This is a genomic window from Streptococcus sp. CL5.50 (assembly GCF_049738015.1).
Classification (GTDB): domain Bacteria; phylum Bacillota; class Bacilli; order Lactobacillales; family Streptococcaceae; genus Streptococcus; species Streptococcus mitis_CA.
The window spans coordinates 1-57,671 of record NZ_JBKOTR010000010.1 but is presented as its reverse complement, the minus strand read 5'-3'; the positions used below and the strand labels follow the sequence as shown (position 1 = coordinate 57,671).

The window sequence follows — 57,671 nt, the reverse complement described above, 5'->3', positions numbered from 1 at the left end:
TTCTAGATCTTGTGGATGGGCACCCAATTCTTGCTCAATTTCAAAGATATGCAAGAGTTTATCGAGATAAAAAATATCGATTTTTGTAAGCTCAGCAATTTCTTCTGGTGTGTAACCACGACGAATTGCTTCTGATACGTAGAAGAGACGGTCATCCTGGGCTTTGACTACTTTTTCAATCAAGGAATCATCAGAAACCTCTGCAAGTTCAGGCATTTCATTGTGGTGCACCCCAATTTCAAGGGAGCGACAAGCTTTAAGGAGAGATTCCTCGATGTTACGACCAATCGCCATGACTTCCCCAGTCGCCTTCATCTGAGTACCAAGACGACGCTCACCCTTTTCAAACTTGTCAAATGGGAAACGTGGAATCTTGGCAACAACGTAGTCAAGGGCTGGCTCAAACATGGCATAGGTTGAACCTGTGACTGGGTTGATCACCTCATCTAAGGTCAAACCTACTGCAATCTTAGCAGCCAATTTGGCAATTGGATAACCTGTCGCTTTAGAGGCAAGGGCTGAAGAACGTGATACACGGGGGTTTACTTCGATGACATAGTATTTGAAGCTATGCGGATCAAGGGCTAGCTGAACGTTACATCCCCCTTCAATCTTAAGGGCACGAATGATGCTCAAGCTTGCGTCACGAAGCATTTGATTTTCATAGTCTGACATGGTTTGCGCAGGAGCAAATACAATGGAATCCCCTGTGTGAATCCCAACTGGGTCAAAGTTTTCCATGTTACAAACAACCAAAGCATTATCAGCTGAGTCACGCATCACTTCGTATTCGATTTCCTTGAAACCTGCGATTGAACGCTCAATCAAACATTGGGTCACAGGTGATAATTTCAATCCATTTTCAGCGATTTCACGCAATTCTTCCTCATTAGCACACATACCACCACCAGTACCACCAAGTGTAAAGGCTGGGCGAACGATGACTGGGTAGCCAATTGTTGCTGCAAAGGCAACTGCTTCTTCGACTGTGTTGACAATTTCAGATTCTGGAATGGGTTGGTTGAGCTCTTCCATCAATTGTTTAAAGAGGTCACGGTCCTCCGCTTGGTCGATGGCAGATAGTTTAGTACCCAAAAGCTCAACACCAAGCTCATCAAGGATACCATTTTTCGATAATTCCATAGCCATGTTGAGACCTGTCTGACCACCGAGTGTTGGTAGCAAGGCGTCGGGACGCTCCTTACGAAGAATACGTGTCACAAACTCAAGTGTAATTGGTTCAATATAAACCTTATCAGCAATTTCCTTGTCCGTCATGATAGTTGCAGGATTTGAGTTAACCAAGACAACCTCATAACCTTCCTCTTTCAACGACAAGCAAGCCTGGGTCCCAGCGTAGTCAAACTCAGCAGCCTGACCAATAATAATCGGACCAGAACCAATCACCATAATTTTTTGAATATCAGTACGTTTAGGCATTTATAAGATATTAAGGGCGTCAAGCGGACAAAGCTAAAATAGGAGTTATGACGAAGAACTATCAGTTCTAGGAATAACTATCTTTTTAGCACCGTCCGTAGCCCGTATTCAGTTCAGCAAATACGGACCACCCTTCTCCTTTCTATTCGTCGCCTCACAGAGCGACATTAAATAAATTCTCCGACGATTTTCTAGAGAAACGATATTTTTCGATAAAAAATCTAGTGCAGGGAGTTTTTAGTTCGCCTGATAGCGACTAAAAGAAACGACCTGTCTTTCTATTCGGCAACTCTCAGGTTGCCATTAAATAAATTCTCCGACGAGCTTTTACTCGTTCTTAGTTTGATTGTTTAAAAGCTTCCATCATCTCGATAAACTCGTCAAATAGGTAGCTTGCATCATGAGGACCAGGAGCTGCATCTGGATGGTATTGGACAGAGAAAGCAGGTTGGTATCTGTGACGCACACCTTCAACTGACTTGTCATTGATTTCTTCGTGGGTGATAATCAAGTGTTCTGGCAAATCCTCACGGCTAACTGCATAACCATGGTTTTGACTTGTAAAATCCACACGTCCTGTAGCAATTTCACGTACCGCATGGTTGAATCCACGGTGACCAAACTTCATCTTGTAAGTCTTAGCCCCGTTTGCCATAGCAAAGAGTTGATGCCCCATACAAATACCAAAGATTGGAATTTTTCCTTGCACACCACGAATCATATCTAGTGCCTGTGGAACATCTTCTGGGTTACCTGGACCATTTGACAACATAACTCCGTCAGGATTGAGATGGAGAATTTCTTCCGCAGTTGTTGAATACGGAACAACCGTCACGTTACAGTTACGCTTAGAAAGTTCACGTAGGATTGAGTGCTTAAGACCAAAGTCCACTAGCACCACACTCAAACCAACTCCTGGAGCTGGATAGGAAGTTTTAGTGGAAACCTGTTTGATATTGTCTGTCGGCAAGACTGTTGCTTGCAGCTGGTCCGTCACATGGTCCATGCTGTCCCCAACATGGGTCAAGGTTGCTCGCATGGTACCATGCTTACGGATAATCTTGGTAAGGGCACGCGTATCAATCCCTGAAATACCAGGAATTTTCTTTGCTTTCAAAAATTCATCCAAGGTCATTTGGTTGCGCCAGTTGCTTGCTCTACGCGCTTCTTCAAAAACAACGACTCCTTTACAAGTTGGAATAATGGATTCGTAATCATCACGGTTAATTCCATAATTTCCCACCAAAGGATAGGTAAAGGTCAAGATTTGTCCATTATAAGACTGGTCTGTAATGGATTCTTGGTAGCCGGTCATCCCTGTATTAAAGACGATTTCGCCTGTAACATCAATATCTGCTCCGAAGGCTTTGCCTTCAAAAACTGTGCCATCTTCTAATACTAGAAGTCTTTTTGTCATATTTTCACCTCTCGTGGACGCTCACTGGCGTCTTTTAACGTCTTGTGTTTTAGTTGGCGTTTCTACTCGCCAGTACGGATTCTAAGATTGCCATTCGAACAAAAACACCATTGGTCATTTGTTGGACAATCCGTGATTTTGGTGCTTCAACCAAGTGGTCTGCGATTTCTACATCACGATTGACTGGAGCTGGGTGCATAAGGATTGCTGTTTCTTTCAAACGATCGTAACGTTCTTGAGTCAAGCCATGTTGGGCATGGTAGTCTTCTTTTGAAAAGACAGCTCCACTATCATGACGTTCATGTTGCACACGGAGAAACATCATGACATCCACCTGATCAATAATTTCATCAATAGTTACAAACTGTCCATAGTCTGCAAACTCTTGACTTCTCCATTCCTCAGGTCCAGCAAAGTAAAGTTCAGCTCCCAAGCGTTTCAAAATCTGCATATTAGATTTGGCAACGCGTGAGTGGTCCAAGTCACCTGCAATCGCAACCTTGAGACCCTCAAAGTGACCAAATTCCTCATAAATAGTCATCAAATCAAGCAAGCTCTGGCTAGGATGTTGTCCCGAACCATCTCCACCATTGATAATGGAAGTCGTAATCGTTGGACTTGCAATTAACTCTCTGTAGTAGTCAACCTCAGGGTGGCGAATCACACAGACATCCACTCCTAAAGCAGACAGAGTAAGGATGGTATCATAAAGTGTCTCACCCTTATTAACCGAACTAGTTTTCACATCAAAGTCAAGTCGTTCCAATCCCAGTTTAATCTCTGCCACTTCAAAGGACTTATGCGTCCGTGTAGAATCCTCAAAGAAAAGATTGGAAACAATCGGATGGTCCTCGTAGGGAAGCTGAGCTCCGTTTTTAAACTCAATTCCTCGCTTGATCAATTTCATGACTTGATCGACAGTGAGGTCTTCCATGGACACTACATGGTTCAATGCTTGTTGATTTTCTGACATGGCTACTCCTTCAGCTTTCTAAGCTTCTTCAGTAATCAGAACTCTGTCTTGGCCATCAAGTTCTGCCATCTCTACGATGATTTCTTCAGAACGACTAGTTGGGATATTTTTTCCAACGTAATCTGGACGGATTGGCAATTCTCTATGTCCACGATCGACTAGAACTGCTAAACTCACGCGCGCAGGACGACCATGACCGACAATATTATCAATAGCAGCACGGATGGTACGACCTGTATAGAGCACATCATCCACCAAGATAACTTCACGGTCTGTCACATCGACAGAAACCAAAGAAGTATCTTCTCCACTTTTAACATCATCACGGAAAGGTTTCGTATCCAATTCCACAACAGGAACTGAAAGATTTTCTAGCTGTTCCAAACGTTCTTGGATTCGGTGGGCGATAAAGACACCGCGAGTTTTAATACCAGCCAAGACGATTTTATTCAAATCTTTGTTGCGTTCGATAATCTCATAAGTAATACGCGTAATCGCTCGTTTGACGGTCAATTCGTCTACAACTTCTTTTGTCTTCATGACAAACCTCCAAAAAGAAAAGTCTCCTTAAACAAGGAGACTTGAAATGTATAGCTAAGTAAGCCCTACTGCAAACAGTATAGACTTCACCCTTCTACTTTATCACGCTCCTTGCCTGCCTCACGGGACAGGTTTAAAGGAATATTTAGTTATCAATTACTATAGCACAAAGCATGCTTAAAATCAAGCAAAAACTTTTGATGAGCCATCTTATAAATTGCTAAAATCATATAACTGTGGGTACTGGTCACACTCTGGATTTTTAGGATGGCAAATGGCTCTTCCAAAATAAATCATGGCCTGATGGGCAGCTAACCACTGCTCCGGTGGCAAGATATCCATAACCCGTTTTTCCACCTCAAGCGGTGTCGCTGATTTTTTGACGATATCATGGTGTTTGCAAATACGCTCCACATGAGTGTCTACTGCAAAGGCTGGAATTCCAAAGCCCACACTCATGACAACATTGGCTGTTTTGCGACCAACACCTGCTAAACTCTCTAATTCCTCACGTGTTTGAGGAACTTGACCATCAAAATCGTCTAGTAACTGTTGGGCACATTTTTTAAGGAATTTAGCCTTATTCCGATACAGTCCCAGGCGAGAAATGTGTGAAGCAATCTCACTCTCTGTCGCTACAGACATTGCTTGTGGCGTTGGAAAGGCAGCAAAGAGACCTGGTGTGGCCTTATTTACCGCTGCATCCGTTGTCTGAGCTGACAACATGACCGCAACCAAGAGTTCAAAATGATTGGTGAAATCAAGACTAGGCTTGGCATCTGGAAAAAGAGCAATGATTTCTTCTAGCACCTTTCGTGCGCGTTTTTTTGACAAGACCATTATTCGTCTCCGTCAAATAGTCCTTGTAAGCCAGCAAAAGGACTGTTTTCTTCTTTCTTAACTGCTTGTTGAGCTTGGTATTCTTCCTCTGTCATGATTTGCCAGTCATTTCCTGAAACAAATCCTTGACCAGCCTCTTCTTCAGCCGTCAAAACCTTGATAGGAATGTTTAGTAGGATATTGTCTGATACGCTCTCAGCAAGGTCAAGTTCTCCATTTTCGATAGGCAAGACCAAATCATCGTCTAAAACTTCCTGATCTAGTTGGTTAGTTGCACCTTCCATGAAAACTTCCGTTACTGGATAAGATTCAACTAACTCAACTGGTTCCATACTGCGACTTGAAGCAAGAACAATGGTATAAGATAGTTGATAATCTAAGAAATACATACGGTCTTCGTACTGTACTTTCCCAACTGCAAGGATATCTTTTACATCTAAAATTTCTTGATTGCGTGCACGCAGGTCTGCAGCTAGGTCTAACGTTTGTTCAAAATGCAAGCCTTCAGACTGCTTACGAATTTCTTGAATATTTAATTTCATACTTCCTCCATAAAGATTTACTCTCTTGATTATACCATGAAAAGCCTACAAATCAGCCCACCAAACTTTTTAATTAACATTCGATTTTTTAACATGTTTACTATGACATTTTTTAGTGCCATACTATAGGCAATAATACATCAGAGCAAGGAGGATGCTCACATGAAAGACAAAGAACTCATTACTAATGCAACCCAACTCCTATCCGAGTTAAATAAAAGTTTCCAAAGCTGCAAACAGGGTAGGGCAGATGATATTCGACTGCAAGAGCTGCTAAACACTACTCTGCAAGAGCTCAAAAAAGCGGAAAAGTTGGACAACAGTATTTTAATCGACCTTGAGAAATTTTACCAACGTACCAGTCTTCTGATTGGTCTTGGTAGCCTAAAACTGAATGATCAAGCACGCACTGCTTGGCGAAACTATGATAAATTCCATTACGAGCATATCAAACACGTACTGACTCTCTATGGACCTGTTTTCGGATTTTAGAGATTAGAATTGTCAGTTTTCTGTTGACAAAATTTCCTTAAAGGTATAGGATAAAGATACTAATACTCGGAGGTAAGGGAGACATGAACAACTAAGTCTATCAAATAAAGAAACTTTATTTAGTAGATCTTGTTTTTGTCTCTTTTTGTGTGCTCTTTTCATACTAGATTTTCTAGTATCTTATCCTCATTGAAAATCAAAAAACTAGAAGGCTAACCATCTGCTCCTCTTGAGTTGGATTAGGCAATCCTAAGCTAGTTTGACGAGCTTTTCAACGAGGATAATAGAGTTTTGACAGTGACTTTGGGCTCTACTAGATAAAGTAGAGCTTTTTGTTATGCACTATCGACATTCTAGAAAGGGCAATCATATGATAAAAATCAATCACCTGACCATCACACAAAACAAAGATTTACGAGACCTTGTCTCAGACTTAAACATGACCATCCAAGACGGGGAAAAGATAGCTATTATTGGAGAGGAAGGAAATGGCAAATCAACCTTGATTAAAACTTTAATGGGAGAAACTTTACCTGATTTCACTATCAGGGGAGACATTCAATCTGATTATCAATCAATAGCCTACATTCCTCAAAAACTCCCCGAAGAGCTGAAAAAGAAAAGTCTACACGACTACTTCTTTTTGGATTTTGCTGATTTAGACTACAGTATCCTCTATCGTTTGGCTGAGGAGTTACACTTTGATAGCAACCGTTTCGCTAGCGTTCAAGAGATTGGAAGCCTTTCGGGGGGCGAAGCTTTGAAAATTCAGCTCATCCATGAGTTAGCCAAACCCTTTGAGATTCTATTTTTAGATGAACCTTCAAATGACCTAGACCTTGAGACGGTTGATTGGCTAAAAAGTCAGATTCGAAAGATTCGGCAAACCGTTATTTTCATTTCCCATGATGAAGACTTTCTTTCTGAAACGGCTGATACTATTGTCCACTTGCGACTGGTCAAGCACCGTAAAGAAGCGGAAACGCTAGTAGAGCATTTAGACTATGATAGCTATAGCGACCAGAGAAAGGCTAATTTTATAAAACAAAGCCAACAAGCTGCTAACGACCAACGAGCCTACGATAAAACCATGGAAAAACATCGGCGAGTCAAGCAAAATGTAGAAACTGCGCTTCGAGCTACCAAAGACAGTACTGCTGGGCGCCTATTAGCTAAAAAGATGAAAAATGTTCTCTCTCAAGAAAAACGCATTGAAAAGACAGCTAAGTCCATGACCCAAAAACCACTTGAAGAAGAACACATTCAACTTTTCTTCTCAGATATACAGCCATTACCTGCTTCTAAAGTCTTAATCCAGCTGGAAAAAGAAAATTTATCCATTGACGACCGAGTTTTGGCTCGAGAACTACAACTAACTGTCCGTGGCCAAGAAAAAATCGGTATCATCGGCCAAAATGGTGTTGGTAAATCAACTCTGTTAGCCAAGTTACAGCAACTTCTTAATGATAAAAGAGAAATTTCGCTTGGTTATATGCCACAAGATTACCATAAGAAACTGCAATTAGATTTATCTCCAGTAGCCTATCTCAGCAAAGCTGGGGAAAAAGAGGAACTACAGAAAATCCAATCTCATCTAGCTAGTCTCAATTTCAGTTATCCAGAAATGCAGCATCAAATTCGCTCCTTATCTGGCGGGCAACAGGGTAAACTCCTGCTTTTGGATTTAGTCTTGCGCAAACCAAACTTTCTCCTTCTGGATGAACCCACACGAAACTTTTCACCCACTTCTCAACCCCAAATCAGAAAACTCTTTGCCACCTATCCAGGCGGTCTCATCACTGTTTCGCATGACCGTCGTTTCTTAAAAGAAGTTTGCTCGATCATCTATCGCTTAACAGAACACGGTTTGGATGTAGTTAATTTAGACAATTTATAAATTTGCAACATAGCAGATAGGTGGGGCAAAAACACAATTTTAGGAGAAAAGGAAGTAAATCTTCCCATAATAAAACGCATAATATCAAGTTTTTTGCACACCTGATATTATGCGTTTTTCAGATTTTAAAGACTTTTTCCAGCATTCATTTTACATATGTTTTAAACGTTCAATCCGTTCTGAGATAGGTGGGTGGGTATAAAAGAGTTTTTGGAACCCTCCCCCTTTCTTGGGATCATTGATATAAAGTGCACTGCTGGCATCATCGACAGGACGACTCATCGGTTTACTATTATCCAACTTACCTAGAGCATTAATCATCCCTTGAGGATTGCGGGTCAACTCGACACTGGAAGCATCAGCTAAAAATTCCCTCTGACGAGAAATAGCTAGTTGCACCAAGGTTGCAGCGAGAGGTGCCAGCACAATAGCTAGTAGGGAAACCACTAGCATAATGATTTCTAAGCCATTTCCTTCTCGGTCATCGTCACTTCGTCTGCGACCTGCGCCACCCCACCACATCATACGACCTGCCATACTAGAAAGCATGGTGATAGCACTAGCAAGGGCGACAGCAATAGTCGAAATACGAATATCGTAGTTACGGATATGACTGACTTCATGTCCCATAACAGCTTCTAGTTCTTCACGATTCATGATAGCTAGGAGACCTGAAGTCGCAGCAACAGCAGCATTTTGAGGATTAGAACCTGTCGCAAAGGCATTTAAGGCTGGATCATCAATGATGAAAACACGGGGCATAGGAATCTGAGCGACCATAGCCATATCTTCTACTACATGGTAGAGGTCTGGTGCCGTTTGTTCATCCACCTCACGCGCTCCATTCATGGACATGACAATCTCTGTCGATTGAAAAATCATGGACAAGGCATAGATAAAGCCGATAATCAGTGCGATAACCAAACCACCAATCCCAGACCGCATAAAGAGGTAACCAACCGCATAGCCAACAAGAGCTAAGAGTAGGAAAAATACCAGCAACAAGATCCAGGTTTTTCGTTTATTGCTTGCAATTTGATCAAACAACATCTTAGTCACCTAAACCGCTAAAATCAACCTTAGGAACTGCCTTTTCCTCTTCTGGTGTTTGAAGGAAATCTGCTGCTTTAAATCCAAACATTCCAGCGATAATATTGCTTGGGAAAGTTTCTAATTTTACATTGTAGTTGCTGACAACACTGTTGTAGAGTTGACGAGAGTAAGAAATTTTATTTTCTGTGTTTGTCAACTCCTCTTGCAATTTAACAAAGTTGGCACTAGCTTTCAAATCTGGATAGCTTTCTGCAACTGCGAAGATACCTGAAACCTGACGAGTGAGTGCATCACTGGCTTTCATAGCTTCTGCTGGTGAAGTCGCTGCTGCCACTTGGTTACGCAGTTCTGCCACCTTTTCAAGGGTAGAACCTTCATATTTGGCATAACCTTTTACAGTCTCAATCAAGTTTGGCAAGAGGTCGTTTCGACGTTTCAACTGAACATCAATCTGGCTCCAAGCCTCCTTGGTTTGCATACGATTTTTAACCAAACCGTTATAGCTAACAATCACAAAAATAACAACAAGAGCCAAAACTCCAAGAATAATCCAAGTCATGATATAAGTCCTTTCTACTTTTAGATTAGTACCAGTATATCAAATTTTTAATGATTGTGGTAAAATAAGATGATACTAAAGAAGGAAATAACTATGAAACCAGAAACATTTTACAACTTGCTTGCCGAGCAGAATCTTCCACTTTCGGACCAGCAAAAAAAACAATTTGAACGTTATTTTGAGCTCTTAGTCGAGTGGAATGAAAAGATTAATTTAACAGCCATTACGGACAAGGATGAAGTTTATCTCAAACATTTTTACGATTCGATTGCACCTATTCTGCAAGGCTTGATTCCCAATGAAACTATCAAATTGCTTGATATTGGAGCTGGGGCGGGATTTCCTAGTCTACCAATGAAAATCCTCTATCCTCAGTTAGATGTAACTATCATTGATTCACTTAACAAGCGCATCAACTTTCTCCAACTGTTGGCTCAAGAACTGGATTTGGACGGTGTGCATTTCTACCATGGACGTGCCGAAGATTTTGCACAAGACAAGAACTTCCGTGCTCAATATGATTTTGTAACAGCTCGTGCGGTTGCCCGTATGCAGATTTTATCTGAATTGACTATTCCCTACCTTAAAGTTGGCGGAAAACTATTGGCACTCAAGGCTAGCAATGCGCCTGAGGAATTATTAGAAGCTAAGAATGCCCTCAACCTCCTTTTTAGTAAAGTAGAAGACAATCTCAGATACGCCCTACCGAATGGAGATCCGCGCTACATCACAGTGGTAGAAAAGAAAAAAGAAACACCAAATAAGTATCCACGTAAAGCTGGCATGCCCAACAAACGCCCGCTTTAAATTTTTTAGTAAAAAAATATTTACAAAGTTCGTAATTTCTGCTATACTATCACAAGCAAAGGTTTTTAATGTCATCCCGTGAGGTGACGAAGACGCAGAAATATTTAAAACTCTTTAAAGTTTAGATTTTAGAGAAGTCTTACTCTGAGGGCCTATTGCTGTAAAATAATGGGCTCTTTTTTGATGCCCAAAAGTGAGGTTTATATGAAACAAGAATCAACTGTTGATTTGTTACTAGACGTTGACCAACGTCCTTCAGCTGGAAAAGGAATTCTCCTTAGTTTCCAACACGTTTTCGCCATGTTCGGTGCGACCATCTTGGTACCCTTGATTTTGGGAATGCCTGTATCTGTTGCCCTTTTTGCTTCAGGTGTTGGAACACTCATCTACATGATTTCAACTGGTTTTAAAGTTCCAGTTTATCTAGGTTCTTCATTTGCCTTTATCACAGCAATGTCACTGGCTATGAAAGAAATGGGTGGTGATGTGTCTGCTGCTCAAACAGGGGTTATCTTGACTGGTTTGGTCTATGTCCTTGTGGCTGCTGGTGTTCGTTTTGCAGGTACAAAATGGATTGATAAACTCTTGCCACCAATCATCATCGGACCTATGATCATCGTTATCGGTCTTGGACTTGCAGGTTCAGCTGTTACTAACGCTGGCCTTGTAGCGGATGGAAATTGGAAAAATGCTCTTGTAGCGGTTGTTACTTTCCTAATTGCTGCCTTTATCAATACAAAGGGAAAAGGCTTCCTACGAATCATTCCATTCCTATTTGCAATTATCGGTGGTTACCTCTTCGCACTAACTCTTGGTTTGGTTGACTTTACACCAGTTCTAAAAGCTAACTGGTTTGAAATTCCTGGTTTCTACTTGCCATTTAGCACAGGTGGTGCCTTTAAAGAATACAATCTTTACTTTGGGCCAGAAACCATCGCCATCTTGCCAATCGCTATCGTAACAATTTCTGAACATATTGGAGACCATACTGTTTTGGGTCAAATCTGTGGCCGTCAATTCTTGAAAGAACCAGGTCTTCACCGTACTCTTCTTGGTGACGGTATCGCAACTTCTGTTTCTGCCTTCCTTGGTGGACCAGCCAATACAACTTATGGAGAAAATACAGGGGTTATCGGTATGACTCGTATCGCTTCTGTCTCAGTTATCCGTAACGCTGCCTTTATCGCGATTGCCCTTAGCTTCCTTGGTAAATTCACTGCCTTGATTTCAACCATTCCAAATGCTGTACTTGGTGGTATGTCAATCCTTCTCTATGGAGTTATCGCCAGCAACGGTTTGAAAGTCTTGATCAAAGAACGTGTGGATTTCAGTCAAATGCGTAACCTAATCATCGCAAGTGCTATGTTGGTACTTGGACTTGGAGGAGCTATCCTTAAACTCGGTCCAGTTACCCTTTCAGGAACTGCCCTATCAGCCATGACAGGAATCATCTTGAACTTAATCTTGCCATACGAAAATAAAGACTAAGAGTCTAAACACATCAAAAAACGAGCATTTCCAATTACGGAAGTGCTCGTTTTTTGATATTTAGAAGTGAGTGTATGATCTCTACAGCATTTTAATACAGCTCACCCACACTCATAAGCTCCCATTCAGAAAAATCAACCTGAAAAACTTCTGGGGCTTTTGTAGTACCATTGTACACTACTATAAAATAGCCTTTTTCATTGTAAAACTTACCCAAAATCTCAGAGTCTTTCATTTCTGCTTTCAATCCACTATCTTCTATCTTTTTATTTATATGTTGCTCTGTTTCTACTTCATTATTTCCTTGAGTTCCTAAGATATAACCACCAAAGCTTACCCAAAAGAAGATAAAAAGCATAAATACAATAGTTGCATATTTCAAAAAATTTAGTTCTTTCATTTCTTTATTATTCCTTTTTGTGTTAGTTGATACTATTTATATAGTTTTCTTAGTTCCTTAAATCCCAAGGGGTAAAAATACCCCCTTACACTCCCACCATTCCATCAAGCCATCTAGTGAAATTTTCTTCTTTTGTCTCGTCATCATACCAATCAAAATCTTCAATATAAGTTGAGTTTGTGACTAGCTTGATACGCTTGTTTTGGTATTGGAAATCTAAATAGAATTCGGGTTCCTCTTCACTATACAAGTTAGCGAGGAACCGAACTCTTTTGGTATATTCTAATCGTTTTATTGGACCACTTTTTGTGACAGTTCCAGTGTATATGTTTTATATAATTGATGGCAAGCTTGATTCTCTCCTGCATTAATCAAGGAAACACAAGGTAAGACAAGTTCTGACCAGATAGAATCTAGTATTTCCTCTCGATTTGGATGTTCTTCTAACTTGGCAACAATCTGAGGAGCCATCTTATAGTAGGATTCAATTTCCTCCTGACCACCATCTTGCAAAGCTAGATAAGAGTCCCTGAATTTTCGTAAAGTCATCAATTCATCACAATCATCTGCTAATCCTTTGTAAGTTACAGCTGCTTCTGTCAAATAACAACCTCTTTGTTCAATCTGATAATAAGCATCTGGTTCGCCAAAAAATCCAGTTTTAGAGCGCACATATCTCTCTGCATCACTCCTACGTTGAAAAACAGCTACTTCTCTTCCCTTACGATATACAACAAATTCCATTTCTTTTTCCTCTCTATCTTACAATATTTAATAATTCCTCATAGCTAGAAACCACATCATAGATGTGCTGATCATTAATCAATCCAGCTTGAGCTAAAGCTTTAAAGTGAGCACGCGCACATGCAATTTTTGCTTGCTCAGCTTGTTTTAATTGAAGACTAGACATAGAGCCTTTCGTTTCTGCAACAAAATAGATATGCTTGACACTTCCTTCACGGAAGGCGATTGCCCAGTCAGGATTATAGTTTCCAAGTGGAGTCGCAATACTGAACTTCCCTGGTAACTTCACATAAACACGAACATCCTCGTATTGTTCCAAAGCTTCTTTAAAGGTCTTCTCCGTATTTGAATCAACTTTTACAAAATTGTAAATCCCTTTTTTGGATTCAAGTAAGTGATCATCTGATCTGTTAGCAGTTTCAGGATTGTCATAAAACAAGTCCATATCATACTCTTCATTTAACACATTATACTGAATATGCTTGATAATTTGACTTGCTTTTTGTTCATTAATGAGCTTCGAAACCTTAAGAATAAACTCTTCTGGATTCTGTTTAAACTTGTCAAATTGGTAGACATAGATTTTACTTAATATTTCCGCAACCAACTTACGAGTTAAACCAGTCTGCTCAGCAATCTCCCCTAGTAAATCATATTTGGTCATAATCTGCGAACCATTTAGATACTCTTGCTGGCGATCATTTTCAGCAACTGTCAAATGGAGTCCTTCTTCCTTACTCATCTCAGTAGCGCTTGCCTGAGTTATATGAAAGCTTGGTTTGCTGACGACTAATTTCTCATTGATATAGTCAACCGAATGTTTTACCAATTCCGCATCATCAAACTCTACTTGGTAACTCGTCTTACGATTGATTTGCTTCCAGAGATTTAAAAATTCTTTTCGGGCAATATTTTCTTGATTCACCTCATTTGAGAACTGAATGACTGAATGATTGGCATTTTCAATTTCATATTGTCCAGCATGATAAACGCTCTCCAATATCTCTACCAGCTTATCCTCATAACCTGCTAGTGTTTCAGACAGTTGTAACTGATGATTTTCTTTTGCAGTAAAATATTCTGTAGTCAATTGTCCTTCACGATCTATATAGCCTTGTCGAATTAAATCAAAATGAATCGAATCTGCTTGTTCCTTGGTAATTCGTATTGTTTGTCCTTCTTGATTGGTTAGAACTTTATTCGCAAAAAGACTAACATCCACTTTTGCAGGACGATCTGCTAAGAGTTCTTTTATTTCTTCTTGTAGACTTCGAGCAAATTGATCATAACTTTCATTTGCAATTACTGTCAGTTTATTGATTTCATGTACATCATTTCCTAAGAGTTCAAAATCCTGACGAATTCCGTTTTGGTCAACTGCTAAACGCATACCACGACCAATTTCTTGACGTTTACGAGTCTCCGCTGAAGATTGCTTCAGCGTACAGATTTGAAAGACATTTGGGTTATCCCATCCCTCTTTTAGAGCTGAGTGAGAAAATAGGAAACGAACTGGCTCTTCAAAGCTCAATAAACGCTCCTTGTCCTTCATAATTAAGTCATAGGCATCAATGTCATTTGAAAGATTGTTCTTCTTTTCACTGGCAGATTTATAGTCCACAAAAATGGTCTTATCTGACTTCTTCACTTTATCTACCGAAAAGTAACCAGCATGAACTGAATTTCCTTCAAGATTAGCCTCCAAATACCTACGATAAGGGGTTGGTTCCTGTGTTTGGATAAACTGGTTTACTTGATTTCGGTATTCTTCTTCAAAAATCTGAGCGTATTCTCCATTATAGGCATCATTATGTTCATCATATTGCTTATACTTGGCCACTTCATCGATGAAAAATAAGGATAATACTTTAATTCTTCGATTGTACAGTTTACTTTCCTTTTCGATATGACTTTTTATGGTCTCTCGGATTTGAATTCTTCTGATGCTCGACTCATCCACTTGTCCAATCACTTCACCGACTTGAAGTTCTTGCGACACACCAACTTGAAGTTTGTTCTCTCTTGCATCAAAGTGACTAAGGGTCATTCCTTTATAAGCAGATAAATTCCCTGATTCAGCGTACAAATCAAAGGGTTCTTCCACCACCTTCAATTTCCTTTTGACACCTGACTGCGTTTTTACTTCAAATTCAATTTTTGATTTGGGTGCTCCTGTTTTTTGTGGAATGATTTCTTGTAGATATAGATATCCTTGTGTCCCGGTCGTCCCAGTTTGCTCAATAGCCTTAACTGCAATCTTCTTCACTAATTTTTGATTGTAAGCATCCATGGCATCCAATCTATAAACCATATCATGCTTTTCCTTGTGGGTAGCCGAATAACGTAGCGTAAACAATGGCTTGAAATCTTTTAGTCTTTCCTTTGTCTGTTTCCCTTCAACAGACTGAGGTTCATCAATAATCATAATCGGATTCATAGCTGCCAAGACGTCAATTGGACGACGCCAACGGAAACTTTCCTGTTCGGAATGAATCCGTCGCGCATCTTTGCCTTTTGCATTAAAGGCTTGAGAGTTGATGACCATGATTTGAAGGTCTGACGAATTGGCAAAACTATCCAAATCACCTAAACGTGAAGAATCGTAGACAAAATAGCGTGGTTGCTTGCCATACTCCATCTGAAAGTGACTTGACATGATCTGTAGAGACTTGAGAACTCCTTCACGAATAGCGACACTTGGAACGACAATAACAAACTTAAGCCAGCCATAACGTTTATTCAACTCCATAATTGTACGGATATACGTATAGGTCTTCCCTGTTCCCGTCTCCATCTCTATGGAAAAATTATAAGCTTCTCTCCCAGCAATCATATCAATCGATAGTTTATCAGAAGGACGCAAACCATAACGAGTTTGCATAGTATGAACATTTTCTCGTATACTTGTTTGACTCAATTGAATCGGTGCATTTCGATAAGCATCTAAAACCAAATCTACCTCATCTGACTTGAGACGACCTGGATCCGCCATATACTGAACTCCAGTATGTTTGGCTTGCCCTTGAAATAAATCTGCAATAGCACTAACCGCATCCAACTGAAATTGTTGTTTTTTAAATTGTAGTTTCATAATTCTATATTTTTCTTTATAATTTATTACTTTCAGGATAAAACCAAATACCAGATAAGAACTAGTGGAATCAATATATATTGAAACCAAATAATGATTTTATTCCAACTAAAATCATGTATCTTGATAAATTGCTCAATATAAAGAAAGGCATCTTTTAGGCAACACTTTTTCTTACCATCTTCAATTGTCTCTTCTGTTACTTTAGATTCCATGTCAGATTGCGAATTACCTTGACAATATTTTCTCTTCTGATACTTTTTAGCATACTTGTGATCAAAATCTGAATGATTTTCATTTCCTCGTAAACTAATTTGATACCTTGACATTATCTGTTGGTATTTATTAATTTTTTCATCATCACTAAGTGATTTTTGGAAAATAATTGATTTTAATTCAAGTAAAAAGTCTTCTAATTCTAACTGATGATAGTGTAATTTCAGAGCTCTCTCATTATAATTCAACTTAGCAACAAAATTCTGGACAAGCAAAGAATATATGGAAAACAAAGCCGACAAAGCTAATCTATCTTTATTTTCAGGGTTTATTAGCGAATACACTAATAAACCCGTTGACATTATACTCATTGCTAAAAAGATCAATTCCCATTTTTCAGCATACTCGTACAATCTTTTACTTGTATTAATTCTAGCTGCCCTTACAGTATCTATCGAATTGCATTTTAAATTAATCTCATAGTCTATATCTCTATCTTTAAAATCAAGAATTTCGTTCACATTACACCACCTTCACTTTTGTATGTGGTGACAATTCTTTGAAGATTTCACTTACGTTAATCTTATCTGCCGAATTGGCAAATGAGCTATCACGGAAGACGGCACGGAGTGGTTGCGCTTGAGCGATATGACGGATGACTTCTTCTGATATTTCATCTTCAAAACAAGCCATGAGCGAACCTTGATCTACGTCATAGATTTCTGATCCTGCTACTTTCTCCAAATCAATAGCTAGTGACAGTTCCATTCCCCATGTCAGCATAACTTGGAAAAGTAAGTCTAATCCACTACGTCCTTCCTTGATATTGGATACACTATCAAAAAGTTCTCCTTGGATAAATTGATCTGGCCGAGCTGAAACATCTTTAAAATTAGAAGAGTCTAGTTTGTAAGCTTTGAATCCAAAATCTTGCTTGCCAACCAACTCTGGATGCTCCTCCTGAATCTTTGCAGCAGCACGACGAATCCTCTCACGAGAAATCTGGTCAATAGTTTGAAAGTCGGTTGAATTCAATATTTGCTCGTCTAAAGTTGTTACAATAAACCTTCTATTTCCACTATCACTTGCATTTAGTCTCATCACAGAATCTGCAGTAGTACCTGATCCAGCAAAAAAATCTAAGACAAGTGAATCTCTATTAGTTGCATATGATAGAAGTTCATAAATTAACTCATACGGTTTTGAATAGTTAAAAATTGAATTGCCAAAAATTTGTTTTAAATATTTATTAGATTGTGTCGTAGAAAATTTTTCAATTACTGCTATAGGTTGAATTGTTCTAGGAGCTAAATTTCCATCCTTATCAACATTTAGATACTGTTTTGTATAGACATTTCCATTTTGAAAAACTACAAAATCATTTTCAATACCCCATTGAAGTTTTTCTTTAGACCAACGCCAACCCCAATCTTTTAATAATGCTCCTCCTGTTTGCCTAATCTCCCATTTCTCTTTACTACCTCCAGCATAATACATTTTTCCCTCAAATTCGATTGGATAATCTAAATTTTTGGACCATCCTAAACTTCCACTATCCAATTTTATTAATTGATATTTTCCACGAATCTCTTCATATTCATCACTCAACCTATAACGATCTATATCTTCAACCGGCTTTGGATTTATATTTGCTTCTAAAATCTGCTTGGTGTAAACTAAGAGGTACTCGTGTTTGTTTCTGAAAAACTTAGAATCAGACTTCCCCCCTCCTTCTTTATTCATCCATACTAGATTCGCTACAAAATTCTCCTCTCCAAATATCTCATCACAGATAGCTTTGAGGTTGGCTTGTTCATTATCATCGATAGAGATAAAGATAACACCTGAATCCTTGAGGAGATTACGCGCTAGGCGGAGGCGTGGATACATCATATTGAGCCAGTCTGAGTGATAACGGGCCGAAGTTTTTTCATTTTTTGTGAGCCCAATTACTTGGTGTCCTTCTTCATCCAAAAGTTCCATCTCTTCCTTCAACTCTTCGTCTGTTTTTTGGAACTTATCAGAGTATACAAAGTCTTTTCCTGTATTATAGGGTGGATCGATATAAATCATATCGATTTTTCCTAGATAGGATTCTTGTAAGATTTTTAAGACTTCTAAATTATCTCCAGTAATAAAGACATTTTCACTATTTTCAAAGTCAACACTTTCATCAAGATCTGGTCTTAGGGTTTTGGTAGTTGGTCGCCCAGCTTCTGCGATAGCTTCACGCTTTCCAACCCAAGTAAACTCATAGGATTCTCGACCATCCACAATTTCCTCTGATAAAAACTGTTTAAGTTTCTCAAAGTCAATCGCAGGACCTAATTTGCCGTATTCATCCCTCTTTTCCGTCAGAACTTCAGGAAAAAGTTGACCAATTTTTGAAATATTATCTGTAAAAACATCTTTTGAAGTGAGAGTTAATTTCTCAAGTCCAGAGTTTTCACCTGTTTGCTGTGCTGTGCTGTGCTGTGCTGTGCTGTGCTGTGCTGTGCTGTGCTGTGCTGTGCTGTGCTGTGCTGTGCTGTGCTGTGCTGTGCTGTGCTGTGCTGTGCTGTGCTCATGGTAGTATCCTTTCTTAGCTTTGTCAAGCTTTTGTAATTTTAATTTTATAAAAAATTAAGTTGGCTTATCCTATCTTTGTAATGCTTCATTTTTAATAAATTACAGCTTCATTCTATCAAAAATAGGGGTTGAAATCAAAAGAGTTCTCTAATCTCAATTTCTGATTTTCCTTTGTCAAAATTTACAATCAATTTTGCTTCTTTAAATCTTCTATTTCTTTCAATGTAGCCTGATAGTCTCTTTTTATTTCCATTTGTTTTCTCATTGATTTTTCAGAATACATCTTTTTCTTTAGCTGCTGTGCCTTCTTATCTAATTTATCTAATTGGTCACTGAGTTCAATAGAGTTTCTAAGATTACTTGCTTCTAAAACTTGTAGCTCTTTCTTACCAGTTTCTTTTACAAGACTCTCATAAACATCATCTAAATCATTTCCCTCAAAGCCAATGCTTACATCATCATTCGTCCGAAAGCGACGGACAATCTTAAAGTGCTTGCCATCCTTTTCTTGACCCAAAGGCTCTTTATAATGAATAAGAAGTTCATCTCTACCTTGTGGATATTTTAATACAAAAGCTGTGTAAATCCCTAATCTTATATCTAGCTGTTCTAATAAAGTTAAGGAAACATCCATTTGTTCGAATTCTATTTCTAAAACCATGATTTGCTTCACTTTTTTTCCAGCAGGAATATTAGTGGTACTTGTATCAATCTGATGAGTAATTTGAATTTCTCTAATCTGTTCTCTAAAATCTTTCTTGTCTTTTGCAGATACATTAAGGTTATCAAAAAAATCACTATTGCCCTTTTTATGAGGCCGATATAGAATGTGAGGTTTTGATAAGGCTGTATAGGACGGAAATCTAATCATCAGAATCCCCTTTCATCAATATGAAGAAACAAATTAGCTCAAAATCATCCATTCCCTCAATGCTAGTATTCATCAAATCAACAGATCCAAAGTTAAATAGGGCATCCATCGTTGAAATCTGATCATGTTCCATTAGTTGATCGATTGCCTCTTGAAGCAATTCCGAATAAACAACCATTTCTTTACCGTATTTTGTTTGGCGATTGAACTTGTCTACTACTTGACTTAATGGTTTACTTTGCCCTCGACAAATGCTACTGAGGTGCTCCAATATTTTCTTGCTTTCAGAAGGGGATAACAGCAGTTCTCCATTTCTATTGATGTAGAGGATATAATATGGATGAAGCTGATTTTGATGATTTTTTCCTTTTACCTGATCTTTATTTTTTAGGACAAAAATGACACCTTCTGATTCTTTATTAGAGGCAGGTAAAATAGCTTGCAAACCTCTAGGAACTTTTTCTAACTCAGGATGTTCTTCCAAATACTTAAGAAGGTCTATACGATAATCTTCTAATCCTAAATCCATAATGGAAATACCATCATTCATCTCCTCTAGATCGACTACTTCATCTCTAAGACGTTCTAATTGTTTTCTTCGGTAATTATTATCCTCTATTTCTTCACTAGATAAAACATTATCATCTACTGTCGAAGTCAAGACAGAAATTTTCATCCTCGATTCAACCCTAGACTTGAGATCGATATACTCATCTAACTCAAGATTTGGCCAAAAGTTAACTAATTGAATGTATTTATTTTGACTACCAATTCGATCCACACGACCAAATCGTTGAACAATACGGACAGGATTCCAGTGGATATCGTAATTGACCATCATATCTGCATCTTGTAAGTTTTGACCTTCGGAAATCACATCTGTTGCAATTAAAAGATCAATCTCACTCTCATCACCAGGAAACAGAACATCACGAGATTTTGATTTAGGAGAGAAATAAGTTAACAAAGAATTGAGGTCTTTATTTTTAGTTTCCAAAGTTGTTGCAAAACCTTTTGTACCTGAAATCTGAGCAGTGTAAAGACCATACTTATCCAAGACATACTGACTAATATGTTTATAAAGGTAGTTCGTTGTTGTCGCAAATGCGGAGAAAATAATCAACTTTTTATTACCAACATTGATTGGATTTGTTAGTTTCTCATCTATCAAGGTAAAAAGAGTCTGAAGTTTTTGGTCTTCTTGTGGCGTTATTTTACTGATTAGATCTTCTAGCTCTGTCAATATTGCAAAATCTTGTTCTAACTCGACCTTCCAACTACGATAATCCATATCTTGTAGAGCAATACGATTTTTCTTACCAATAGAGAACTCGAAATTACTATCTTCCAAATCAAAATCATCTTCATCAAGATGAGGATTAAGAGATAAATGGTCCAAGCCTGTCAATTCATATTCCTCGATAGCCTTTAAGGTCTTTTCTACATAATCTTTAACAACATCTATTAAAGTATATCGAAAAGCTGCAACAGAACTTTCTAAACGTTTGAGCAGGTTAATCATCATCAGTTTTTTGATACCAGACTCACGACCAAACTGAGTTAAATTCCCCATTATCCCTTCTTTACTTTTATCGTATTTAGCTCTCTTTGATGGGTAAATATGTATCGATGGTTGATAGATAGTCAACTGGAGTTTATCAAGTAAGTGATATAATTTTTTATAGGTAATTCCGAGATTTGAAACCGTTAAATCAGGTTCAAAATTAAGAGGTTTTAAGCGCTGTGGAAATTCTCCAATAGCTTCTCTATCATAAAATTCGCGAATATGTTTTCTACTTCTGGCTATTGTTACACTATCTAGTACTTTAAAGAAGTCAAAATCTAATGTAGATAGCAGTTTATCTGTTGTTCTCTCCTCTGCAGGTAGATCAGCCCACTTGTTATAAGCAGATTGAGCGTTTCTGAAAATATCGTTTATAGATGATTTTGTTTCTAATTTACTATCAATTTGATCCGTATCTCCTTCATAGGCTAAAGCAATTTGATTTTTCAAATCATTAAAGCGATTATTAACAGGTGTGGCTGATAGCATTAGTACCTTTGTAGGAACACCAGACTTTATGATTCGATTCATTAAACGGCTGTATCGATTTTCTTTTCCCTCAGATAAGTCATTTTCGCTAGAACCACCATTTCTAAAATTATGGGACTCATCAATGACGACCAAATCATAAGTATGCCAATTATTTAAGGACAAATCAATTCCATTAGAGTGTCCTTTATCTCTACTGAGATCTGTATGATAAAGCACGTCATAAAGCAAATGTCTATCATAAATTGGATTATTTACATAATCATGACGATACATATTCCAGTTATTTTCTAACTTTTTAGGACAAAGTACTAAAATACGTTTGCCTCGATAAGAATAATAAGTCATGACCGCTAAAGCTGTATAAGTCTTCCCAAGACCAACCGAATCCGCTAGAATACATCCATTAAATTTTTCTAATTTAGAAATAATTGATTTCACTGCATCCTTTTGGAAATCATATAACAGCCCCCAAATCTTACTTTCTTTATAACCAACCCCTTCATTTGGTAAAAAGTCTTCATTGATATCTTCTAAAAATTCATTGAATAAATTATATAGCATCACATAGTAAATGAACTCAGGAGAATGTTCTTTATGAGCCAGGTTTAAATTCTCCAAAAACTCTTCTGTAACATCACGAAAATAATCATCTTCTTCCCAGAGATTATCAAATTCATCTAAATAATTTAAACTCAGTGGTGCATGATAGAGGTTTCTACTCGTTTTAAATAGAGAAGCTTCATATCCTAATTCTTTGCGATCAAAGTTTTTCAAACGATCTACTGCCACTACATCATCCGAATTTTCAATTCGAATACCATTTGGTATTTCATCTGTTTCAATATTAATAGACTTAAATTTCGCTTTTCTTCGGATCCAATCAGCACATTCACGAGCAATCGCTTTTTGGGTCAACTCATTCATCAATTTCTGTTCATACTTTCCACCAAAAATCGATTGTTCTCGTTCTTTTTTGGGTATCGTATATTCACGGAAATCTGTTTTGGTTTCATCTGTTACAAAAGTCGGATTTGTGAAAATAAATTTTAACTCTTCAATATTCTCCAATTCCTCTTTCAACTGCTGATAAGCAAACATAGAAAAGGTTGCTGCTGCAATTTTGACTCGGCTCTCTGATTTCAATTCTTTCTTTAACTCATCTCCAAGACGAATTGATCGATTATCAATTTCCATAATCCCTCCCTATTAGACTATTTCTACTATTATATCATTCTTTGCAAATTCAAAATAGACCTTTATTCTTCTTTCTAAAAAAGGAAAGCTCTGCGGCCTTCCTTTGTCTTACTTACGTTTCTTCTTCGCTTTTTTCATTTTGTTAGCCATGCGTTTCATGGACTGTTTCATAGCAAATTCACCGATTTTACCTTTGAGTCCGCCACCAAACATCTGACTCATATCTGGCATTCCTGCTCCTCCGAGAGCTGACAAGTCAGGCATACCACCTTGTCCCATCATACCTTCAAGGGCAGACATATCCATTCCTCCCATATTTGGCATATTTTTAGGAAGGTTGTTTGGATTGATCCCCATTTGCTTCATCATTTTGTTCATATCCCCAGACATAACTCCTTGCATGAGTTGTTTAGCCTGGTTAAAGTCTTTGATGAATTTATTAACTTCGACAAATGTATTTCCAGAACCTGCAGCGATACGACGTCGACGGCTTGGGTTTAGCAAATCTGGGTTTTCACGTTCTTCAGGTGTCATGGAAGACACAATAGCACGTTTACGAGCAATCTGACGCTCATCTACCTTCATGTTTTGAAGGGCTGGATTGTTAGCCATACCTGGAATCATCTTGAGCAAGTCTTCCATTGGCCCCATGTTTTGCACCTGATCCAACTGATCAATGAAATCATTGAAATCAAAGGTGTTTTCACGCATCTTCTCAGCCATTTCAAGGGCTTTTTGCTCATCGTATTCTTGAGAAGCTTTCTCAATCAAAGTGAGCATATCCCCCATACCAAGGATACGGCTTGACATACGGTCTGGGTGGAAGGTTTCGATATCTGTAATCTTTTCACCTGTACCAGTGAACTTGATTGGTTTTCCAGTAATGTGACGAACAGATAGGGCCGCACCACCACGAGTATCCCCATCAATCTTGGTAAGGATAACCCCAGTTACTTCTAACTGAGCATTAAACTCACGCGCAACATTGGCCGCTTCTTGACCAATCATGGCATCAACCACGAGGAGAATTTCATTTGGTTGAGCTAGTGCTTTCACGTCACGAAGCTCATTCATCAGAAGCTCATCAATCTGCAAACGCCCTGCCGTATCAATCAAGACATAGTCATTATGATTAGCTTGGGCTTGTTCCAAACCTTGACGAACAATCTCAACAGCTGGAACCTCTGTTCCAAGAGCGAAAACCGGCACATCAATCTGTTGACCCAGAGTTTTCAACTGGTCAATAGCCGCTGGACGATAAATATCTGCCGCAATCATCAAAGGACGAGCATTTTCTTCTTTCTTGAGTTTGTTGGCCAATTTACCAGCAAAGGTTGTTTTACCAGCCCCCTGCAAACCGACCATCATGATGATTGTAGGAATCTTAGGTGACTTGATAATCTCTGCTGTATCAGAACCCAAAACAGCCGTCAATTCCTCATCAACGATTTTAATAATTTGTTGCGCAGGATTAAGGGTATCAATGACCTCATGCCCGACTGCACGCTCACGAACTTTCTTGATAAAGTCCTTTACAACAGGCAAGGCAACGTCGGCCTCAAGCAAGGCCAAGCGAATTTCTTTGGTTGCCTCTTGGACATCAGATTCAGAGATTTTTCCTTTTTTACGTAGGTTTTTAAAGACGTTCTGCAAACGTTCTGTTAAATTTTCAAATGCCATTATTTTCTCCTATTTTTTCAATTCAGTGGAAATCGTCCGAAATGTTGCAAACTCTCTAGTTCTTCGGTTGTGACTTCTTTCATGATTTCATTTGGATATCCCCAACAGCTAAATCCTTCTTTAAGGGCTTGAGGAATAGAATCAGGTGAGAGAATTTGTAGTCTTGTAGGAAATGGTTCCTCTGCAGCTAATAGTTTGCAAGGTATTCCTTTATAGACAACAAGATTTTCCATGATTACTCCCTATTATCAATACTGGTCAAAATCTCAATTTGCTCTTGCAGAAAAGCATCCTCTGGATAACGCTCCAAAATCTGATCAAAAATTTGACTGCGAACAATGTAGTCCGAGTACATGTGCAATTTCATCTCATAATCTTCCAGAATCTTTTCTGTCCGCTTGATATTATCATAGACAGCCTGACGACTGACACCAAACTCCTCGGCAATCTCAGCAAGGCTGTAATCATCAGCGTAGTATAGCTCGATATAATTCATTTGCTTATCTGTCAAAAGCGCCGCATAAAATTCAAAGAGCGCATTCATACGATTGGTTTTTTCGATTTCCATAACTTTTATTATACCAAAAAATAGCCTAATCTACCACACTAGGGAGCCAATCCAAGAAGATAGCTAGCTAAATTTGAAAAAACAAGAGACTAGCCCCAAGTAATTTCCAATTGATAGCCGGCAAAGGGATGTCCCTCTTGATTTTGTAGTTGATAATCTAGTTCAATCTTTTGCCCATCAACTTGATAATGGCTCGTTTGGATGATAAACTCCTGCATGCCCATAGGTGTAGGAATATAAGCTAAACTATCGCTATCCTTTAGAAAGCGCATAATAGTCTTGGGATTAGAAAATCGGCTCATCACCAGTTCTTGACCATGAAATTTAATAACCACTTTTTCCTTTTCCTCATTATAGAAAAGCAGGTAGCTATAATCTCCCTTTTCATGCACTTCAACATCATAAAGCTGATCAATCACTTCCAACTGCTCATCAAACTGAATCGTATTTCGCATCCGAATCTTCACATCAGGTCCTCTTTCTTGTCTCTTGTTCTACTATTTTACCAAAAAGAGCAGGATTTTGCTATAATGGTCATATGAACGAAAAAGTATTCCGTGACCCAGTTCACAACTACATCCATGTCAATAATCAAATCATCTATGACTTGATTAATACAAAAGAATTTCAGCGTTTGCGTCGTATCAAACAACTGGGAACCTCCAGTTATACCTTCCACGGTGGGGAGCACAGCCGCTTCTCTCACTGTCTAGGAGTCTATGAGATTGCTCGACGTATCACGGAGATTTTTGAAGAAAAATATACTGAAGAATGGGATCCTGCTGAGTCTCTCTTGACCATGACCGCTGCTCTCCTCCATGACCTTGGGCATGGTGCTTACTCCCATACTTTTGAACATCTCTTTGATACCGACCATGAAGCCATCACCCAGGAGATTATTCAAAGCCCTGAGACGGAAATTCACCAAATCCTGCTACAAGTAGCGCCAGATTTCCCAGAAAAAGTAGCCAGTGTCATCGACCATACCTATCCTAACAAGCAGGTCGTGCAACTCATTTCTAGTCAGATTGATGCAGACCGCATGGACTATCTCTTGCGCGATTCCTATTTTACAGGAGCATCTTATGGGGAATTTGACCTGACACGTATTCTCCGAGTCATTCGCCCTGTCGAAAATGGTATCGCCTTTCAGCGCAATGGCATGCACGCCATCGAAGACTACGTCCTCAGTCGCTACCAGATGTACATGCAGGTTTATTTTCATCCTGCAACACGCGCCATGGAAGTTCTCCTACAGAATCTTCTCAAACGTGCCAAGGAACTCTACCCTGAGGACAAGGATTTCTTTGCCCGAACTTCTCCACACCTCCTGCCTTTCTTTGAAAAAAATGTGACCTTATCTGACTATTTGGATCTGGATGATGGTGTGATGAATACCTACTTCCAGCTCTGGATGACCAGTCCTGACAAGATTCTTGCAGACCTGTCGCAACGCTTTGTCAACCGCAAGGTCTTTAAATCTATTACCTTTTCACAAGAAGACCAAGACCAACTAGCCAGCATGAGAAAATTGGTTGAGGACATCGGCTTTGATCCCGACTACTATACTGCCATTCATAAGAACTTTGACCTTCCTTATGATATCTATCGTCCCGAATCTGAAAACCCAAGGACACAGATTGAAATCTTACAAAAAAATGGTCAACTAGCAGAACTCTCTAGCCTGTCCCCTATCGTCCAATCCCTTGCTGGCAGTCGCCACGGAGATAATCGCTTTTATTTTCCAAAAGAAATGTTAGACCAAAACAGTATCTTCACAAGCATTACCCAGCAATTTTTACACTTGATTGAGAACGATCATTTTACCCCAAATAAAAAGTAGAAGAGGAAATTTATGAGTATTAAACTAATTGCCGTCGATATCGACGGAACCTTAGTCAACAGTCAAAAGGAGATCACTCCTGAAGTCTTTTCTGCCATCCAAGATGCCAAAGAAGCTGGTGTCAAAGTCGTCATTGCAACTGGCCGCCCTATCGCAGGTGTTGCCAAACTTCTGGACGACTTGCAGTTGAGAGACGAGGGTGACTATGTGGTGACCTTTAACGGTGCCCTTGTCCAAGAAACCGCTACAGGCCATGAGATTATCAGTGAATCCTTGACCTACGAGGATTATCTAGATATGGAATTTCTCAGTCGTAAGCTCGGTGTCCATATGCATGCTATTACCAAGGACGGCATCTACACTGCCAATCGCAATATCGGAAAATACACAGTGCACGAATCAACCCTCGTCAGCATGCCTATCTTCTACCGCACACCTGAAGAAATGGCTAACAAGGAAATCGTCAAATGTATGTTCATCGATGAGCCTGAGATTCTCGATGCTGCGATTGAAAAAATTCCAGCAGAATTTTACGAACGCTACTCCATCAACAAATCTGCTCCTTTCTACCTCGAACTCCTTAAGAAGAATGTGGACAAGGGTTCAGCTATTACTCACTTAGCTGAAAAACTCGGATTGACCAAAGATGAAACCATGGCTATCGGTGATGAAGAAAATGACCGTGCCATGCTGGAAGTCGTTGGCAACCCTGTTGTCATGGAAAATGGAAATCCAGAAATCAAAAAAATCGCCAAATACATCACTAAAACAAATGACGAATCTGGCGTAGCCCATGCCATCCGTACATGGGTACTGTAAAATAATTTGAATGTAGAAAAAGCACTCCAGAAGTTAGAGATAATGTACTGCCCCCAAAAGTTAGACAGAAAAATCTTACTTTTGGGGGCAGTTTAAGATTCAGTATTTTTGGTTTCTAGTTCTATCCCCTCAATAATTATTAAATCTGAATTAGGTAGTACATTATGTAAAACCTTTTTCAATTTTTTATTTTACTACGAATTAATATTATTTTTTCTAATGATAATTAACCCACTAATCTTCCTTTATAAATATTGCAGTTCTTTTCTTAGTTAGCTTTTTTTCATAACTCTTTATAAGAATAACCAATAAACTACTTAGTAATCCCAAAATAACTAGACTTAATCTAGGGTTTAAAAGCCAATTAAAATAAGCAGCCAGTATCCCTCCAAAAGGAGCAAAAATGGTAGCTATTACAAAAGAACTAGAAAGTATTTTACCAATATTATACTCAGTACTTTCTTGTTGCTGTATTGTTGTAATTGAGACAGAAGCTATTGTAATTAGTCCACTCAAAATTGAGTAACAAATTCCAAAAAAAATCCAATTTTCTACTATTCCGCTTGCCATAATGACAAGTGGGATGGTTGCCATTGATATATTCATCAATATAAAAGCATCCTTCTTATTCAAAAAAGTAGAAAGAAAGGTTACTGCTATCAAACTTCCAAATCCAGCAATTGAGTAAACAATACCAACAAGACTATTTGATAATTTTAATTGATCCTGTAAATAATAATAATCGTTGCATTGAAGCCTAGCATAGCGATATTCACAACAATAGTAAAGAGTAAAGAAATCCTCAATTTAATATTTGTAAAGTTCTCTTTAAAACCTACAAAAATTTCTTTTATATCATCATTACCATTCTTCTTGTGTTCTTGATCTGGAATATATGAAATTAGTATTGAAAGAAATAATAACAAGAAAGAACCACTATTAATAAAAAAAATACTATTAATATTAAACTTTAACATTAATACCCCTGCTAGAGCTGGAGAAATTAATTTTGAAATAGTTCGTACACCTTGAAATTGAGAATTATATTTTTGCAATTCTTCCTTCTCAAATAAGGCAGGAGTAATGACTGAGAATCCTGTTTGAAAAAGTGTCGAAAATAAAGGTATCAAAAATGCAATAACATAGTAAAAAAATATAGAAACTGAATATTTAGATAATATCGGTATTACACTACATAATAATGCAGGTATTAATGTAGACCATAATAGTATTTTTTTCTTATTGAAATTATCTAGTAAGTAACCCATAACGAATCCCAACAAGAATTGAGGTAACAATTCAATAATCACCATTCCTCCCATTGCAAAAGACGAATGAAATTCTTGGTAAATTAAGATTGGAAAAGCAATTTTCTGAAATCTATCTCCAACATTTGATATAAACTCACCAAAAGTAATTGTATAAAACGTTTTCTTGTTGATATTCACAGCGTTCTTTCCTTTTATTTTTTGCCTTTAGTTTAGCACTTCGATGTTATTATGTCAATTATTTTGATAATATTTTTTTATTTATTTTTTTAAAATACATATTTGTATCTATCTAAATTAAAAAAAACGATGCTTATGAACATCGTCTTTACTATTCTGTTAGATCTGCAATGTAATGCTCAATTTTTAGAGCCATTGACATATTGCCCTCAAGCTTATATAGGAAATAAGCCGTTTCAAAGTAATCTTTTACTGCAACTTTAGAAGAAAAATTCTTACTGACATTTCCCATCAATACATACAAATCAGCCAAAAGATATGTTGTTCTATACATCTTACATTGCTTTATCGTATCTGTGATTTTAGTAATAGCCTCTTCAGTATTATTCTGCAACCATAGATAGCGACAAACATTATAATTAAATTTAATAGAAAGGTTTAATTCTTCGATTGTGTTTAACTTGAGTTGATTTACTTGACACTCTAACTTTTCTCGAATTTTATTAAAACTCTCTAAAACTTCAATATCATAATAAAAATTAAATAGAGTATTTGCAACTTGAAGGTAGATCAGGTCAGTTACATTTAACTGAGACAGTACCTTCTCCAATCTTGCCACAGCCTCTTCTTTTTGCCCATAGAAATAAAAATCTATAAGAGATTTTATCCACTCCATATAAAACTTATCTACTAGAGACAAGCGATGTACCTTTACACTCTCTAGTTCATATATATATTTCAAAGACTCATAATTTCGATTTGTGATAAAAGTCTGGGCTAACTTCTTAAACTCTAGTAGCTCATCAATCTCCTCTCCAATCTGCTCATTATAAAAATAATCTATACTAACTTTTAACTTCTTAGACAGAGCATATAAAAAGTCGGCTCCTGGAGTAAATTCTCCATTCTCTAATCGACTAATCTGTCCCTGTTTACATATCCCCTCAGCCAATTCTCGCTGAGACATTTTTAATTCTTTTCGTCTATTTTTTAATCTTGTTGCTAATAATGTGCCCACGTTTGCATTTTCCTTTTCTATTCGATTTCAATTTCAATTGTAACATGATTAAATTTTAAATACAAATTAATAAACAAAAAGATACAAATTATATATAAACAATGACTAGATAGGTTATTTTTGAAAACCCATCTCTTCTTCTTTTGAAATTTTCTTACTCAATTGATTGATAAACTTATTCACTTTAAATGGATTAGATATTAGACTATCATGTTTAAATTTTGTTATTGATATATTTAACAGACCAGAAATAATCTTTTACAACATAGCAAATTCAGGGGAATAATAACGATTTTACCCATTTTTTCGGCTCTCTATTTCATAACAATCAATTCATTTTGTCACATACCTTAGCCCGAAAAATCCACACTAAATCTTTTTGAAAGCTGTTTAAAGCTTTGTACTTACTTTCTGAGTTCATAGATCTGAACCTTTACCTCATTTGTCCAATTCCATAATAAAAATAAGGACATTCTAACAAAGGAAGTCCTTATTTTTTAACTAATAGATGTCAAAGTTACTTTGCTGATCCACTTTATCTGTACTCATTGATCAAAATATAATTTTTTGTAAAATTTTGATTATGAATTAGTCAAAGAAAAAACACTAACCTATTTCAAAAAACTAAATTGTGATGATTGCCTATAAATAAACACTTTGAATATTCTTTATTTTTCTTAATTTACTAAAAATGCCCCCTGCAGGAATCGAACCTGCAACTACTCCTTAGGAGGGAGTTGTTATATCCATTGAACTAAGGGAGCTAGATAAAAACTCTGCTGAAAAAGCAGAGTTTTTTAGTCGAATTAACGACGGATTTCTTTGATACGAGCTGCCTTACCTTGAAGTGCACGCAAGTAGTACAATTTCGCACGACGTACTTTACCGTAACGAACAACTTCGATTTTTTCAACACGTGGAGTGTGGATTGGGAAGATACGCTCAACACCTACACCGTTAGAGATTTTACGAACTGTGTAGTTTTCTGAGATGCCAGCACCTTTACGTGCGATAACAACACCTTCAAAAATCTGGATACGTTCACGGTTACCTTCGACAACTTTCGCGTGTACACGAACAGTGTCACCAGGACGGAATGATGGGATATCTGTACGAAGTTGACCTTCAGTCAAGCTTTGGATTAATGGATTCATTTTATTCTCCTATCTTTGTCAATCTTGAGGAACCTTCCTCAGCGGATAAACTGTATTTTTGTGCGTCCATTACACACAAGATACAGTTTACCAAATTTCCATAAAAAAGTAAAGAAATTTATAGCAGAATTCCTAAAAAAATCGCAACCAAACCACCTAGATAGGTCAAAGCTAAATAAGAATAAAATACCTTCTTATCACTTAACAGTCTTTGGAGTTCGTCATTTAAGGTAGAAAAGGTTGTTAAACCTCCACAAAAACCCGTCGCTAAAATAGCATAGACTTCCTTAGATTCCACATGATTGTAGAATAATCCAATTAAAAAACAACCTAGAAGATTGGCTATGAGCGTTCCGAGTGGCAATTTAGATGCTTGATTATAGCGGGAAAAGAAATAACGTACTAGAGCTCCGAAGCCACAAGCAATTGCAAGATAGACCATTACCATTTCTTCCTCCCTAGAAAATAAGCCAAGAGTAGACCTCCACCAATACTCAAAAGCAAATACATAACTAAACTAAGATAACGCCCTGTATCCAGTAGTTTCACAGCATCAAGCATGAGACTAGAAAAGGTTGTCAAACCACCACAAAAACCTGTACCCAGTGCTAAAATAACGCCTTTACTGGTTCCCTTATAGACTAAATAGCCCTTAACAAGATACACCAAGCAGAAAATGCCTAAATAGTTAACAAGAAGGATGCCCCAAGGGAAATCTGGACTGGCTGGTAACCAAGTAGAAACCAGGTAGCGAACCAATCCACCCAACATAGCAGCTAGAAAAATTCCTAGCGGATAAAATTGCTCTTTTTTCATTTGATATTTTGATCCTGATAATCACGCGAACGTTTGAGTATGTCCGAAAAAGTCGAGACAATAGTCTCCTGATAGCGCTTGTCCTCTACACGACTTCTAACCTTTTCAAAGATAATTGCTTCTCTCTTGGTATCTAAAATCGGTTTACCCGAAGCTTTCTTATAAGCGACAACCCCTTCAACTAAGTGCATTCGTTCTTCTAGAAGTTTAACAATTTGATCGTCGATGTGATCAATTTCTTGGCGAATAATATCTAAATCCATACAGTCTCCTCCTTTATTTGAATTATTGTATCAAAAAGCCACCAAATAGGCTAGTAAAATCTCAACTCACGATAAAAAAATGCACTGATTGATTACATCAGCGCACTTTTATACTTATCCTACTTTAGCAGCCAATTCTTCTGCGAATTGTTCCAAGCGTTCAATGTCTTCTTCCTCAGCAGAAAGATCAACTTTAACACACTCTGAACCTTTTTCTGCTCCTGTTGACACAAAGACACGGTCAAAGTCATCAACAGCCTTACAGAATTCATCGTAGAAGGTATCTCCTGAGCCGACCACTCCGTAGATTTTGCCATTCAAGTTGAGGTCAGCTAGGTCTTCGTAGAAGTCCATCATCTCATCTGGCAATTCTCCATCACCATAAGTATAGGTCGCAACGATAGCGATGTCTGCTTCCAAGAAGTCTGAAGCGTCAACAGTTGTACATTCATCAACATCAACATCCAAGCCCAAGTCACGTAATTTGTCTGCTACAATATCTGCAATTTCTTCGGTATTACCGGTCATACTGGCAAATACAATTTTTGCTAATGCCATATCGTCCTCCTCAATTTATCTTTCTCCATTATATCACATCTTTTTCATTTTAAAAATAAAAATTCTTGTGCTACAATGAAATGAGAAAGAATTGAGGTTATTTATGGAAATTTGCCATCAAATTTTAGAAAAAATCAAAGAATACGACACGATTATCATTCATCGACATATGAAACCAGACCCTGATGCCTTGGGAAGTCAAGTGGGCTTGAAAGCTCTTCTCAAACATCATTTCCCTGAAAAAACCATCAAAGCCGTTGGTTTTGATGAACCAACTCTTACTTGGATGGCGGAAATGGATCTTGTTGAAGATAGTGTCTACCAAGGGGCACTTGTCATCGTCTGTGATACGGCTAATACTGCTCGTATCGATGATAAGCGCTATCGTCAAGGTGATTTTCTCATTAAGATTGACCACCATCCAAATGATGATGTATATGGTGACCTATCTTGGGTCGATACTAGTTCAAGTAGCGCTAGTGAGATGATTACCCTATTTGCCCAAACAACTCAACTGGCCTTATCAGATCGTGCTGCTGAGTTGCTCTTTGCAGGAATTATCGGTGATACAGGTCGCTTCCTCTATCCTTCTACCACTGCACGAACCCTCCGACTGGCGGCTTATTTGAGAGAACATAAGTTTGACTTTGCGGCTCTCACTCGCAAAATGGACACTATGAGTTACAAAATTGCTAAACTTCAAGGCTACATCTACGACCATCTTGAAGTGGATGAAAATGGCGCAGCTCGAGTGATTCTGAGTCAAGAAGTCTTGAAACAATTCAATGTTACCGATGCTGAAACTGCCGCTATTGTAGGAGCTCCTGGTCGGATTGACAGCGTCAGTCTCTGGGGAATTTTTGTGGAGCAGGCTGATGGCCACTACCGAGTTCGCTTACGCAGTAAAATCCATCCTATTAATGAAATTGCCAAGGAACATGATGGAGGAGGCCACCCTCTAGCAAGTGGTGCTAATTCCTATAGCTTAGAAGAAAACGAAATCATCTACCAAAAGTTAAAAAACTTGCTTAAAAACTGATAAAATACTTGCCAAACTTTTCAGAATCTGATAGACTAGTATGGTAACAATCTATGGCTCGCAAAGAGACCATGGCAGAAAGGAAATATTGCAAAATGAAAAAAGATATCCATCCAGAATATCGCCCAGTTGTCTTCATGGACACAACTACTGGTTACCAATTCCTTAGCGGTTCAACAAAACGCTCTAACGAAACAGTTGAGTTCGAAGGCGAAACTTACCCATTGATCCGTGTGGAAATTTCATCAGACTCACACCCATTCTACACTGGACGTCAAAAGTTCACTCAAGCAGATGGACGCGTGGATCGTTTCAACAAAAAATACGGTCTCAAATAATGATAAAAAAGAACAGTTTCAACTGTTCTTTTTTGTTTCTTGAAATCAACTGCTGTTTTCATGTTCCAGACTCATACTCTTCGAAAATCTCTTCGGTAATTTAATGTTAGGGGATTTATACTAACAATAGACTTTTAACCCTAAAATTGATAAAATAAAAAGGAAAATAAGATAAAAGGAAACTATAAATCACCATGATGAACATGCAAAAATTGAACATACTGTTTTTAATTTTTGTAAACATCAAAAAGGTTGGTTTAAAAGGATTTTTAAGTCCTTAAGATTTTTTATCCAACACTACTATTCACGCATCCAAGACAAAATCTTGGCAAAAAAATACAGTAGCAAAGAGTACACCAAACTACCACTCATTATGGGCGGTAGTTTTCTTTTCGTCTAAAATAGAGATAAAAAGATAGGTGGTAGCCTTATGCGTTACGGTTATGTTCGAGTATCTACAAAAGAACAAAATATTGATAGGCAATTTTCAGCCTTAGTAGAAAATAAATTATCAAAAGAAAATATTTTTATTGATTACGTTTCAGGAAAAGATTTTGACAGAATGGAATATCAAAAACTATTAGCTACCTTGAAAGAGAATGATGAATTGGTTATTAAATCAATTGATAGGTTGGGAAGAAACTATGATGAAATTTTAGAACAATGGCAATCAATTACTAAGAAAAAGAAAGTGAATATAACTGTTTTAGATTTCCCCTTATTAAACACAAAGAATAGCGATGACAATATCACAGGAAAACTAATATCCGATATCGTTTTGCAAGTTCTATCTTATGTGGCACAGTTTGAAAGAGAACAAATCAAACAAAGACAAATGGAAGGAATACGAGAAGCAAAGAAAAAAGGGAAAAAATTCGGTAGACCAAAATTGCTTGCCCCGGATAATCTCCCTGATGTAATAGCTCAATATACCAAAAAAGAAATAACCTTACGAGAAGGTGCAGACATCTTAGGAGTATCAAAAAGCACCTTTCATAATTGGATAAAAAATTCATAGTTCCTGTCAAAAAACCTAGGATTTTTTGGACAGGAAATACACTTTATTTTAGAACCATTTTCGTTAGAAAAAAGGTTCTAAAATCCAGCATTTTGACCGATTATTATTACACTACCATTCTATCAAGTTTGTCCAAAAAAGTCTAGATTTTAGGACAAACTGATTACTTTACAACAAATAAAAATAGGGGGTATTAAATGAATGCACAAACAAACTAAAAAATTTACACTTGCAACTATCTCAGCTCTATCACTTCTTGGCACTGGAGTCATCACAGCTAATCAAGTATCAGCTAGCGAGAATACGAGTACTGAAAAACAAATAGACGCAACAATTACAAAAGTTGAAATTGATTATTTTGGACTTAGCTTCGAAGGAAAACTTTCAGAGCCACTACAACACGGAGGTGATAACGCTGCTAAGGGAAATGTTACCTTGATTGATAAAGCGACCGGAAAAATTGTGTACCAAAGTCACGATGCTGTCATTTTTAGTGGCTTAACTAAAGATGTCAGTGATCAATTTTTACAACCTTTATTTTATAGCAATCAATTTAAAGGTGATATTTTTGTTTCAGAACAATTTCCAGATGGAACATATATTTTGGAGATGTCTGGAGAAGCTGGTTCGCCTTACGGTGACTTAACTGATACAAGAAAACGTGTCTTTAAAGTTAGAAAAGATGTGACTATCGGAAATCCTTCGACAAATTCAAATACTAACACAACAACTCAATCAGGTTCGAATTCTAATACCTCAGGTAATTGGGTACAATCTGGTTCTCGTTGGTGGTACAAACACGCCGACGGTTCCTATACAACTAATGGCTGGGGAAAAATCAATGGTGTTTGGTATCGTTTTGACAACTCTGGCTGGATGCAAACTGGCTGGGTAAAAGACGGTAGCTGGTACTATCTCGACGGCTCAGGTGCGATGAAGACAGGTTGGGTCAAAGATAACGGTAGCTGGTACTATCTTCAAGACTCAGGCGCTATGAAAACTGGCTGGATGAAGGTATCTGGAAAATGGTACTATGCTTATAACTCTGGTGCATTGGCAATCAATACGACAACCCCTGATGGCTACCGTGTTAATTACAACGGTGAGTGGGTTTAACATACAATAGAAATAGATTAAGGAGACAATTAAATGAACAAAGTGATAAAAATTGAAGATGAAACAGTTTATGTTGGAAAAGGTAATAATGGCCAATTTACTGCAATTTCAAGAAAAAGTTTTGGTTTTGAACCACAAGTAGGTGATTACGTAGAATTTTATCAAAACGGTGATGAGTATATTGTTTCAAAAATAGATAACACATCTCCAGCTACCTCTAGTCAACATTCAAATGGAGTGAGTGATAAATCTAAACTGGCCGCAGCCCTATTTGCCTTTTTTTTAGGAGCACTCGGTGGCTACGATTTTTACATCGGAAATTCTAAACAAGGATACAAGCGTATCGGAATAACTCTGCTAGCTATCATTCCTATTTTAATGCCATTTGTTTTACTAGCAGATGCTATTTGGAATATTATAATTACTATTCAAGTTTTAACTTCCAAAACTGGTAGCAAATGGCACCAAGATGCCCAAGGTTTAGAATTGCAAGATTAAATACATGAAAAAATTATTATTTCTATTCAGTGCCAGTATTTTAACTATCTCTCTTCTAACAGCTTGCCAACCTCAGAGTGAAAACACTCCCTCAGCAAGTTCTGAAGTAACTACTTCTAGTAGCAGTTCATCTACTTCCACATCGGAAGAGAAGAAAACTGACTACACCCTATACAATACTGTCCTTAAAGAATATGCCAAAGTACTAGATGGTTCACCAGCTTCACATACAGAGGTCAATTCAAAAGCAAACTTAAAAAATACTTATCCTAACGAATATTCTGGATTACAGTATAGCTTGTATGATTTAGACCAAGATGGTACGGACGAACTTTTGATTGCCCTAAAAATGGATTCTAACTATTACGATTTATTAGATATTCGAACTCTTAAAAATGACGAAGTTATTCGACTGACCAATGCAGAAAATAATCTGGACTTTATTGGAGAACGCGTTCATTTTAATCCTTTAGAAAACGGCTATTTCCAATTATCTACTCGAGTATCTGCTAATCAAATCCAAGTCAAACTATACAAGTTGAATCAGGATAGAACACGGTTAGAGTTAGTTAGAGAATCAGATACAGAAGAGGGACTGGGGACAAAACCACCTTACCTTGACATAAGGTCTTTCTCTTGGAAATCTGTCACAAGCCTCATAAATGGAGAAATAAGCCTTCCATCAGAAAGTAAAGGAATGGATATTTCTGCAATTCAAAATGGAGATTTTTCTAGTGTCGCAGGAACTTGGAGAAATGGTACAGGTATTGAATTCACCTTTGACAAAAATGGTTTAGTAAGTGATCAGTCCAAGATTTCAATTGAACATGCTAAAGAAATTGACAACTTTCTTAAGGCAAATATACTTCCTAAAGATGGAGGTGCTGGTGGCTCTGCCCTTGCCTTTTTACCAGCTGGAACACCTCTAACCATGTCTGTCACCTCTTCTCCAGATAATGGCTATACTGACCAATCTGATACAACACAAGATCGTTTATGGTCTGGACAACAACTTATCAATGGCCACACTGACGGATTTTTCTACAAAGTAGAATAGTGTTAGTAAACCCTTGAACGAGCTCATAAAATATCTAGCAACTTTTCATAAACACATATAGGATAAATATTCTTATGCTCTTAGAATATCTATCCTATATTTTTATTCCATCTACATCCCTATCGATACTTGATAAATTCACTCTAAAAAAGATTAGACTTTTGACATCAAAATTGATAAAATAAAAAGGAAAATAATTGTAAAAGGAAACTATAAATCACCATGATGAACATGCAAAACATGATGCGTCAAGCACAAAAACTTCAAAAACAAATGGAACAAAGCCAAGCTGAACTTGCTGCTATGCAATTTGTTGGCAAATCTGCTCAAGACCTTGTTCAAGCGACATTAACTGGAGATAAGAAAGTTGTCAGCATTGACTTCAATCCAGCTGTCGTTGACCCTGAAGACCTTGAAACTCTTTCAGATATGACTGTTCAAGCCATCAACTCTGCTCTTGAACAAATCGATGAAACTACCAAGAAAAAATTGGGGGCTTTCGCTGGAAAATTGCCATTCTAAGCATAAGAAAAACAAGCATTCAAGAGAATACTTGCCTATCATGGGAGGAACAACTGTTCCTCTTTTTGATTACTAAAAATTAAAGAATTCCATGGCCTGTTTGAAAAGCAATTCCGTATACTCTGGGTCTTCTTGGGCAATGGTAACCTGCTCTTGAATCATTTCCAAATCATCCGTTATCATGCCGTCTGCACCCAAATGAACAGATTTATCAAAGGACTCTGAACTATTAATTGTCCAAACATACAATTTCTGATCGGTATTCCAAAGCTTGTTGACAAAATTTTCATCTAAAGTTGAATACTCCATGGTATAACCTGTAGCCTTGGTTCTTGGAAAAATACTATTATAAGGTAGGATGAGAAAGACTGGAATTTGAGTATCATAGGCTAAAACCTGGTCAATCACATGGTAGTCCAAGGATTGCATTTGGTGACCATTCTGCTTAAGAACAGTTCCATATTTTTCCATAAAGCGTTTCATCATATCTGGACTATCTTTTCGACTAGTTTTAATTTCAATGAGGAGTTTTTGATGCAATTCATTGGCTTTATTGAGATAGTCATCAAAACTAGACACCTTGCTGTGATAGCCATTTTCTGAAATATTGAGTTTGGTTAATTCTTCCAAAGTGAGATCCTGAGGATTGGCATTAACTCCTGTCAGATTCTTGATATTGGCATCATGCATCATGACAAACTGACCATCTTTTGTTTCCTGAACATCTGTCTCAACGAAATCTGGACTTAGTTGGGCTGTCTTTTCTAAAGATTGGACTGTATTTTGCACACCATTCTTATTAGATACTCCCCTGTGAGAGATAATCAAAGGTTTATTGGCGACTGGAGCTTCTAAATAAACATATCCCTCAAGAGCGAAAAAGATAGCTGCACATCCCATCACTCCCCATCTCATCCAGTGGTCTTTCTTTCTCCTTGGTGTAATTTCTAATTCTTCTCCTGTTAAGAAGGAAACAAATTTAATGAGAAAGTAAGTCAAGGCCATATAGTGGAAATTCTTAATCAAGACAAAGTTGATAATTCCCAGTACAAGAGACTCCTTATGGGTCAAACCATCCATCAGCACCTGACTTGCCAAGATTGGAATCAATAAAAGAATGAAAAATAGATAGGTTTTGACGACAATCCAGAGCAAGTTCCAAATATAAAACCAGGAGTGCTTTCTTGTCTTTTCTAGACTATATCTGACCGCTTCTTTCACTGTTTTTTTCTCAAATAAAAGCTGAGGTAGGGCAAACATCAAACGTACTGAAATGTAAAATAGAAGTAAAGCCAGAATAGTAACCACTATACCTACTAGCCAGTACTTGTCTTCCACATAATCAACGATAAAGTCTGGAATGACAATTTTATTGAGGTAATAAATCTTTAAAATCTTTCGAATCAATGGAAAGAGCATCATGACATAAAAGAAGATAAAGGCTATCTTGGAAAGCGTCACTTGCCTCATAAACAAGATACTTTGGCGAAAGACCTTACGACTGTACTCCAGCAAGGTCCTTTTTTCATGGCATAATAAATGCCGGGCTCCGATAAAGAGAAGTCCTATCTGGTAATAGGCGATCAGTAAATTAACGATTACCAGAACAAATAAAGCAAGACTAACAAAAGGAGAACCCGTTATAATGGCAAAAATATTGTTGTAAGATAGAAAGAGATAACCTGTCTGACGGAGCAAAAGTCCAGCAATCCAAGAATTTGATGGTAACCAGACAAACTCAATCATCATGAAAGTCAAGAAAAAGAGAAAGAGTATTTTATCTAGATTAAAGTATATCTGCTTAAAACCTAGATTTTTAGGTTTTTCAGGTTTCATAGGCACTCCTAATCAAATAATTGAGACAAGTCCAAGCCTCCAAAAGGATTATTCGAGAGGCTACTTTCTGCCCCTAACAATTCTCTAGCTTGGTCTGACTCTAGAAAGGACTCGTAAACACGCGCTGTCATACGTGCATCCTCTAGACTATTATGAGACTGACCTTGAAATCCAAGAAATGAGGCAACAGTTTGCAATTTGAGATTGGCAATGCCATGTAAATCTGAACTACGACGTTCAAAGGCTTCATCATATAGATCCACCTTATACTGTTGGCTATAATCTAAACCATGCTCTGCTAGAATAGGCAAATCACTTTTAGCAGCATTGTATCCAACCATCGGCAAAGCACCCACAAACTCTTGGAATTCTTTTATGACTTCCTCCACTGGAGGAGCATCTTTTAAGGTCTCGGCTGTAATCCCAGTCAAACCATTGATAAAACTTTTTAGAGGCACACTGGTATGAACATAGGAATCATAGACATCGATTTCCTGACCATCTCTAAAACGCACTGCCGATACTTGAATCAAGTATGTTTGCCCTTCATGCTGATTAAATTCTAAATCGAAAGCAATGTAATCTTCTAATCGTTCCATTCTATACTTCTCCCATACGGTTATTTTACTTGAGCAACTATACTATTTAGAAATAAAAGAAGCCATCAGGTTAGCATTTAACCTAAACAGCTCCTTGATTATCCTCCAAATAAACGAGCAAAAAAGCCTTTCTTAGTTGATTGGACTTCTTCTTTTGCTTGGTCCAGCTCTAGCTTAAGATTTTCTTGATCCTTCATGGCTTGAAGGGTCAATTGTTGCTGCTGATCGAGTTGTTTGTCTTTCTCAGCAATCTGACGGTCCTTGATACGCATCTGCTCGTCTTTTTCTGACAACTGACGATCCTTGGCTTTTAATTGTTCATAAAGACGAAGAATTTCTGCATTCTTCTCATCAACCAGAATCTCCATCAGTTCACGTTGCTTGACATCTTCACTGACAGGCTCATCTTCAAAAATCGTTTTTTTATAGATTTCTTCTAGCTTAATCAAGCCACTTCTGGTAACGACTGTTACCCCTTTGTCATTTTTATCTGTGTCTTCTTCTGGTAATTCTTTGACACGGTTATTGATTGCTTGACGAGATAATCCTAAAACCTCTGCAATCTCACTGACGGTCATTTCAATACTCATAATATCCTCTGAAACGTTTTCTAGCTTTTCTTTATTTAAATCTTATCATAAGCTAGATAAACTGTCAAATTTCCGCTTAATCTAAAACCTTCAAAAAGGCTAACAAGACTTGGGCAGAGCGACGTCCAGCTTCAATAATAAACTCATCAAAAGAGATGTTTGCTTCATGGTTGGCATTGTCACTCATAGCTCGGATGACTAAGACTGGAAGATCAAGAGCATGCGCTGCCTGAGCAATAGCTGCCCCCTCCATCTCAACTGCTAAAACTTCTGGGAAATGGGACTTAATCGCTTCTATCTTGTCATTTCCTGCAACAAAACTATCTCCTGTAGCAATCAAACCAAGATGCCAGCTCTGGTCCAATTGAGATAGACTCTCTTGAATTTTAGCAACAAAGGTTTTATCTGATTCGAAATAAAGCGGTTGTTGCGCCATTTGTCCATAAGCATAGCCAAAAGCTGTAACATCCACGTCATGATAGGCTAATTTGTCAGCAATCACGACATCCCCAATAGCAATACCTTCTGATACTGCCCCAGCAGATCCCGTGTTAATCAAAGCATCCACTTGGAAATGATCAGCTAAAATCGCCACACTCATAGCAGACATGACCTTACCAATTCCACTTTCTACAAGAACGACTTCATGAGAAGCAATGGTTCCTGTGTGATAGGTATTGCCTAAAACAACTTGCTCCTGGGCATTGTCTAAATGCTGGACCAGATACGCCAGTTCTTCTGGCATAGCCGCAATAATTCCTATTTTCATTTCAATTCCTTTTCTATTACAAAAGTTTCATTGCTAAGACAAGCAAAATTAAGAGAAAGACGACTGCAAATAAGATTTTATTCAGTTTAGAATTGAAGACATTTCTCTTGGTATTTTCAATGCGACGGCTTTTATGAATAGACGGTTCGACCTGAATCTTCAAGGTTTCCTGGCTAAAACCATGTTCCTTAGGATTGGCATAACCAAAACGGGAAGAAGAGGTTGGTAAAATCTTGGTTTCCTCGTCATCAAGCAAAGGGGGACCCGAAATTTTTTCGCCTCTATTAGCTCTTTCAATCATTTCATCCGTTAATAAAGGTTTACCCATACTGACCTCCTCTATTTTTTGTGCAATTCCCAATATTGAACAGCCATAATTGTCTTGGCATCACAGATATGACCTGATTGGATTAATTCCTTAGCTTCTTCTAGGCTCACTTCAAGGACTTCCAAGGTCTCATCCTCGTCCTGCGGACGCGGATTTTCCACCTTTGTCAAATCGCTTGCTCGGTATAGTTTTAACTTTTCATTACAAAAGCCAATAGCTGAATAGAAGTCATACAAGAGCTCTAACTTCCCTGTATAGGCTGTTTCTTCCTCTAATTCACGCAGAGCTGCTGCCACAGGGTCTGTATTTTCTCCTACTTCCAGTTTTCCGGCTGGAATTTCGTAAGAGACAGCCTCGATGGCTTTGCGGTACTGCTTAACCAAGATGAGTTTTTGTTCATCCGTTACTGCTAAAACACAGACAGCTCCATTGTGGAAAATCAAATCCCGTTGGGCAGTTCCCTTGCCTTCTGGTAATTCAACCTGATCTTGAACCAGTTTAAAAATTGGTCCTTGATAGATTTCTTTTCGGCTAAGCGTTTTTTCTTCAAATTCCATGACAGACTCCTACTGATTCTTAGGATGATGAGGAAGGCGAGTTGCATATTCGTCTTTGTTAACCTGACGACCGCGTCCAATGGCAATCGCATCTGCTGGAACGTCTTTGGTAATCGTTGAGCCAGCACCAACGAGGGAATTGTCACCAAGTTCTACTGGCGCAATAATGGTTGAGTTTGAACCAACAAAGACATTGTTTCCAATGACTGTCTTGTATTTGTTTTTGCCGTCATAGTTGACTGTAATGGTTCCAGCACCAAAGTTAACATGGCTACCCACTTCACAGTTTCCGATATAAGTCAAATGACCAGCCTTAGTATTCTCGCCGATAGAAGAACCTTTCACCTCAACAAAGTTACCAATATGAACTTGGGCACCCAGACTTGAACCTGGACGAATGTGGGCGTAAGGACCGACTGTTACGCCGTCTGCAACACTGCTTTCCTCAATCATAGAATTGGTAATGACAGCTCCTGCTCCAATAGTGCTGTCCACTACATAAGTACCATTTGTCAAAACAGTCTCAGCACCAATTTTCGTTTGCCCTTTCAAGGTAACATTGGCTTCAATTTGAACTTCAGGAGCAATCTCAACATCAATATCGATATAAGTTGCTTCTGGGTTGACAAAGCTAACACCGTTGACCATGTGTTGGTGATTGATGCGGCGACGCATAACCGACTCAGCAGTCGCAAGAGCCACACGGTCATTTACCCCAAGACTTTCATCAAAATCTTTCAAAGTATAAGCGCCAACTTTTTCACCAGCTTCACGGAAAATGCCAATGACATCTGTAATATAGTATTCGCCTTGAGCGTTATTGGTATTGATATTTTTCAAAGCCTCAAACAAACGCTCGTTATCAAAGACGTAAGTTCCAGTGTTGATTTCCTTGATTTGTTTTTCAAAATCTGTAGCATCCTTCTGCTCAACAATGCGAAGAACTTCAGCATTATCATTACGAACAATTCGTCCATAGCCAAAAGGATTATCCGTTTCAGCAGTCAAGATAGTCGCCACATTTTTATGATTGATGTGGAAATCAATCAAGTTTTTCAAGCTTTCACCAGTGATTAAAGGAGTATCTCCTGCAATGACCAGGGTGTGACCTGACAAACCTTCTAAAATAGGCTCTGTCATCATAACCGCATGACCGGTACCCAACTGTTCAGATTGAGTCACAAATTCTGTCTGTCCAGCCAAGACCTGCTCAACCAATTCCGCCTTGTGTCCTACAACTGTTACTGTCTTTTCAGGCTGGATAGCTCCCACACTACGGAAAACATGTTCCAACATAGAAATACCCGCAACCTTGTGCAACACTTTTGGCAAATCAGATTTCATGCGAGTCCCTTTACCCGCTGCTAAAATAATGGCATAATTTGACATAATCTTCTCTTTTCTCTAGAAATTCCCTTTTATTATACCATATTTCAAATCATTCCGCGCTCTTGAATGAAAAAATGCTCTAAAGTCCTTTCTTAACCCATTTTTTGAGTATTTTTTTTGATTTTTTTTCATTTTTAAGGTAAAATTATGAGATATGAGAAAGAAAATAAATCCGCTTATTTTGTTTGGTTTTTTTGGGATTATGATTTTCATTTTAATCCTGAATCGCCCTCGTTTTGAGGACCATCCTGTAAAAACAAAGTCAAATATCGCGCAAGTAGAAACCCAAGCGCTACACAATATAGATAAACCGGTGATTGATGTTTCTGGTTGGCAACGTCCTGAGGAAATAAATTACGATACTCTGTCTCAAAACATTTCTGGAGCTATCGTTCGTGTACATAGTGGCGCTCAGTCTTTAAAAGAAAACGATGCTTCCTTTGTTAATGGCGTAGATAAGGCCTTTAAAACCCATATTACCGAGTTTCAAAAACGAAATGTCCCAGTTGGTGTCTATGCCTTTGTAGCTGGAAAAAGTGTCCAAGAAATGGAAAAGGCTGCTGAAGTTTTTTATAACGCTTCATCGCCATACAGCCCTAGTTACTATTGGCTAGATGTGGAAGACAAAACCATGTCCAATATGAACGAAGGTGTTGAAGCCTTTCGAGCAAAACTAGAATCACTTGGTGCTAAAAATATCGGCATCTACGTTGGGGTCTACTTCATGGAAGAACACAGTATTGATACAGACAAGTTTACGTCTGTTTGGATTCCTTCCTATGGTTCTGACTCAGGATTTTACGAAGCTACTCCTAAGACTGATTTAGATTACGACATTCACCAATACACATCTAAAGGAAAAATTGCTGGCTTTGACCACGATTTGGATATCAACGTCATTTCTTCCTTAAAAAACAAAGAAGAAACCTTTAGAAAAATCTTTTTAAAACCTTAAAAGCATTTGTTTATCATTTGCTTTTTCTTTTTGTGTTTGATTGTGATACAATATAGTAAGGATTTTTTGAAATAGAAATAGTTGGAGGAACAATATGCTCTCATGGTTAGCACGTGTTATTAAAGGGATTGTCATTGCTCTTGGATTTATCTTACCGGGAATTTCCGGAGGGGTTCTAGCAGCAATCTTAGGAATTTATGAACGAATGATTGCTTTTCTGGCCCATCCCTTTAAAGACTTTAAAGAAAATGTTTTGTACTTTATTCCAGTTGCCATCGGTATGCTTCTGGGAATCGGCTTATTTTCCTACCCGATTGAATACCTGCTTGAAAATTATCAGGTCTTTGTCTTATGGAGCTTTGCGGGCGCCATCATTGGTACAGTTCCTAGCCTCCTCAAGAAATCAACTCGAGAATCTGACCGAGACAAGATTGATTTAGCTTGGTTCTGGACAACCTTTATCATTTCTGGATTAGGACTCTATGCCTTAAATTTTGTTGTTGGAACCTTAAGTGCCAGCTTTCTTAATTTCGTCCTAGCTGGTGCACTGCTGGCTCTTGGCGTATTAGTTCCTGGCCTCAGTCCATCAAATCTACTTTTGATTTTGGGTCTCTATGCTCCTATGTTAACTGGTTTTAAAACCTTTGACCTCTTGGGAACCTTCTTCCCGATTGGAGTTGGGGCAGGTGCAACTCTCATCATTTTTTCAAAATTGATGGATTACGCCTTAAACAACTACCACTCACGCGTCTATCATTTCATCATCGGAATCGTCCTTTCTAGTACCCTTTTGATCTTGATTCCAAATGCAGGAAACGCTGAAAGTATCCAATACACAGGTCTTTCTCTTGTTGGGTATGTCATCATCGCCTTCTTCTTTGCACTTGGAATCTGGCTTGGTATTTGGATGAGCCAATTGGAGGATAAGTATAAATAATGGCAAAAAAAGTTAAAATCAAAAAAACATTGGTAGAACAAATTCTGTCTAAAGCAGGCATCCCACATCAGGGGATTCAAATCAATGCCCTAGAAGGAGAGCTTCCTCAAGATTATGAACGAGATCAGATTTTCAAAACCTTGGCTCTTTTGGGAGACAAGACAGGACCGATTATCGGAATTGTCCCTATCACCCAACACTTGTCTGAAAAGAAACTAGCCAAAATTTCTGGCAATAAAAAAGTAAGCATGATTCCACAAAAGGACTTGGAAAAAACAACAGGTTATATTCATGGAGCCAATAATCCTGTTGGTATTCGTCAAAAACATAATTACCCCATTTTTATCGATAGAATTGCTCTAGACTTGGATCAAATGATTGTCTCTGCTGGGGAAGTTGGTCACAGCATTATCGTCGCGCCACAAGACTTGGCTAGCTTTGTAAAAGCTGACTTTGCAGATATCTTGGAGGGCAGCCAAGAATGAAGCTCTACTTTGTCCGCCACGGTCGTACCCTCTGGAACCAAGAAGGTCGTTTTCAAGGTGCTAGTGGAGATTCTCCCCTTCTTCCTGAATCCATTGACACCCTAAAACGACTTGGCCAGTATCTCAAGGATGTTCCTTTCGATCAGATTTATTCAAGTGATTTACCTCGAGCGGTCAGATCTGCTGAAATTATCCAAAGTCAACTCCAGATCCCCTGTCCTTTAGAAAGTGTTCCTAATCTCCGTGAATGGCAGCTGGGAAAGTTGGAAGGTTTGAAAATTGCAACCTTGGAATCTATTTACCCGCAACAAATCAAAGCTTTCCGATCTAACCTTGCTCAATTTGACACTCAAATGTTTGGAGCAGAGTCCCTCTATAGCACCACGCAACGGACCATCCAATTTATCAAATCATTAAAAGATAGTCCAGCTGAGCGTATTCTAATTGTCGGACACGGCGCCAATCTTACTGCCAGTCTTCGTACTCTTCTAGGTTATAAAGAACCACTTCTTCGTAAAGATGGAGGTCTAGCAAATGCCAGCCTGACCATTCTAGAAACCCATGATTTTGAAACATTTACTCTCAATACTTGGAATGATACTTCCTATCAATAACAGAACTTGATTGTAGCGTCAAGTTCTTTTTAGTTTTGAAAGATTATTCGTGAATTTCTTGGTTATTTATGATAAAATGGGAGTATCGCAAAAAATGACTCATCGTATTCAATTTTGAGTAAAACTAGGAGGATCCCATGTCAACAGAACATATGGAAGAACTAAATGACCAGCAGATCGTTCGCCGTGAAAAAATGGCTGCGCTCCGTGAACAAGGAATCGATCCTTTCGGAAAACGTTTTGAACGTACTGCAAATTCACAAGAATTAAAAGATAAATATGCCGACCTCGATAAAGAACAATTACACGATAAAAACGAAACAGCTACTATCGCAGGACGCTTGGTAACCAAACGTGGTAAAGGTAAAGTAGGTTTTGCCCACCTTCAAGACCGCGAAGGTCAAATCCAGATCTACGTTCGTAAGGATGCTGTCGGTGAAGAAAACTACGAAATCTTCAAAAAAGCAGACCTTGGTGACTTCCTTGGTGTCGAAGGTGAAGTCATGCGTACAGATATGGGAGAACTCTCTATCAAAGCAACCCACATCACACACTTATCCAAGGCTCTCCGTCCTCTACCAGAGAAATTCCACGGTTTGACAGACGTTGAAACAATTTACCGTAAACGTTACCTTGACTTGATTTCTAACCGGGAAAGCTTTGAGCGCTTTGTCACTCGTTCAAAAATCATTTCTGAAATCCGTCGTTACCTTGACCAAAAAGGTTTCCTTGAAGTGGAAACACCTGTTCTTCATAATGAAGCCGGTGGTGCTGCTGCCCGTCCATTTATCACACACCACAATGCCCAAAACATTGACATGGTGCTTCGTATCGCGACTGAACTTCACTTGAAACGCCTTATCGTTGGTGGTATGGAACGTGTCTATGAAATCGGACGTATCTTCCGTAACGAAGGAATGGATGCTACTCATAACCCTGAGTTCACTTCTATCGAAGTGTACCAAGCTTATGCAGACTTCCAAGATATCATGGACTTGACTGAAGGCATTATCCAACACGCTGCTAAATCAGTCAAAGGCGATGGTCCAGTCAACTATCAAGGTACTGAAATCAAAATCAACGAACCATTTAAACGTGTTCACATGGTGGATGCTATCAAGGAAATTACTGGTGTCGATTTCTGGCAAGACATGACTTTGGAAGAAGCTAAAGCTATCGCTGCTGAGAAGAAAGTTCCAGTTGAGAAACACTATACTGAAGTTGGTCACATTATCAATGCCTTCTTTGAAGAGTTTGTTGAAGAAACCTTGATCCAACCAACCTTTGTCTATGGCCATCCAGTAGCTGTATCTCCACTCGCTAAGAAAAATCCTGAAGACCAACGCTTTACTGACCGTTTCGAGCTCTTTATCATGACTAAGGAGTACGGTAATGCCTTTACTGAGTTGAACGACCCAATCGACCAACTTAGCCGTTTTGAAGCCCAAGCTAAAGCCAAAGAACTTGGTGACGATGAAGCGACAGGCATCGACTACGACTACATCGAGGCTCTTGAATACGGTATGCCTCCAACAGGTGGTTTGGGAATCGGTATCGACCGTCTCTGCATGCTCCTCACTGATACAACCACTATCCGTGACGTATTGCTCTTCCCAACAATGAAATAATCACTTATCCTCTGGCTCTTGTCAGGGGTTTTTTCGATGCAAAAAGAGATTGAGGAAAACTCAATCTCTACTTTTCACTTCTTTGGTTGCTACATCTTCTCCAAACCATTTTTGGCTAATTTCTTGGAACTTCCCTTCTTTGTACAGTTGAACAAAGGCTTGGTTTAAAGCTTGTAGTAATCTCTTGTCTGCTGGTCTAACTCCGACTGCAAAGGATTCACTTTCAAATCCTGCTGAAAAGACATTGTAGTCACTTAATATACCTTCAGACTGGAGATAGTAATTAGCATACACTCGGTCAATCAACAAGGCATCAATCCGGTCATTTTTCAAATCAATCAAGGCCTCATTAAAACTCTGGTACTGATTAGCCTTCTGATCTTTGACACGATTTTTCAATAAATCTGGCTGGGCTTCAAAGTCTAAATAACCAGAGGAACCGGCTTGGGCTCCCAAGGTTTTATCCTTCATATCCTCTACTGAACGAATCTGCTGGCTTTTCTTTGCAACCAGAACTTGCTGATTTTCCATATAAGGAATGCTAAAGGCAACCTTCTCTCGGCGTTCATCAGTGGCAGCATAGCCATTCCAAATGGCATCTATGGTTCCATTTTGCAGTTCCGTCTCCTTCATATCCCAGTCAATTGGCTGAAATTGCACCTTGACACCTAATTTTTCAGAAACTGCTTGTGCTAAATCAATATCAAAGCCTGTATATTGGCCATTCTTTTCTTCAAAACCCATGGGTACAAAGGTATTGTCAAAACCAATAGTAATGGTCCCCTGCTCTTGATACTTATCCCAGTTATCCTTCTTTGGATCACTAGCTTTCTGAGTACAAGCCGTTAAAAAGAGGGTCAGGAGCGAAACCAATACTAAAGCAATTTTCTTATTAGTCATTGGCACCTCCTACTTGGGTTCAACCTTGAGAATCTGATCTGCGATATTTTCAGCAAACTGCAAATCATGGGTAACCACAATCTGGGTCATGCCAAGTTCCCTATTTTGCAAGATCAGTTTTTCCACTTCCAAGCGTAATTCAGGATCTAGGGCAGAAGTTGGTTCATCGTAACCTATGATTTCTGGGTCAATCATCATAGCACGCGCCAAAGCTACCCGCTGCTTTTGCCCACCTGATAGTGAGAATGGATAAGCATCTGCATGTCCTGCCAGTCCTAATTGTTCCAAAAGACCTCGCGCCTTCTTCTCTGCCTCATCCCGCTTCATTCCCATGGTTTTCACAGGAGATAAGGTCAAATTATCTAGAACGGATAAATGAGGGAAAAGTTGAAAATCTTGGAATACAAATCCTAGTAGATTGCGCTTCTCAAGTTCGTCCAATTCTAAAGGTTCTCCATTATAAAAGATTTGCCCTGAATCAATGGTTTCAAGACCTGCAAGCATACGTAAGAGGGTTGTCTTACCTCCACCAGAAGGTCCAACGATAGCTAGGATTTGCTTTTCAGGAATCTTTAGACTGAAATTAGACAAAATTTGCTTTTCACCAAACCCCTTATTGATATTTCGTAATTCTAACATGGCAGCCTCCTATCTATAGTAACTGTACTTCTTCTCAACTTTTTTGGCAAGAATGGTCACAATACCAATCAAAATCAAGTAAATGGCTCCTGCCAAAAACATTGGAACCAGACTAGCATCACGGTTTGCAGCTGTGCGACTAGCCAAGATAAGGTCAGAAATACCCAGAGCATAGACCAGAGAGGTATCCTTGACCAAACTCATGACTTCATTAAAGACACTCGGAAGAACAATCTTGGTCACTTGGGGCAAGATAATATAGCGTACTGTGGCAAAAGGACTGAACTTCAAGACCTTAGCAGCCTCATATTGACCGTTAGGAATGGTATCAATCCCTCCACGGAAGATTTCAGCAAAATAAGCCGCATAATTGAGAACAAAGGCAATGATAGCCGCAGGAAGACGGTCCAAACGAATCCCAATACTTGGAAGCACATAATAGATAAAGATTAATTGCAAGAGCAAGGGTGTTCCCCGCATAATCCAAATATAAATATTAATCAGATGATGGAGGGGCTTCCAATGGACTTGCAAGGCAAAGGCAATCAAAACTCCCAAGGGAATAGAAAAAATCAAGACCAGTGCAAAAACCTGCAAAGTCATGCTTGCACCGCTCAATAAACTTGGTAATATCTCAAACAAATAAGACATACTGCACCTCCTAAAAATAATTGTTCCTATTATAGCATAAATAAACAAAATAACCAAGAATTTTTGTAAAAAAATTCTCTTTGAAAAAGAAAACTATATCTATCAAAAATGATTAGATACAGTTTTTAAAAATATATTCTTACAATCTCTCAAATAGTTCTTGCATTTGCACATCATCTGGAACTAGTTTTAAGTAAGTTTGAGCATTGACTTTTGCTTCCTCAAAGTAGCCCAGTTCACGCAAGAGATAGATATAGTGTTCTAGAAATTCTGGATTGTCTTTCAAATCTCCTGCCAACTCTTGGTAATGCTCATAGGCAGAATCCAAATCGTCCATTTCTTGATAAGAACGAGCAATCATCCACTTGGTCAAAAGATTCTCTGGCTCATCACTTTGTAAGTCCAGAATATCCTCATAGCGCTCCTGTTCTAGATAAATAGTTGCTAGACGGAGTAAAATTTCTTCCGTATCCTCAGCGTCTTCTTTTGCAGTAAGGAGGTAGTTTTCTGCACCACTGGCATCATGTAATTCATAAGAAAATTGTGAAGCTGCTAACAAGAGTCTTGTTTCAAAAGGATTTTTCTCCAAGCCTTGCTTAGCGATACGCAGGGCTTCTTGAACCTGATGTTCCTTATGCAATGCCTGACTATAACCATACTCATAGCCTTCAAAGTCAGGTGAAATGGTATCAAGCTGCTTAAAGTAGAGGACAGCTTTTTGGTATTCTTCTTGATCAAAGTAAAGACTGGCTAACTCAAAAGCTGTTAGGTCATCGTATTCTAACTCCAGGGCTTTTTCTAAAAACTCTGTAGCCGTTTCAAATTTCCCTAACTGTGCATAGGCAAAGCCAATTCGTTGATAGGTAGAAATGCCTGTTTGCTCATAAATAGTACGATTATCTAACTGGGCATAGCCTTGAATGGCCTCTTGATAATTTTCCAACTCACTATCCAACTCTGCCAAGCCCAATATCAAGAGAGGATCCTCTGAGTAAGTCAATGCTTCTAACAATTTCTCACGCGCCACATCTGTCAAACCTTCCATCTGGTAAAGGTCTGCCTTCAGAGCCAAAGCCGACACATACCAGTCACTGTCAGCTTGGATTTCTTCAAGATAGGCAAAGGCTTCTTCAATTTGACCATCCTCGCTAGCAATAGCCGCTAGATTAAGATTAACCTCTGGAAAATCCTCTACAATTTTCAGGTAAATTTCCTTGGCCTGAGGATAAAAACCAATCCCTTCTAAATAAGTGGCTAACTCATACAGAAGGTCACTTGGATCATTTTCTAAAGCTTTGACGAAATAGTGCTCAGCCTTGGTTAAATCTTGCTCCTCCAAAGCCTGTAACATCTGTTGACTATTGTTCACTCTTAGCTTCCTCTCCTTCTAGTTCATATAGGCCACTGACTACCTTATACCATTCAAAAATCGCTGAAATGACAACCTTAGCAGAGGCATAAACTGGAATACCGAGCAAGACTCCCCAGATACCAAACATGGATCCTGAAGTTAACAAAACAAAGAGAACATTAATGGGATGGATGTTTAATTGACTTCCCAAAATCAATGGAGAGACAAAACGACCTTCAATAGTTTGTTCTACGATAAAGACAATTACTACTTTCAAAAGCATGACTGGCCCAGCAATCAAGCCCAATACTAGGGCAGGAAGCATGGCTAAGAAGCTGCCTAAATAAGGAACCAGATTTAAAATACCAGCAGTAACCCCCAACGTAACTGCATAGCGTAGACCAATAATCTTGAAGAAAATCATAAACATTACCGCTACAATAATAGCCACTGTTACTTGCCCTCTAACATAATTGGACAACTGCTGGTTCACATCTGATAAAACTTGTCCAACAGGTTCTTTCAATTTCGTTGGCATGAATTGGGTCAAATAGTGACGTAGGCCTTTTCCATCACGTAAGAGATAAAAGAGCATGAACGGAACGATAATCAAGGCAACAATCACTTGAGAAGCCCCGCTAATAAAGGCGCTCACCCAGTTGACTGCTTGAGACGAAACCTTACTTGCCCAAACTGTAGCCTGACTTGAGAAGTTTGTCAAAACTTGTTCTAACTGAGGTCTGAAATCATCTGGTAAACGCTTGGTTACCAGGTCATCAATAACCCTGTCAGCATCTTCTAGGTAGACTGGAACATTCCTTGCAAAACTTAAAACCTGACGTTGCAGATTTGGAATAGCTACTGCCAATCCCCAAATGATAAAGAGAGCGATGATGACAAAGACAATACTAATCGCTATGACACGATTGATTTTATGTTTCTCCATCCAATCAACAATAGGATTCAATAAATAGTATAGTAAACCAGATAAAATGACTGGCAACATCACGACTGCCAAAAAGTCTAAAACAGGTGAAAATAGAAAACTAATCTTACTTAAAATAAAAAGATTCAGTCCCATTAATAAGGTTACCAAAAATACCGTAATTGCCTTGTTATCTAAAAACCACTTGAAAAACCAAGATAAGCTAAAATGTTTCTCTTTTTGCTCCATAAATACTTCCTTTCTATTGTTCTCTCATTATACCATTTTTAAATCAAAATAACTCTTTTTTAAAGTGCTTACATGGAGACCGCGACATAAAAAATCTCCTCAAAAGAGGAGATTCGATTAGTCTTGAATATGACGGTCTAAGTTCTTCTGATAATCAGCATTGGATTTGGCTTTTTCATCAGCAAATTTCTTGCGGAACTCATCCATTTCTTTGGAAGTGACAATCTTATCTTGGAGTTTAAGATATTTATAACTGCTATCTCCTGTTTTGTCACCAATCCAACCATCAGCACCACTACCTAATACTTTCTTCGTTACTAACATTTGGGCACCGTCTGAGTGTACAGGAATAACTAGAGCACTATCTGTTAACCAAGCTTGCGCCTTAGCATATTTAGAATAACGTTTTTGCAGATCTGTTTTTTCACTATTTGCATCATCAATCAATCCTTTGTATTTATCCAATCCAACTGTTTTAATGGCTGGATTGTCTGTTCCTGGTGCTACACCAAGAGAGCCGAGGAGACTTGGACCTGAAGTTGGATCAAATACATCTAGATAAGTTGATGGATCTGCATAATCCGGACTCCAACCACTATTAACATTAATGTCCCAATCAACATTATTATTTGATGTTGCTAGAACAGTCATGTTTCCCAATTCATCATCAGAAACCTGTTGAATGTCAACAACTACATTTTCAGAGCCCAAGGCTTCTTCAATGGATTGTTTATAAGACTGAGCTTGATGGATAAAATCTGTCTGAGTCGATGAAACTGGAAGATCTAAATGAATTGGGAACTGTACTCCATCAGCTTTAAGAGTTTTCTTAGCAGATTCAAACTTAGCTTTAGCCTTGTCTACGTTATGAAGCGAATCTTGCGCATCATCAAGACTGATATCTTTCCAGACATTATCCAATTTATCCAATTCTATCTTAGTTACTTGACCAAACGATTGGTCTCCAACTTGTACAAATGTTGGAGGAGTGAAACTTGTACGTAATTTACGAGGCGCCACTTCATCCCCAAACACCTGAGAAACAGCTGCTTTACGATCTGCAGCAAATGCCAAGGCTTGACGGAAATCTTTGTTTAAAAGTGCTTTCTTAGTAGAGGATTTTTCTACATCACTTGTTTTAGCAGTATGATTGTATGACACACGATCAATATTAGTAGACATATAGAAGACGCCACCTCTTTGTTGACCATATACAATATTATCCTTGTATTTTTCTTTTAGACGTTCATAGTTGGCAGAGTTTTTAAAGAGTGGAGCAGCTGGATAATGTCCCTCATCAAAACCACGTCCTAGAGAGTCTGCATCTTGACCATCAAAGAATGATAACTTGATATCATCAATAAAGACATTTTGCTTATCCCAGTAATTTTGGTTTTTGGTCATTTCGATAGAAGATTTCGAAGTAAGCCCCTTAAGAAGATATGCCCCATTGTATAGTATACTCGTTACATCAGTGGCCTTACCAAAATCATCTCCTTTAGATGCCAAAAAATCTCCACTCACGGGAGCAAGGACTCCCATTGTTGTTTTTGAATTCCAGAAAGATTCTGGATGGTTCAAAGTATAAACAACAGTATAATCATCTGTTGCTTTCACACCTACGGTTGAGAAATCTGTTGTTTTCCCATTTACATAGTCATCCAATCCTTTGATAGAATCCTGTACGAGATAAAGAGCCTGTGATTTCTTATCTGCTGCATGTTTCAGACCAGTTACAAAGTCTTGAGCCTTGACTTCACCATACTCTTCCCCCTCATTTGTATACCATTTGACGCCCTGACGGATTTTATAGGTATAGGTTAAACCATCCTTAGAAACAGTCCAATCTTCTGCAACTGATGGAACTAAATTTCCATATTGATCATTTTCTAGTAATCCGTCAATAACATTACCTGTAATCTGTTTAGTGCTGACATTCCCAGAAACTGTATAATCCAAAGTAACAGGATCTGATGTAAACACATAAGCATAAGTCACTGGCTTAGTAGCATCCTTATTACCATTACCAGATGAACACGCTGCTAGAACGGCAGTAGACAAAACTGCAATTCCAGTCGCTAAAAAAACTCGTTTTTTCATAGTAAGGACTCCTTTAAACATTTTATGAATTCATTATAGCACTTTTAAGAAGAAAAGTAAGGAAAACAATCTCAATGTTATTATATTTTTTAAAAAAACAATCAATTATTTTTTTAAAGTGCTTACATCTAATTGGATGTCTTTAATTGGCTTGTTTTTGTGATATAATAGTCTTATCTTTACACAGAGGTATAGTAATGAAAGAAACTGTTTATTTTGGAACTTATACACGTCGTACTTCCCAAGGGATTTACATGGCAGACTTTGATACAGAAACTGGTCTGCTTTCAAATCTAGAACTTTTTGCAGCTGAACCAAGTCCGACCTACCTTGCCTTTGACCAGCATCAACATTTATACACTGTTGGTAGTCAAGACGATAAGGGTGGAATTGCAGCCTATCAAACTAATGGCACCTTATTAAATCACGTCGTTGAAGAGGGAGCCCCCCACTGTTATGTTGCCGTTGATGAAGAGCGTGATTTGGTTTACGCAGCAAACTACCACAAGGGACAGGTCCTTGTTTATAAACGTCAGGAAGATGGTCGTCTTCTACTTAGTGATGTTGATCAACACAGTGGCCAAGGTCCACATGAAAATCAAGCTTCTCCACATATTCACTATACAGATTTAACACCTGACCACTATCTAGTGACCTGCGACTTGGGTACTGACCAAGTAATTACTTATGATCTTGATCCAGAAGGAAAATTATCTAAGCTCTATACCTATCATAGCCAGCCAGGAGCAGGCTCACGCCATATTATTTTCCATAACCATTATAAAATCGCTTATCTCATTTGTGAACTCAATAGCACTATCGAGGTTCTAATCTACGATGGTGTTGGCGAATTTGAACGCATGCAAGTCATTTCAACTCTACCAGACGGTTATAAAGGCTTTAATGGTACTGCTGCTATTCGTCTCTCTAAAGATGGGAAGTACCTCTACGCCTCTAACCGTGGCCATGATTCTATCGCAGTATATACAATCCTTGCGGACGGTAGCTTAGAGTTGTTAGAAATCGTTCCGACACATGGTCAGACTCCACGTGATTTTGATTTGACACCAGACCAAGAATTTGTCATTGCTGTCCATCAGGACTCTGACAATGCAACCGTCTTTAAACGCAATCCTGAAACTGGTCGTCTAGCAGAACTTTCTAATGACTTCCATGTCCCAGAAGCAGTCTGCATCAGTTTTGCCCCTTAAGAAAACATAAAAAAT

59 protein-coding genes and 1 tRNA gene (1 of these 60 running past the window's edge) are annotated in these 57,671 nt (G+C 38.3%); 19 read left to right on the top strand and 41 right to left on the bottom strand.

The genetic code is table 11. The features are described 5' to 3' along the window. From carB to ACLNCV_RS07540, 6 genes are all read right to left on the bottom strand, one after another. Positions 1 to 1,440, bottom strand: partial view of a carbamoyl-phosphate synthase large subunit gene (carB, locus tag ACLNCV_RS07565; protein ID WP_261126688.1) — the start only. Its footprint begins 1,737 nt before the window's first position; only the first 1,440 of its 3,177 coding nucleotides appear in the window; its start codon is at positions 1,438 to 1,440; the stop codon falls past the left edge of the window. Positions 1,441 to 1,777: 337 nt separating this feature from the next. Next, positions 1,778 to 2,857: a carbamoyl phosphate synthase small subunit gene (locus ACLNCV_RS07560; protein WP_000166853.1), complete on the bottom strand. Its 1,080-nt coding sequence runs from the start codon at positions 2,855 to 2,857 to the stop codon at positions 1,778 to 1,780. 49 nt (positions 2,858 to 2,906) lie between these two features. After that, complete coding sequence (locus tag ACLNCV_RS07555) at positions 2,907 to 3,830, bottom strand: aspartate carbamoyltransferase catalytic subunit (protein ID WP_004260121.1); 924 nt, start codon at positions 3,828 to 3,830, stop codon at positions 2,907 to 2,909. A gap of 18 nt (positions 3,831 to 3,848) precedes the next feature. Further along, positions 3,849 to 4,370, bottom strand: a complete 522-nt coding sequence (gene pyrR, locus ACLNCV_RS07550; protein ID WP_000850023.1) for a bifunctional pyr operon transcriptional regulator/uracil phosphoribosyltransferase PyrR — start codon at positions 4,368 to 4,370, stop codon at positions 3,849 to 3,851. A gap of 210 nt (positions 4,371 to 4,580) precedes the next feature. Beyond that, a complete protein-coding gene (gene nth / locus ACLNCV_RS07545) occupies positions 4,581 to 5,210 on the bottom strand; it encodes an endonuclease III (protein ID WP_000244443.1) in 630 nt (209 codons plus the stop codon). Continuing rightward, positions 5,210 to 5,752 (bottom strand): YceD family protein, encoded by a 543-nt coding sequence (locus ACLNCV_RS07540; RefSeq protein ID WP_000773212.1) that lies wholly within the window; start codon positions 5,750 to 5,752, stop codon positions 5,210 to 5,212. The genes nth and ACLNCV_RS07540 overlap by 1 nt, the downstream gene beginning before the upstream one ends. Positions 5,753 to 5,914: 162 nt before the next feature. Between ACLNCV_RS07540 and ACLNCV_RS07535 the strand changes: the two genes are divergently transcribed. Together ACLNCV_RS07535 and ACLNCV_RS07530 are read left to right on the top strand one after the other, a co-directional pair. Next, positions 5,915 to 6,244 carry a hypothetical protein gene (locus ACLNCV_RS07535; protein ID WP_000653208.1) on the top strand — a complete coding sequence of 110 codons (330 nt, stop codon included), beginning with the start codon at positions 5,915 to 5,917 and terminating at the stop codon, positions 6,242 to 6,244. Between the two features lie 337 nt (positions 6,245 to 6,581). Further along, a complete protein-coding gene (locus ACLNCV_RS07530) occupies positions 6,582 to 8,141 on the top strand; it encodes an ATP-binding cassette domain-containing protein (RefSeq protein ID WP_261126690.1) in 1,560 nt (519 codons plus the stop codon). Positions 8,142 to 8,291: 150 nt separating this feature from the next. Here the strand turns inward: ACLNCV_RS07530 and htpX are convergent, their stop codons facing one another. Together htpX and ACLNCV_RS07520 are read right to left on the bottom strand one after the other, a co-directional pair. Then, positions 8,292 to 9,191 (bottom strand): zinc metalloprotease HtpX, encoded by a 900-nt coding sequence (gene htpX, locus ACLNCV_RS07525; RefSeq protein WP_424845051.1) that lies wholly within the window; start codon positions 9,189 to 9,191, stop codon positions 8,292 to 8,294. Between the two features lies 1 nt (position 9,192). Further along, complete coding sequence (locus ACLNCV_RS07520; protein ID WP_000219846.1) at positions 9,193 to 9,753, bottom strand: LemA family protein; 561 nt, start codon at positions 9,751 to 9,753, stop codon at positions 9,193 to 9,195. Between the two features lie 93 nt (positions 9,754 to 9,846). Between ACLNCV_RS07520 and rsmG the strand changes: the two genes are divergently transcribed. Together rsmG and ACLNCV_RS07510 are read left to right on the top strand one after the other, a co-directional pair. After that, a complete protein-coding gene (gene rsmG, locus ACLNCV_RS07515) occupies positions 9,847 to 10,560 on the top strand; it encodes a 16S rRNA (guanine(527)-N(7))-methyltransferase RsmG (RefSeq protein ID WP_424845050.1) in 714 nt (237 codons plus the stop codon). A gap of 204 nt (positions 10,561 to 10,764) precedes the next feature. Further along, complete coding sequence (locus tag ACLNCV_RS07510) at positions 10,765 to 12,048, top strand: uracil-xanthine permease family protein (RefSeq protein ID WP_004234765.1); 1,284 nt, start codon at positions 10,765 to 10,767, stop codon at positions 12,046 to 12,048. 91 nt (positions 12,049 to 12,139) lie between these two features. On the opposite strand, the gene ACLNCV_RS07505 is transcribed toward ACLNCV_RS07510, so the two are convergent. The 11 genes from ACLNCV_RS07505 to ACLNCV_RS07455 all read right to left on the bottom strand — a co-directional run bounded on the left by ACLNCV_RS07505 (position 12,140) and on the right by ACLNCV_RS07455 (position 25,903). Then, entirely contained in the window at positions 12,140 to 12,448 is a 309-nt protein-coding gene (locus ACLNCV_RS07505; protein ID WP_084926580.1) for a hypothetical protein, read from the bottom strand. A 291-nt stretch (positions 12,449 to 12,739) separates the two neighbouring features. Continuing rightward, entirely contained in the window at positions 12,740 to 13,192 is a 453-nt protein-coding gene (locus ACLNCV_RS07500) for a CFI-box-CTERM domain-containing protein (protein WP_084926581.1), read from the bottom strand. Between the two features lie 13 nt (positions 13,193 to 13,205). After that, positions 13,206 to 16,283 carry a type III restriction-modification system endonuclease gene (locus ACLNCV_RS07495; RefSeq protein ID WP_261028701.1) on the bottom strand — a complete coding sequence of 1,026 codons (3,078 nt, stop codon included), beginning with the start codon at positions 16,281 to 16,283 and terminating at the stop codon, positions 13,206 to 13,208. Between the two features lie 32 nt (positions 16,284 to 16,315). Beyond that, positions 16,316 to 17,020, bottom strand: a complete 705-nt coding sequence (locus ACLNCV_RS07490; RefSeq protein ID WP_261028700.1) for an SLATT domain-containing protein — start codon at positions 17,018 to 17,020, stop codon at positions 16,316 to 16,318. 1 nt (position 17,021) lies between these two features. Beyond that, positions 17,022 to 18,773, bottom strand: coding sequence for a site-specific DNA-methyltransferase (locus tag ACLNCV_RS07485; RefSeq protein ID WP_424845049.1), 1,752 nt, complete (start codon positions 18,771 to 18,773; stop codon positions 17,022 to 17,024). A gap of 481 nt (positions 18,774 to 19,254) precedes the next feature. After that, positions 19,255 to 19,938 carry a DUF4391 domain-containing protein gene (locus tag ACLNCV_RS07480; RefSeq protein WP_070842738.1) on the bottom strand — a complete coding sequence of 228 codons (684 nt, stop codon included), beginning with the start codon at positions 19,936 to 19,938 and terminating at the stop codon, positions 19,255 to 19,257. Then, on the bottom strand, positions 19,931 to 23,188 hold the full coding sequence (locus ACLNCV_RS07475) for a helicase-related protein (RefSeq protein ID WP_424845048.1): 3,258 nt from the start codon (positions 23,186 to 23,188) through the stop codon (positions 19,931 to 19,933). Before ACLNCV_RS07475 ends, ACLNCV_RS07480 begins: the two co-directional genes overlap by 8 nt. A 108-nt stretch (positions 23,189 to 23,296) precedes the next feature. Further along, positions 23,297 to 24,868: a signal recognition particle protein gene (ffh, locus tag ACLNCV_RS07470; protein ID WP_078352047.1), complete on the bottom strand. Its 1,572-nt coding sequence runs from the start codon at positions 24,866 to 24,868 to the stop codon at positions 23,297 to 23,299. A 17-nt stretch (positions 24,869 to 24,885) separates the two neighbouring features. Beyond that, positions 24,886 to 25,101 carry a hypothetical protein gene (locus tag ACLNCV_RS07465; RefSeq protein WP_049508835.1) on the bottom strand — a complete coding sequence of 72 codons (216 nt, stop codon included), beginning with the start codon at positions 25,099 to 25,101 and terminating at the stop codon, positions 24,886 to 24,888. Positions 25,102 to 25,103: 2 nt separating this feature from the next. Continuing rightward, positions 25,104 to 25,436 carry a putative DNA-binding protein gene (locus ACLNCV_RS07460; RefSeq protein WP_000402062.1) on the bottom strand — a complete coding sequence of 111 codons (333 nt, stop codon included), beginning with the start codon at positions 25,434 to 25,436 and terminating at the stop codon, positions 25,104 to 25,106. A gap of 89 nt (positions 25,437 to 25,525) precedes the next feature. Next, on the bottom strand, positions 25,526 to 25,903 hold the full coding sequence (locus tag ACLNCV_RS07455) for a DUF1934 domain-containing protein (RefSeq protein WP_084926588.1): 378 nt from the start codon (positions 25,901 to 25,903) through the stop codon (positions 25,526 to 25,528). Between the two features lie 71 nt (positions 25,904 to 25,974). Between ACLNCV_RS07455 and ACLNCV_RS07450 the strand changes: the two genes are divergently transcribed. After that, the gene (locus ACLNCV_RS07450; RefSeq protein WP_261126699.1) at positions 25,975 to 27,279 is read left to right on the top strand and encodes an HD domain-containing protein; all 1,305 of its coding nucleotides are present in this window, start codon (positions 25,975 to 25,977) and stop codon (positions 27,277 to 27,279) included. Positions 27,280 to 27,291: 12 nt separating this feature from the next. Further along, entirely contained in the window at positions 27,292 to 28,098 is an 807-nt protein-coding gene (yidA, locus tag ACLNCV_RS07445) for a sugar-phosphatase (RefSeq protein ID WP_141230376.1), read from the top strand. A 234-nt stretch (positions 28,099 to 28,332) separates the two neighbouring features. Here yidA and ACLNCV_RS07440 read toward each other — a convergent pair whose 3' ends face one another. The 9 genes from ACLNCV_RS07440 to ACLNCV_RS07400 form a co-directional block, all read right to left on the bottom strand. Then, positions 28,333 to 28,692: a hypothetical protein gene (locus ACLNCV_RS07440; protein WP_232196994.1), complete on the bottom strand. Its 360-nt coding sequence runs from the start codon at positions 28,690 to 28,692 to the stop codon at positions 28,333 to 28,335. A gap of 122 nt (positions 28,693 to 28,814) precedes the next feature. Further along, the gene (locus tag ACLNCV_RS07435) at positions 28,815 to 29,546 is read right to left on the bottom strand and encodes an MFS transporter (protein ID WP_424845047.1); all 732 of its coding nucleotides are present in this window, start codon (positions 29,544 to 29,546) and stop codon (positions 28,815 to 28,817) included. Between the two features lie 151 nt (positions 29,547 to 29,697). Next, entirely contained in the window at positions 29,698 to 30,564 is an 867-nt protein-coding gene (locus ACLNCV_RS07430) for a helix-turn-helix domain-containing protein (protein ID WP_125393585.1), read from the bottom strand. 692 nt (positions 30,565 to 31,256) lie between these two features. Then, positions 31,257 to 31,328, bottom strand: a tRNA-Arg gene (locus ACLNCV_RS07425). A gap of 42 nt (positions 31,329 to 31,370) precedes the next feature. After that, the gene (rplS, locus tag ACLNCV_RS07420; RefSeq protein ID WP_001068669.1) at positions 31,371 to 31,718 is read right to left on the bottom strand and encodes a 50S ribosomal protein L19; all 348 of its coding nucleotides are present in this window, start codon (positions 31,716 to 31,718) and stop codon (positions 31,371 to 31,373) included. Between the two features lie 118 nt (positions 31,719 to 31,836). After that, positions 31,837 to 32,166: a fluoride efflux transporter CrcB gene (crcB, locus tag ACLNCV_RS07415; protein ID WP_012972531.1), complete on the bottom strand. Its 330-nt coding sequence runs from the start codon at positions 32,164 to 32,166 to the stop codon at positions 31,837 to 31,839. After that, positions 32,160 to 32,534 carry a fluoride efflux transporter CrcB gene (gene crcB, locus ACLNCV_RS07410; RefSeq protein ID WP_084886381.1) on the bottom strand — a complete coding sequence of 125 codons (375 nt, stop codon included), beginning with the start codon at positions 32,532 to 32,534 and terminating at the stop codon, positions 32,160 to 32,162. The genes crcB (ACLNCV_RS07415) and crcB (ACLNCV_RS07410) overlap by 7 nt, the downstream gene beginning before the upstream one ends. Further along, the gene (locus ACLNCV_RS07405) at positions 32,531 to 32,797 is read right to left on the bottom strand and encodes a chorismate mutase (protein WP_136937027.1); all 267 of its coding nucleotides are present in this window, start codon (positions 32,795 to 32,797) and stop codon (positions 32,531 to 32,533) included. The genes crcB (ACLNCV_RS07410) and ACLNCV_RS07405 overlap by 4 nt, the downstream gene beginning before the upstream one ends. 114 nt (positions 32,798 to 32,911) lie before the next feature. After that, positions 32,912 to 33,355, bottom strand: coding sequence for a flavodoxin (locus ACLNCV_RS07400; RefSeq protein WP_001162128.1), 444 nt, complete (start codon positions 33,353 to 33,355; stop codon positions 32,912 to 32,914). Positions 33,356 to 33,458: 103 nt separating this feature from the next. Between ACLNCV_RS07400 and ACLNCV_RS07395 the strand changes: the two genes are divergently transcribed. The 7 genes from ACLNCV_RS07395 (at position 33,459) to ACLNCV_RS07365 (ending at position 38,943) form a co-directional block, all read left to right on the top strand. Beyond that, positions 33,459 to 34,394, top strand: a complete 936-nt coding sequence (locus tag ACLNCV_RS07395) for a DHH family phosphoesterase (RefSeq protein WP_136937028.1) — start codon at positions 33,459 to 33,461, stop codon at positions 34,392 to 34,394. A gap of 95 nt (positions 34,395 to 34,489) precedes the next feature. Further along, positions 34,490 to 34,732 carry a type B 50S ribosomal protein L31 gene (locus ACLNCV_RS07390; RefSeq protein ID WP_000710764.1) on the top strand — a complete coding sequence of 81 codons (243 nt, stop codon included), beginning with the start codon at positions 34,490 to 34,492 and terminating at the stop codon, positions 34,730 to 34,732. A gap of 430 nt (positions 34,733 to 35,162) precedes the next feature. After that, on the top strand, positions 35,163 to 35,750 hold the full coding sequence (locus tag ACLNCV_RS07385) for a recombinase family protein (RefSeq protein WP_049544060.1): 588 nt from the start codon (positions 35,163 to 35,165) through the stop codon (positions 35,748 to 35,750). Between the two features lie 237 nt (positions 35,751 to 35,987). Then, on the top strand, positions 35,988 to 36,866 hold the full coding sequence (locus tag ACLNCV_RS07380) for an N-acetylmuramoyl-L-alanine amidase family protein (RefSeq protein ID WP_239682013.1): 879 nt from the start codon (positions 35,988 to 35,990) through the stop codon (positions 36,864 to 36,866). A 33-nt stretch (positions 36,867 to 36,899) separates the two neighbouring features. Next, positions 36,900 to 37,364, top strand: coding sequence for a hypothetical protein (locus ACLNCV_RS07375; protein WP_045607081.1), 465 nt, complete (start codon positions 36,900 to 36,902; stop codon positions 37,362 to 37,364). Between the two features lie 4 nt (positions 37,365 to 37,368). After that, positions 37,369 to 38,421, top strand: coding sequence for a DUF6287 domain-containing protein (locus ACLNCV_RS07370; RefSeq protein WP_084926597.1), 1,053 nt, complete (start codon positions 37,369 to 37,371; stop codon positions 38,419 to 38,421). Between the two features lie 222 nt (positions 38,422 to 38,643). Next, the gene (locus ACLNCV_RS07365; RefSeq protein ID WP_000981526.1) at positions 38,644 to 38,943 is read left to right on the top strand and encodes a YbaB/EbfC family nucleoid-associated protein; all 300 of its coding nucleotides are present in this window, start codon (positions 38,644 to 38,646) and stop codon (positions 38,941 to 38,943) included. 72 nt (positions 38,944 to 39,015) lie between these two features. Here ACLNCV_RS07365 and ACLNCV_RS07360 read toward each other — a convergent pair whose 3' ends face one another. From ACLNCV_RS07360 to glmU, 7 genes are all read right to left on the bottom strand, one after another. Further along, positions 39,016 to 40,779 carry a glycerophosphoryl diester phosphodiesterase membrane domain-containing protein gene (locus ACLNCV_RS07360; RefSeq protein WP_227325766.1) on the bottom strand — a complete coding sequence of 588 codons (1,764 nt, stop codon included), beginning with the start codon at positions 40,777 to 40,779 and terminating at the stop codon, positions 39,016 to 39,018. Between the two features lie 8 nt (positions 40,780 to 40,787). Beyond that, positions 40,788 to 41,378, bottom strand: coding sequence for a 3'-5' exonuclease (locus ACLNCV_RS07355; RefSeq protein ID WP_227325765.1), 591 nt, complete (start codon positions 41,376 to 41,378; stop codon positions 40,788 to 40,790). A gap of 98 nt (positions 41,379 to 41,476) precedes the next feature. Next, entirely contained in the window at positions 41,477 to 41,968 is a 492-nt protein-coding gene (rocS, locus tag ACLNCV_RS07350; RefSeq protein ID WP_000021242.1) for a chromosome segregation protein RocS, read from the bottom strand. A 76-nt stretch (positions 41,969 to 42,044) separates the two neighbouring features. After that, positions 42,045 to 42,737, bottom strand: a complete 693-nt coding sequence (locus tag ACLNCV_RS07345) for a 5'-methylthioadenosine/adenosylhomocysteine nucleosidase (protein WP_261028680.1) — start codon at positions 42,735 to 42,737, stop codon at positions 42,045 to 42,047. A gap of 16 nt (positions 42,738 to 42,753) precedes the next feature. Next, complete coding sequence (gene macP / locus ACLNCV_RS07340) at positions 42,754 to 43,065, bottom strand: cell wall synthase accessory phosphoprotein MacP (protein WP_227325763.1); 312 nt, start codon at positions 43,063 to 43,065, stop codon at positions 42,754 to 42,756. Between the two features lie 11 nt (positions 43,066 to 43,076). After that, a complete protein-coding gene (locus tag ACLNCV_RS07335; RefSeq protein ID WP_079252864.1) occupies positions 43,077 to 43,622 on the bottom strand; it encodes an NUDIX hydrolase in 546 nt (181 codons plus the stop codon). Between the two features lie 9 nt (positions 43,623 to 43,631). Then, the gene (glmU, locus tag ACLNCV_RS07330) at positions 43,632 to 45,011 is read right to left on the bottom strand and encodes a bifunctional UDP-N-acetylglucosamine diphosphorylase/glucosamine-1-phosphate N-acetyltransferase GlmU (protein WP_084930169.1); all 1,380 of its coding nucleotides are present in this window, start codon (positions 45,009 to 45,011) and stop codon (positions 43,632 to 43,634) included. Positions 45,012 to 45,165: 154 nt separating this feature from the next. Here glmU and ACLNCV_RS07325 point away from each other — a divergent pair, with 154 nt between their 5' ends. The 5 genes from ACLNCV_RS07325 (at position 45,166) to lysS (ending at position 49,630) form a co-directional block, all read left to right on the top strand. Further along, positions 45,166 to 45,966 (top strand): glycoside hydrolase family 25 protein, encoded by an 801-nt coding sequence (locus ACLNCV_RS07325; protein ID WP_049544045.1) that lies wholly within the window; start codon positions 45,166 to 45,168, stop codon positions 45,964 to 45,966. Between the two features lie 94 nt (positions 45,967 to 46,060). After that, complete coding sequence (locus tag ACLNCV_RS07320) at positions 46,061 to 46,903, top strand: DUF368 domain-containing protein (RefSeq protein ID WP_227325762.1); 843 nt, start codon at positions 46,061 to 46,063, stop codon at positions 46,901 to 46,903. Further along, a complete protein-coding gene (locus ACLNCV_RS07315) occupies positions 46,903 to 47,388 on the top strand; it encodes an aminoacyl-tRNA deacylase (protein ID WP_261013777.1) in 486 nt (161 codons plus the stop codon). The genes ACLNCV_RS07320 and ACLNCV_RS07315 overlap by 1 nt, the downstream gene beginning before the upstream one ends. Then, the gene (locus ACLNCV_RS07310) at positions 47,385 to 48,002 is read left to right on the top strand and encodes a histidine phosphatase family protein (RefSeq protein WP_227325760.1); all 618 of its coding nucleotides are present in this window, start codon (positions 47,385 to 47,387) and stop codon (positions 48,000 to 48,002) included. Before ACLNCV_RS07315 ends, ACLNCV_RS07310 begins: the two co-directional genes overlap by 4 nt. Positions 48,003 to 48,139: 137 nt before the next feature. Further along, positions 48,140 to 49,630 (top strand): lysine--tRNA ligase, encoded by a 1,491-nt coding sequence (lysS, locus tag ACLNCV_RS07305; protein ID WP_000102452.1) that lies wholly within the window; start codon positions 48,140 to 48,142, stop codon positions 49,628 to 49,630. Between the two features lie 60 nt (positions 49,631 to 49,690). Here lysS and ACLNCV_RS07300 read toward each other — a convergent pair whose 3' ends face one another. The 6 genes from ACLNCV_RS07300 to ACLNCV_RS07275 all read right to left on the bottom strand — a co-directional run bounded on the left by ACLNCV_RS07300 (position 49,691) and on the right by ACLNCV_RS07275 (position 56,445). After that, the gene (locus ACLNCV_RS07300; RefSeq protein ID WP_000182482.1) at positions 49,691 to 50,530 is read right to left on the bottom strand and encodes an amino acid ABC transporter substrate-binding protein; all 840 of its coding nucleotides are present in this window, start codon (positions 50,528 to 50,530) and stop codon (positions 49,691 to 49,693) included. A gap of 9 nt (positions 50,531 to 50,539) precedes the next feature. Continuing rightward, positions 50,540 to 51,169: an amino acid ABC transporter ATP-binding protein gene (locus tag ACLNCV_RS07295; protein WP_000891750.1), complete on the bottom strand. Its 630-nt coding sequence runs from the start codon at positions 51,167 to 51,169 to the stop codon at positions 50,540 to 50,542. 9 nt (positions 51,170 to 51,178) lie between these two features. Beyond that, complete coding sequence (locus ACLNCV_RS07290) at positions 51,179 to 51,820, bottom strand: amino acid ABC transporter permease (protein WP_000120839.1); 642 nt, start codon at positions 51,818 to 51,820, stop codon at positions 51,179 to 51,181. Positions 51,821 to 51,959: 139 nt separating this feature from the next. Next, positions 51,960 to 53,189 carry a tetratricopeptide repeat protein gene (locus ACLNCV_RS07285; RefSeq protein WP_261142299.1) on the bottom strand — a complete coding sequence of 410 codons (1,230 nt, stop codon included), beginning with the start codon at positions 53,187 to 53,189 and terminating at the stop codon, positions 51,960 to 51,962. After that, positions 53,179 to 54,345 (bottom strand): AI-2E family transporter, encoded by a 1,167-nt coding sequence (locus tag ACLNCV_RS07280; protein ID WP_261020603.1) that lies wholly within the window; start codon positions 54,343 to 54,345, stop codon positions 53,179 to 53,181. The genes ACLNCV_RS07285 and ACLNCV_RS07280 overlap by 11 nt, the downstream gene beginning before the upstream one ends. A gap of 117 nt (positions 54,346 to 54,462) precedes the next feature. Beyond that, positions 54,463 to 56,445: a peptide ABC transporter substrate-binding protein gene (locus ACLNCV_RS07275; RefSeq protein ID WP_424845046.1), complete on the bottom strand. Its 1,983-nt coding sequence runs from the start codon at positions 56,443 to 56,445 to the stop codon at positions 54,463 to 54,465. A 197-nt stretch (positions 56,446 to 56,642) separates the two neighbouring features. Here ACLNCV_RS07275 and ACLNCV_RS07270 point away from each other — a divergent pair, with 197 nt between their 5' ends. Beyond that, entirely contained in the window at positions 56,643 to 57,656 is a 1,014-nt protein-coding gene (locus ACLNCV_RS07270; RefSeq protein ID WP_261126753.1) for a lactonase family protein, read from the top strand. The last annotated feature ends 15 nt before the right edge of the window (positions 57,657 to 57,671 follow it).

Coding starts and splice junctions, on each gene's coding strand:
- ACLNCV_RS07560 (WP_000166853.1), bottom strand. CDS start 2,857: ATGACAAAAAGACTTCTAGTATTAGAAGATGGCACAGTTTTTGAAGGC.
- ACLNCV_RS07505 (WP_084926580.1), bottom strand. CDS start 12,448: ATGAAAGAACTAAATTTTTTGAAATATGCAACTATTGTATTTATGCTT.
- ACLNCV_RS07460 (WP_000402062.1), bottom strand. CDS start 25,436: ATGGAAATCGAAAAAACCAATCGTATGAATGCGCTCTTTGAATTTTAT.
- ACLNCV_RS07360 (WP_227325766.1), bottom strand. CDS start 40,779: ATGAAACCTGAAAAACCTAAAAATCTAGGTTTTAAGCAGATATACTTT.
- ACLNCV_RS07375 (WP_045607081.1), top strand. CDS start 36,900: ATGAACAAAGTGATAAAAATTGAAGATGAAACAGTTTATGTTGGAAAA.
- ACLNCV_RS07395 (WP_136937028.1), top strand. CDS start 33,459: ATGGAAATTTGCCATCAAATTTTAGAAAAAATCAAAGAATACGACACG.
- ACLNCV_RS07275 (WP_424845046.1), bottom strand. CDS start 56,445: ATGAAAAAACGAGTTTTTTTAGCGACTGGAATTGCAGTTTTGTCTACT.
- ACLNCV_RS07290 (WP_000120839.1), bottom strand. CDS start 51,820: ATGTCTTATTTGTTTGAGATATTACCAAGTTTATTGAGCGGTGCAAGC.
- ACLNCV_RS07400 (WP_001162128.1), bottom strand. CDS start 33,355: ATGGCATTAGCAAAAATTGTATTTGCCAGTATGACCGGTAATACCGAA.
- ACLNCV_RS07280 (WP_261020603.1), bottom strand. CDS start 54,345: ATGGAGCAAAAAGAGAAACATTTTAGCTTATCTTGGTTTTTCAAGTGG.
- ACLNCV_RS07495 (WP_261028701.1), bottom strand. CDS start 16,283: ATGAAACTACAATTTAAAAAACAACAATTTCAGTTGGATGCGGTTAGT.
- ACLNCV_RS07480 (WP_070842738.1), bottom strand. CDS start 19,938: ATGATTAGATTTCCGTCCTATACAGCCTTATCAAAACCTCACATTCTA.
- ffh (WP_078352047.1), bottom strand. CDS start 24,868: ATGGCATTTGAAAATTTAACAGAACGTTTGCAGAACGTCTTTAAAAAC.
- ACLNCV_RS07310 (WP_227325760.1), top strand. CDS start 47,385: ATGAAGCTCTACTTTGTCCGCCACGGTCGTACCCTCTGGAACCAAGAA.
- lysS (WP_000102452.1), top strand. CDS start 48,140: ATGTCAACAGAACATATGGAAGAACTAAATGACCAGCAGATCGTTCGC.
- ACLNCV_RS07385 (WP_049544060.1), top strand. CDS start 35,163: ATGCGTTACGGTTATGTTCGAGTATCTACAAAAGAACAAAATATTGAT.
- ACLNCV_RS07440 (WP_232196994.1), bottom strand. CDS start 28,692: ATGGCAACCATCCCACTTGTCATTATGGCAAGCGGAATAGTAGAAAAT.
- ACLNCV_RS07390 (WP_000710764.1), top strand. CDS start 34,490: ATGAAAAAAGATATCCATCCAGAATATCGCCCAGTTGTCTTCATGGAC.
- pyrR (WP_000850023.1), bottom strand. CDS start 4,370: ATGAAGACAAAAGAAGTTGTAGACGAATTGACCGTCAAACGAGCGATT.
- ACLNCV_RS07405 (WP_136937027.1), bottom strand. CDS start 32,797: ATGGATTTAGATATTATTCGCCAAGAAATTGATCACATCGACGATCAA.
- ACLNCV_RS07315 (WP_261013777.1), top strand. CDS start 46,903: ATGGCAAAAAAAGTTAAAATCAAAAAAACATTGGTAGAACAAATTCTG.
- ACLNCV_RS07475 (WP_424845048.1), bottom strand. CDS start 23,188: ATGGAAATTGATAATCGATCAATTCGTCTTGGAGATGAGTTAAAGAAA.
- ACLNCV_RS07500 (WP_084926581.1), bottom strand. CDS start 13,192: ATGGAATTTGTTGTATATCGTAAGGGAAGAGAAGTAGCTGTTTTTCAA.
- ACLNCV_RS07450 (WP_261126699.1), top strand. CDS start 25,975: ATGAACGAAAAAGTATTCCGTGACCCAGTTCACAACTACATCCATGTC.
- ACLNCV_RS07345 (WP_261028680.1), bottom strand. CDS start 42,737: ATGAAAATAGGAATTATTGCGGCTATGCCAGAAGAACTGGCGTATCTG.
- ACLNCV_RS07555 (WP_004260121.1), bottom strand. CDS start 3,830: ATGTCAGAAAATCAACAAGCATTGAACCATGTAGTGTCCATGGAAGAC.
- ACLNCV_RS07295 (WP_000891750.1), bottom strand. CDS start 51,169: ATGTTAGAATTACGAAATATCAATAAGGGGTTTGGTGAAAAGCAAATT.
- ACLNCV_RS07520 (WP_000219846.1), bottom strand. CDS start 9,753: ATGACTTGGATTATTCTTGGAGTTTTGGCTCTTGTTGTTATTTTTGTG.
- rplS (WP_001068669.1), bottom strand. CDS start 31,718: ATGAATCCATTAATCCAAAGCTTGACTGAAGGTCAACTTCGTACAGAT.
- ACLNCV_RS07510 (WP_004234765.1), top strand. CDS start 10,765: ATGAAACAAGAATCAACTGTTGATTTGTTACTAGACGTTGACCAACGT.
- yidA (WP_141230376.1), top strand. CDS start 27,292: ATGAGTATTAAACTAATTGCCGTCGATATCGACGGAACCTTAGTCAAC.
- crcB (WP_084886381.1), bottom strand. CDS start 32,534: ATGAAAAAAGAGCAATTTTATCCGCTAGGAATTTTTCTAGCTGCTATG.
- ACLNCV_RS07335 (WP_079252864.1), bottom strand. CDS start 43,622: ATGGAATTTGAAGAAAAAACGCTTAGCCGAAAAGAAATCTATCAAGGA.
- crcB (WP_012972531.1), bottom strand. CDS start 32,166: ATGGTAATGGTCTATCTTGCAATTGCTTGTGGCTTCGGAGCTCTAGTA.
- ACLNCV_RS07320 (WP_227325762.1), top strand. CDS start 46,061: ATGCTCTCATGGTTAGCACGTGTTATTAAAGGGATTGTCATTGCTCTT.
- ACLNCV_RS07300 (WP_000182482.1), bottom strand. CDS start 50,530: ATGACTAATAAGAAAATTGCTTTAGTATTGGTTTCGCTCCTGACCCTC.
- htpX (WP_424845051.1), bottom strand. CDS start 9,191: ATGTTGTTTGATCAAATTGCAAGCAATAAACGAAAAACCTGGATCTTG.
- ACLNCV_RS07270 (WP_261126753.1), top strand. CDS start 56,643: ATGAAAGAAACTGTTTATTTTGGAACTTATACACGTCGTACTTCCCAA.
- ACLNCV_RS07535 (WP_000653208.1), top strand. CDS start 5,915: ATGAAAGACAAAGAACTCATTACTAATGCAACCCAACTCCTATCCGAG.
- glmU (WP_084930169.1), bottom strand. CDS start 45,011: ATGTCAAATTATGCCATTATTTTAGCAGCGGGTAAAGGGACTCGCATG.
- ACLNCV_RS07530 (WP_261126690.1), top strand. CDS start 6,582: ATGCACTATCGACATTCTAGAAAGGGCAATCATATGATAAAAATCAAT.
- ACLNCV_RS07540 (WP_000773212.1), bottom strand. CDS start 5,752: ATGAAATTAAATATTCAAGAAATTCGTAAGCAGTCTGAAGGCTTGCAT.
- macP (WP_227325763.1), bottom strand. CDS start 43,065: ATGGGTAAACCTTTATTAACGGATGAAATGATTGAAAGAGCTAATAGA.
- rocS (WP_000021242.1), bottom strand. CDS start 41,968: ATGAGTATTGAAATGACCGTCAGTGAGATTGCAGAGGTTTTAGGATTA.
- ACLNCV_RS07365 (WP_000981526.1), top strand. CDS start 38,644: ATGATGAACATGCAAAACATGATGCGTCAAGCACAAAAACTTCAAAAA.
- nth (WP_000244443.1), bottom strand. CDS start 5,210: ATGGTCTTGTCAAAAAAACGCGCACGAAAGGTGCTAGAAGAAATCATT.
- ACLNCV_RS07325 (WP_049544045.1), top strand. CDS start 45,166: ATGAGAAAGAAAATAAATCCGCTTATTTTGTTTGGTTTTTTTGGGATT.
- ACLNCV_RS07355 (WP_227325765.1), bottom strand. CDS start 41,378: ATGGAACGATTAGAAGATTACATTGCTTTCGATTTAGAATTTAATCAG.
- ACLNCV_RS07465 (WP_049508835.1), bottom strand. CDS start 25,101: ATGGAAAATCTTGTTGTCTATAAAGGAATACCTTGCAAACTATTAGCT.
- ACLNCV_RS07370 (WP_084926597.1), top strand. CDS start 37,369: ATGAAAAAATTATTATTTCTATTCAGTGCCAGTATTTTAACTATCTCT.
- rsmG (WP_424845050.1), top strand. CDS start 9,847: ATGAAACCAGAAACATTTTACAACTTGCTTGCCGAGCAGAATCTTCCA.